The sequence below is a fragment of the Brevibacillus sp. AF8 genome (assembly GCF_021270385.1).
Lineage (GTDB): Bacteria > Bacillota > Bacilli > Brevibacillales > Brevibacillaceae > Brevibacillus.
The window spans coordinates 1-57,671 of record NZ_JAGQDN010000015.1 but is presented as its reverse complement, the minus strand read 5'-3'; the positions used below and the strand labels follow the sequence as shown (position 1 = coordinate 57,671).

Annotated in this window: 50 protein-coding genes and 2 riboswitches (1 of these 52 running past the window's edge); of the genes, 15 read left to right on the top strand and 35 right to left on the bottom strand. The window is 49.2% G+C overall.

All coding sequences use genetic code 11. The features are described from left to right. Both KB186_RS18805 and ytaF read right to left on the bottom strand, forming a co-directional pair. Positions 1 to 1,897, bottom strand: partial view of a calcium-translocating P-type ATPase, SERCA-type gene (locus KB186_RS18805; protein ID WP_221866670.1) — the 5' portion only. 908 nt of this gene lie to the left of the window's left edge; the window shows 1,897 of its 2,805 coding nt (coding positions 1-1,897); it begins with the start codon at positions 1,895 to 1,897; the stop codon falls past the left edge of the window. 107 nt (positions 1,898 to 2,004) lie between these two features. After that, a complete protein-coding gene (gene ytaF, locus KB186_RS18800; RefSeq protein WP_173611840.1) occupies positions 2,005 to 2,682 on the bottom strand; it encodes a sporulation membrane protein YtaF in 678 nt (225 codons plus the stop codon). Between the two features lie 199 nt (positions 2,683 to 2,881). Between ytaF and KB186_RS18795 the strand changes: the two genes are divergently transcribed. Both KB186_RS18795 and KB186_RS18790 read left to right on the top strand, forming a co-directional pair. After that, positions 2,882 to 3,472, top strand: coding sequence for a TetR/AcrR family transcriptional regulator (locus tag KB186_RS18795; protein WP_232774154.1), 591 nt, complete (start codon positions 2,882 to 2,884; stop codon positions 3,470 to 3,472). 12 nt (positions 3,473 to 3,484) lie between these two features. Further along, positions 3,485 to 4,114: an HXXEE domain-containing protein gene (locus tag KB186_RS18790; RefSeq protein WP_173611838.1), complete on the top strand. Its 630-nt coding sequence runs from the start codon at positions 3,485 to 3,487 to the stop codon at positions 4,112 to 4,114. A gap of 59 nt (positions 4,115 to 4,173) precedes the next feature. Here KB186_RS18790 and KB186_RS18785 read toward each other — a convergent pair whose 3' ends face one another. From KB186_RS18785 to kdpA, 10 genes are all read right to left on the bottom strand, one after another. Next, positions 4,174 to 5,838 (bottom strand): DUF4179 domain-containing protein, encoded by a 1,665-nt coding sequence (locus tag KB186_RS18785; protein ID WP_221866673.1) that lies wholly within the window; start codon positions 5,836 to 5,838, stop codon positions 4,174 to 4,176. After that, on the bottom strand, positions 5,819 to 6,385 hold the full coding sequence (locus KB186_RS18780) for an RNA polymerase sigma factor (RefSeq protein ID WP_173611836.1): 567 nt from the start codon (positions 6,383 to 6,385) through the stop codon (positions 5,819 to 5,821). The genes KB186_RS18785 and KB186_RS18780 overlap by 20 nt, the downstream gene beginning before the upstream one ends. Before the next feature lie 189 nt (positions 6,386 to 6,574). Next, positions 6,575 to 8,239, bottom strand: coding sequence for a DUF4179 domain-containing protein (locus KB186_RS18775; RefSeq protein WP_232774153.1), 1,665 nt, complete (start codon positions 8,237 to 8,239; stop codon positions 6,575 to 6,577). Next, entirely contained in the window at positions 8,220 to 8,786 is a 567-nt protein-coding gene (locus tag KB186_RS18770) for an RNA polymerase sigma factor (protein ID WP_232774152.1), read from the bottom strand. The genes KB186_RS18775 and KB186_RS18770 overlap by 20 nt, the downstream gene beginning before the upstream one ends. A 524-nt stretch (positions 8,787 to 9,310) precedes the next feature. Further along, the gene (locus KB186_RS18765) at positions 9,311 to 10,165 is read right to left on the bottom strand and encodes an arginase family protein (protein ID WP_173611955.1); all 855 of its coding nucleotides are present in this window, start codon (positions 10,163 to 10,165) and stop codon (positions 9,311 to 9,313) included. 50 nt (positions 10,166 to 10,215) lie between these two features. Beyond that, entirely contained in the window at positions 10,216 to 10,941 is a 726-nt protein-coding gene (locus KB186_RS18760; protein WP_173611954.1) for a hypothetical protein, read from the bottom strand. Positions 10,942 to 10,953: 12 nt separating this feature from the next. Further along, complete coding sequence (locus KB186_RS18755) at positions 10,954 to 13,284, bottom strand: histidine kinase (protein WP_221866676.1); 2,331 nt, start codon at positions 13,282 to 13,284, stop codon at positions 10,954 to 10,956. 21 nt (positions 13,285 to 13,305) lie between these two features. Further along, on the bottom strand, positions 13,306 to 13,869 hold the full coding sequence (kdpC, locus tag KB186_RS18750) for a potassium-transporting ATPase subunit KdpC (protein WP_232774151.1): 564 nt from the start codon (positions 13,867 to 13,869) through the stop codon (positions 13,306 to 13,308). Between the two features lie 35 nt (positions 13,870 to 13,904). After that, positions 13,905 to 15,944 carry a potassium-transporting ATPase subunit KdpB gene (gene kdpB, locus KB186_RS18745; RefSeq protein ID WP_232774150.1) on the bottom strand — a complete coding sequence of 680 codons (2,040 nt, stop codon included), beginning with the start codon at positions 15,942 to 15,944 and terminating at the stop codon, positions 13,905 to 13,907. Between the two features lie 75 nt (positions 15,945 to 16,019). Beyond that, positions 16,020 to 17,693, bottom strand: coding sequence for a potassium-transporting ATPase subunit KdpA (gene kdpA, locus KB186_RS18740; RefSeq protein ID WP_232774149.1), 1,674 nt, complete (start codon positions 17,691 to 17,693; stop codon positions 16,020 to 16,022). A gap of 697 nt (positions 17,694 to 18,390) precedes the next feature. Beyond that, a riboswitch (cyclic di-AMP (ydaO/yuaA leader) is annotated at positions 18,391 to 18,537 on the bottom strand. A gap of 241 nt (positions 18,538 to 18,778) precedes the next feature. Here kdpA and KB186_RS18735 point away from each other — a divergent pair. After that, positions 18,779 to 19,147, top strand: a complete 369-nt coding sequence (locus KB186_RS18735) for a Na-translocating system protein MpsC family protein (protein ID WP_064202541.1) — start codon at positions 18,779 to 18,781, stop codon at positions 19,145 to 19,147. A 58-nt stretch (positions 19,148 to 19,205) separates the two neighbouring features. Here the strand turns inward: KB186_RS18735 and KB186_RS18730 are convergent, their stop codons facing one another. The 12 genes from KB186_RS18730 to KB186_RS18675 all read right to left on the bottom strand — a co-directional run bounded on the left by KB186_RS18730 (position 19,206) and on the right by KB186_RS18675 (position 32,532). Next, positions 19,206 to 19,616: a hypothetical protein gene (locus KB186_RS18730; protein ID WP_173611829.1), complete on the bottom strand. Its 411-nt coding sequence runs from the start codon at positions 19,614 to 19,616 to the stop codon at positions 19,206 to 19,208. 19 nt (positions 19,617 to 19,635) lie between these two features. After that, on the bottom strand, positions 19,636 to 20,571 hold the full coding sequence (locus KB186_RS18725; RefSeq protein ID WP_232774148.1) for a glycine betaine ABC transporter substrate-binding protein: 936 nt from the start codon (positions 20,569 to 20,571) through the stop codon (positions 19,636 to 19,638). Continuing rightward, positions 20,568 to 21,407, bottom strand: coding sequence for an ABC transporter permease (locus KB186_RS18720; protein ID WP_221866684.1), 840 nt, complete (start codon positions 21,405 to 21,407; stop codon positions 20,568 to 20,570). The genes KB186_RS18725 and KB186_RS18720 overlap by 4 nt, the downstream gene beginning before the upstream one ends. After that, the gene (locus KB186_RS18715) at positions 21,391 to 22,617 is read right to left on the bottom strand and encodes a quaternary amine ABC transporter ATP-binding protein (RefSeq protein WP_221866685.1); all 1,227 of its coding nucleotides are present in this window, start codon (positions 22,615 to 22,617) and stop codon (positions 21,391 to 21,393) included. The genes KB186_RS18720 and KB186_RS18715 overlap by 17 nt, the downstream gene beginning before the upstream one ends. Positions 22,618 to 23,009: 392 nt before the next feature. After that, a riboswitch (cyclic di-AMP (ydaO/yuaA leader) is annotated at positions 23,010 to 23,156 on the bottom strand. 170 nt (positions 23,157 to 23,326) lie between these two features. Further along, the gene (locus KB186_RS18710; protein WP_221866686.1) at positions 23,327 to 24,382 is read right to left on the bottom strand and encodes an ABC transporter ATP-binding protein; all 1,056 of its coding nucleotides are present in this window, start codon (positions 24,380 to 24,382) and stop codon (positions 23,327 to 23,329) included. Next, a complete protein-coding gene (locus tag KB186_RS18705) occupies positions 24,379 to 26,121 on the bottom strand; it encodes an ABC transporter permease (protein WP_229087899.1) in 1,743 nt (580 codons plus the stop codon). The genes KB186_RS18710 and KB186_RS18705 overlap by 4 nt, the downstream gene beginning before the upstream one ends. After that, on the bottom strand, positions 26,111 to 27,187 hold the full coding sequence (locus tag KB186_RS18700; RefSeq protein ID WP_229087898.1) for an ABC transporter substrate-binding protein: 1,077 nt from the start codon (positions 27,185 to 27,187) through the stop codon (positions 26,111 to 26,113). Before KB186_RS18700 ends, KB186_RS18705 begins: the two co-directional genes overlap by 11 nt. Positions 27,188 to 27,224: 37 nt before the next feature. Next, on the bottom strand, positions 27,225 to 28,004 hold the full coding sequence (gene surE / locus KB186_RS18695; protein ID WP_137031257.1) for a 5'/3'-nucleotidase SurE: 780 nt from the start codon (positions 28,002 to 28,004) through the stop codon (positions 27,225 to 27,227). Positions 28,005 to 28,019: 15 nt separating this feature from the next. Then, the gene (locus tag KB186_RS18690; RefSeq protein WP_221866687.1) at positions 28,020 to 28,802 is read right to left on the bottom strand and encodes a sugar phosphate isomerase/epimerase family protein; all 783 of its coding nucleotides are present in this window, start codon (positions 28,800 to 28,802) and stop codon (positions 28,020 to 28,022) included. Then, entirely contained in the window at positions 28,778 to 29,599 is an 822-nt protein-coding gene (locus KB186_RS18685; protein WP_232774147.1) for a PHP domain-containing protein, read from the bottom strand. Before KB186_RS18685 ends, KB186_RS18690 begins: the two co-directional genes overlap by 25 nt. A gap of 247 nt (positions 29,600 to 29,846) precedes the next feature. Beyond that, complete coding sequence (locus tag KB186_RS18680) at positions 29,847 to 30,047, bottom strand: cation transporter (RefSeq protein WP_173611821.1); 201 nt, start codon at positions 30,045 to 30,047, stop codon at positions 29,847 to 29,849. A 64-nt stretch (positions 30,048 to 30,111) separates the two neighbouring features. Further along, positions 30,112 to 32,532 (bottom strand): heavy metal translocating P-type ATPase, encoded by a 2,421-nt coding sequence (locus tag KB186_RS18675; protein WP_232774146.1) that lies wholly within the window; start codon positions 32,530 to 32,532, stop codon positions 30,112 to 30,114. 247 nt (positions 32,533 to 32,779) lie between these two features. Here KB186_RS18675 and KB186_RS18670 point away from each other — a divergent pair, with 247 nt between their 5' ends. Next, a complete protein-coding gene (locus tag KB186_RS18670; RefSeq protein ID WP_232774145.1) occupies positions 32,780 to 33,691 on the top strand; it encodes a VanZ family protein in 912 nt (303 codons plus the stop codon). Positions 33,692 to 33,768: 77 nt separating this feature from the next. Here the strand turns inward: KB186_RS18670 and KB186_RS18665 are convergent, their stop codons facing one another. Together KB186_RS18665 and KB186_RS18660 are read right to left on the bottom strand one after the other, a co-directional pair. Continuing rightward, complete coding sequence (locus KB186_RS18665; RefSeq protein ID WP_232774144.1) at positions 33,769 to 34,695, bottom strand: pseudouridine-5'-phosphate glycosidase; 927 nt, start codon at positions 34,693 to 34,695, stop codon at positions 33,769 to 33,771. Between the two features lie 3 nt (positions 34,696 to 34,698). Further along, a complete protein-coding gene (locus KB186_RS18660) occupies positions 34,699 to 35,799 on the bottom strand; it encodes a carbohydrate kinase (RefSeq protein ID WP_173611818.1) in 1,101 nt (366 codons plus the stop codon). A gap of 188 nt (positions 35,800 to 35,987) precedes the next feature. Between KB186_RS18660 and KB186_RS18655 the strand changes: the two genes are divergently transcribed. The 6 genes from KB186_RS18655 (at position 35,988) to KB186_RS18630 (ending at position 41,011) form a co-directional block, all read left to right on the top strand. Then, a complete protein-coding gene (locus tag KB186_RS18655; RefSeq protein ID WP_012684120.1) occupies positions 35,988 to 36,434 on the top strand; it encodes a MarR family winged helix-turn-helix transcriptional regulator in 447 nt (148 codons plus the stop codon). Positions 36,435 to 36,568: 134 nt separating this feature from the next. Then, on the top strand, positions 36,569 to 37,195 hold the full coding sequence (locus KB186_RS18650; protein ID WP_173606188.1) for an FMN-dependent NADH-azoreductase: 627 nt from the start codon (positions 36,569 to 36,571) through the stop codon (positions 37,193 to 37,195). Positions 37,196 to 37,270: 75 nt separating this feature from the next. After that, positions 37,271 to 37,657 (top strand): DoxX family protein, encoded by a 387-nt coding sequence (locus tag KB186_RS18645; protein ID WP_232774143.1) that lies wholly within the window; start codon positions 37,271 to 37,273, stop codon positions 37,655 to 37,657. Positions 37,658 to 37,711: 54 nt separating this feature from the next. Then, entirely contained in the window at positions 37,712 to 38,485 is a 774-nt protein-coding gene (locus tag KB186_RS18640) for a pirin family protein (RefSeq protein WP_232774142.1), read from the top strand. Between the two features lie 163 nt (positions 38,486 to 38,648). After that, a complete protein-coding gene (locus KB186_RS18635; protein WP_255688881.1) occupies positions 38,649 to 39,983 on the top strand; it encodes a cytochrome ubiquinol oxidase subunit I in 1,335 nt (444 codons plus the stop codon). After that, entirely contained in the window at positions 39,980 to 41,011 is a 1,032-nt protein-coding gene (locus KB186_RS18630; RefSeq protein WP_173611814.1) for a cytochrome d ubiquinol oxidase subunit II, read from the top strand. Before KB186_RS18635 ends, KB186_RS18630 begins: the two co-directional genes overlap by 4 nt. Before the next feature lie 81 nt (positions 41,012 to 41,092). On the opposite strand, the gene KB186_RS18625 is transcribed toward KB186_RS18630, so the two are convergent. Continuing rightward, positions 41,093 to 41,533, bottom strand: coding sequence for an Lrp/AsnC family transcriptional regulator (locus tag KB186_RS18625; RefSeq protein WP_232774141.1), 441 nt, complete (start codon positions 41,531 to 41,533; stop codon positions 41,093 to 41,095). A 157-nt stretch (positions 41,534 to 41,690) separates the two neighbouring features. On the opposite strand from KB186_RS18625, the gene KB186_RS18620 reads away from it, so the two are divergent. Next, positions 41,691 to 42,857 carry an MFS transporter gene (locus tag KB186_RS18620; protein WP_232774140.1) on the top strand — a complete coding sequence of 389 codons (1,167 nt, stop codon included), beginning with the start codon at positions 41,691 to 41,693 and terminating at the stop codon, positions 42,855 to 42,857. An 85-nt stretch (positions 42,858 to 42,942) separates the two neighbouring features. Here the strand turns inward: KB186_RS18620 and KB186_RS18615 are convergent, their stop codons facing one another. After that, the gene (locus KB186_RS18615) at positions 42,943 to 44,454 is read right to left on the bottom strand and encodes a succinyl-CoA:acetate CoA-transferase ScpC (RefSeq protein ID WP_232774187.1); all 1,512 of its coding nucleotides are present in this window, start codon (positions 44,452 to 44,454) and stop codon (positions 42,943 to 42,945) included. A 141-nt stretch (positions 44,455 to 44,595) separates the two neighbouring features. Further along, positions 44,596 to 45,267, bottom strand: coding sequence for a LytTR family DNA-binding domain-containing protein (locus tag KB186_RS18610; protein ID WP_173611812.1), 672 nt, complete (start codon positions 45,265 to 45,267; stop codon positions 44,596 to 44,598). Positions 45,268 to 45,460: 193 nt separating this feature from the next. Between KB186_RS18610 and KB186_RS18605 the strand changes: the two genes are divergently transcribed. The 4 genes from KB186_RS18605 (at position 45,461) to menC (ending at position 51,478) form a co-directional block, all read left to right on the top strand. Beyond that, positions 45,461 to 47,485: a sigma 54-interacting transcriptional regulator gene (locus tag KB186_RS18605; protein WP_173611811.1), complete on the top strand. Its 2,025-nt coding sequence runs from the start codon at positions 45,461 to 45,463 to the stop codon at positions 47,483 to 47,485. Between the two features lie 179 nt (positions 47,486 to 47,664). After that, complete coding sequence (locus tag KB186_RS18600) at positions 47,665 to 49,074, top strand: YfcC family protein (RefSeq protein ID WP_173611810.1); 1,410 nt, start codon at positions 47,665 to 47,667, stop codon at positions 49,072 to 49,074. A 95-nt stretch (positions 49,075 to 49,169) separates the two neighbouring features. After that, positions 49,170 to 50,309, top strand: coding sequence for a M20 peptidase aminoacylase family protein (locus tag KB186_RS18595; protein WP_232774139.1), 1,140 nt, complete (start codon positions 49,170 to 49,172; stop codon positions 50,307 to 50,309). A 20-nt stretch (positions 50,310 to 50,329) separates the two neighbouring features. Then, positions 50,330 to 51,478, top strand: a complete 1,149-nt coding sequence (gene menC, locus KB186_RS18590) for an o-succinylbenzoate synthase (protein WP_221866698.1) — start codon at positions 50,330 to 50,332, stop codon at positions 51,476 to 51,478. Between the two features lie 75 nt (positions 51,479 to 51,553). Here the strand turns inward: menC and KB186_RS18585 are convergent, their stop codons facing one another. The 6 genes from KB186_RS18585 to KB186_RS18560 all read right to left on the bottom strand — a co-directional run bounded on the left by KB186_RS18585 (position 51,554) and on the right by KB186_RS18560 (position 57,359). Further along, complete coding sequence (locus KB186_RS18585) at positions 51,554 to 52,465, bottom strand: hypothetical protein (RefSeq protein WP_232774138.1); 912 nt, start codon at positions 52,463 to 52,465, stop codon at positions 51,554 to 51,556. 263 nt (positions 52,466 to 52,728) lie between these two features. Beyond that, entirely contained in the window at positions 52,729 to 53,463 is a 735-nt protein-coding gene (locus tag KB186_RS18580; RefSeq protein WP_232774137.1) for an N-acetylmuramoyl-L-alanine amidase family protein, read from the bottom strand. Between the two features lie 40 nt (positions 53,464 to 53,503). Next, positions 53,504 to 54,469 (bottom strand): peptidyl-prolyl cis-trans isomerase, encoded by a 966-nt coding sequence (locus KB186_RS18575; RefSeq protein WP_232774136.1) that lies wholly within the window; start codon positions 54,467 to 54,469, stop codon positions 53,504 to 53,506. Positions 54,470 to 54,963: 494 nt separating this feature from the next. Beyond that, positions 54,964 to 55,251, bottom strand: coding sequence for a HesB/YadR/YfhF family protein (locus KB186_RS18570; protein ID WP_087345803.1), 288 nt, complete (start codon positions 55,249 to 55,251; stop codon positions 54,964 to 54,966). Positions 55,252 to 55,392: 141 nt separating this feature from the next. After that, complete coding sequence (locus KB186_RS18565; RefSeq protein ID WP_232774135.1) at positions 55,393 to 56,688, bottom strand: sensor histidine kinase; 1,296 nt, start codon at positions 56,686 to 56,688, stop codon at positions 55,393 to 55,395. Then, complete coding sequence (locus KB186_RS18560; protein WP_173611803.1) at positions 56,685 to 57,359, bottom strand: response regulator transcription factor; 675 nt, start codon at positions 57,357 to 57,359, stop codon at positions 56,685 to 56,687. Before KB186_RS18560 ends, KB186_RS18565 begins: the two co-directional genes overlap by 4 nt. Positions 57,360 to 57,671: the final 312 nt, after the last annotated feature.

Here is a 57,671-nt window from a genome sequence, read left to right as displayed (position 1 = left end):
CATAGACAGTGACTCGCTCCGCATACTCTGCGAGCTGCTCATCTGACATGCCATCCAGCTCCCGCCCCTCCAATACTTCTCCGTAGCCACGCATCAAACCAATCTGCCGGGCGATTGCTTCTGCTGTCACCTTGTGGTCGCCTGTAATCATGACCGTCTTGATTCCTGCTTGATGGCAAAGATTGATAGCTGGACGGACCTCTTCACGCGGCGGATCGATCATCCCGGCCAATCCGACAAAGACGAGATTGTTTTCCAGGGAGCCGATCGGCTGTCCCGGACGATAGCCTTGCAGTGTCTTATAGGCGAAGCCCAATACGCGCAATGCTTTGCCTGCCATCCGTTCCGTTTGCTCCAGTACTTGGTGGCGAAGCGTCGCGGAGAGTGGCATGAGCTCTCCCTTCCACAAAATGTGTGTCGATCTCGCCAGCAATGCCTCCGCCGCGCCTTTGGTCAGCAGGGAATACACACCGTCCGTCCCCTTTTCAACGACCGACATCATTTTACGGTCAGAATCAAAGGGTAGCTCCTCCACACGCTGTCCCTGATTCTTTTGGTTGCTACGCTCTGTATCGCCGCCCAATGCTTTCGCGGCAAGCACCTTGAGAGCACCTTCGGTCGGGTCGCCTACAACTTGCCAAAAGCGTGACGCCTTGCCCATCCCAAGCAGATTGCGCGTGCTTTGCTCCTCGCATGTCAAACGGGCATTGTTGCATCTGTCTGCGATTCGGATGATTTGCGAGAGCGCTCCGTCACGGGCGGGAGATACCATTTTCCCCAGGTAGTGAAAGGCTCCCTCAGGTGCGTAGCCGCTGCCGCTCACCTCATACGTGGAATCGCTGTGCCACACTTGGGTAACGGTCATTTTATTTTGAGTCAGGGTCCCAGTTTTATCAGAGCAAATAACAGAGGCGCAGCCCAACGTCTCGACTGATGGGAGTTTGCGTACGATGGCATTGCGGCGGATCATCCGCTGGACGCCAAGCGCTAGCGCGACAGTCACAATCGCCGGCAATCCTTCCGGGATCGCCGCCACTGCGAGGCTCACCCCGGCGAGGAACATCGTAAACAGCTCATGACCATGCCAGACACCAGCAGCAATGACCACAATCGTCAACAGCAGTGCGACGACCACGAGAATTTTGCCCATTTGCTCCAATCGCAACTGCAAAGGGGTTTCTGCTTCTTCCGCTGTATTCATCAAGTGCGCGATTTTCCCGATTTCCGTGCTCATCCCTGTCGCGACAACGATACCGCTCCCTGTTCCTCCGGTTACCATCGTGCCCATGAACGCGAGATTTTTTTGGTCGCCAAGCGGTACAGTGGAGGCCTGGGCTGTCTCCAGTCTTTTCACGTTTTTTCCGACGGGGACAGACTCCCCTGTCAACGCAGACTCCTCTACCTCTAGCCGATTGGCCGAAAGCAAGCGCAAATCTGCGGGAACACGATCCCCGGCCTCCAATTGCACCAGGTCACCAGGTACCAGCCGCGAAGCCGGTATCATGGAAATGTTCCCACCCCGGATGACCCGCGCCATCGGGGATGCCAGCTCCTTTAGCGCTTGCAAGGATCGCTCAGCCTTGGCCTCCTGAATAAAACCGAGGATGCCGTTAATGAGGATGATCGCGATGATCGCAATCGCATCCAAGTACTCTCCGAGGAAGTACGAGATCAGTGTTGCGATGAACAGGATGAGTACCATAAAATCCTTGAACTGATCAACAAAGACCGAGTAGAGAGGCTTTCGCTTTTGTTCAGCCAACTGGTTGGCACCTTGTTTAGCCAGTCGCCGCTCCGCCTCCTGCTGAGTCAACCCTTGCGCAGCATCACTATGAAGGGCTTCGGTCACGTCGGCCGCCGCCAGCGTGTACCATTTTCGAATTGGCTGTGTATCCACCTACATCTCCTCCATCCACATCTCACTCATTTTCATGTGTATGCAGACGAGCTCGAAAATAAAACAACCCGTCCATTTATCTGGACGGGTCCGCGTTAGTTTGTCGATTATTTCAAACTTTTGGCTACACCAATGCAAATCAACAAAATCGGCGGCAGCCAGGTGAGTCGCGTCAGCCATCTGGCTTTTCCGGCGCGCCTGCCGAGGGCAATTCCTATCACAAGAAGCAAGGCACTCATCACCGCAATACAGAGAGCGACGAGCAGTGGTGAGTATCCCAAAAACGTAAGGCTAATGCCTGCGCCGAAAGCATCCAATGACAGGGCCAGCCCCAACATGACGGCCTCCCAGCCCATAATATGCCCAGAACGGTCAGCATCGGCTTTGGATGGATCTTTTAAAATCTGAATCATGACACCAAAAATGCGGAACTGCGACAATAATACGATGGGCTCCTGCTCTTCCTGTTTTTCTGCGGCTACAACAGCAGTAGACTCCTGATCCTCTGTCCCCGACCGTGTCGCAATGAGCCGCCACAGAGTAAACAAACCCATGAGGATCAAGACCGCGGCTCCAATATACTGGCCAATCTCGGGTGTTAACCATTCGGTGAGGGATGAGCCTACGAGCATGACACCATATACAACAGCAAACGAACAACCGGAAACGACAACGAGCGACAAAAAGGGCATTCTCATGTTCCGTAAACCATACGTCAATCCTACACTGACACTGTCCATGCTGATGGCCAGGGAAACGAGCAGGAGTGCGAGCCATCCGCTCATATGTGGTCACCTCTTTCCCATTGCCTATTAGGTATACGCGAAAAGCTCCGCTGATGTGCCAAGAAACGAATAAGGTTTGACTACGAATGTTGAAAACGAATATTGCCATACCACTTGGGAACTGTTACCATTAAATTAAACAATGTTTAAAACGTTGTTTGACAAAACACTCTTACTTTCAATAAAAAGGAGGTTGGTCATGTCACAGGCAGATAAAAACAGCGAAACGAAAGCAAAAATTTTGCAATCGACACTTGATTTAATCAAGATGGAAGGCTTCGAGAGTGTGACAGTGCGGAAAATCGCAGCGGATTCCGGTACAAACGTAGCTTTGGTTAACTACTATTTCGGTTCCAAGGATAGGCTCATCAATGAAGCCCTCAGTGCCTTTCTAGGAAGCTTTACACCTACATTTGATATCTTGGATAACACCTCACTGCTTCCCCATGAACGACTCAAGCAGTTTTTAATGAGCTACGTGCAGATCATCCAGCAATATCCCGAGCTGGTTTCCCGAATCTTCTCACTTGGTGGCGCTGTATTTACCGCTCAATATGAATACGGTCAATTTCTCAAAAGCATCGGGTTTGTGAAGATTGCGGGAGTTTTGAAGGAAATTACCCACGAAGAAAACCATGAGGTTCTCATGATGATGATCATGCAGTTGTTTGGAGCGATATTTCTTCCTGCCTTGCTCAAATCGATATTGTCTACAGGGGCTGGCATCGAGGTCGCTTCGGTAGACCAACAGATTGATTTGTTATTCGCACGCTATTTTCATGAAAAATAGGGGGAGAGACAAATGGGCTTTTTGCGAAAATATTGGCCTGACCTCGGGTTGTTGGTGGCAGTAGGTGTTGGTCTGCATGTCATGCTGCAATGGAGTACCATTCCTGTTATCGAGCGGCTGTTGTGGCTAAGCTTCATCGCCATCCTTGTTCATCAGTATGAAGAGTATCGTTGGCCCGGATATTTTGCCGGCCTGTTTAATGGTTTGATTTTCAAAAGCAGCCATCCAGAACGATACCCGCTGAATCCACAGTCTGCGATGATCATCAACCTGGTCATTGCCTATGTCTTTTATCTGGTTCCCCTGTTGTTCCCAACTGTCGTCTGGCTCGGCTTGGCACCGATTCTAATGGGCTTCTTCCAGTTTATCTGGCATGGAATTTTTGCGAATCTAAAAGCGAAAACGCTCTACAATCCGGGCTTGTTCGCCGTTATCGTCTTCCACATCCCGATCGGGGTATGGTATATCCGGCACATTATCTCCACTGGCATGGTAACGACGTCAGACTGGATCATTGGGACGGGCTACTTCATCGTTGCAGTGTATATTCTCATTGTGAAGGGGAATATGTGGCTAAAGGACGAAAATTCCCGTTATACCTTTACTCGTCAACAGTTGGGGCCTTACGTACACAAATCATAAAAACCAGCTCCTGAAAAGAAAAAGAAGAGGCCACTGTCGGCCTCTTCCTTTTCTTTGAACTATTTGATTTCAATCGGCACTTCCCACTTCACGTCGTGTTCCACCATATAGGTAGCGTAGGATACCGTGAGCTTTTTCGGTTGTTGCTTCAAGCGCGGAATCGTGATCTCACCTTTGATCTGTACCCGTCCGTCCTTGTCTCTGGTGCTCTCAGTACTCACTGACGCAGCGAAATTCTTCCCATTTTCATCCTTTACAAACCAATCGTGGTTATCAACTATGCCTTTTCCTAATGTACCCTCTATGGTCATTACGACCTCACCTAGATCTTCACCGTTACCTGGCTTCCATGCAAAAGAAGAGAATGTAAAGGTACTGCCTGTTGTCTCATCCTTGAAAGTCGCAGCTTTCTTCTCCAGTTCTGTTGGAACCAGATCAAATTTAGGCGAAGCCAGCTTTTTCTCATAAATTTTCTTTAGCTCAAGCTTTAATTTTTGCTCTCCCTGTATCGGGCCAAATGTATGCCACCAATTCAAGACATCGCCTTCTGGTCTTTCTTCCGCTTCTTCTTCTGTTCTTGGTGTGAAAAGAACATTCTCCTTGTTATCAAGCCCATCATCCAATGATTTCATATCCCAAGCTGCTACCACTTCCCCTTTTTCATTGGTGATTTCGTACATCATATTCTCTCCCGAAAAAGCAGAATCACGCTCTTTTTCTGTGACAATGGCGCCTTGCGGATTTTTCCGATCGTACAGGATCGACGTACGTTCAACCTCCAAATAAGCTGATTTTGGGGAAATAGTATCTAGCATGACCCGTGTCGCACTTGGGGAAAATTCGATATTTTTCAGCTCAATCCCTAGACCTTGTGGCGATTGAAAGGCCGTATCCTGGAAGACAACCGTTTTCGTCGCTTCCTTGGCTTTCTTCATATCGATCGGAATTTCCAATGACCATTTCCCTGTCTTACCTGCGATTTCTGTCTGTTCTAAATGTAAGGTTAGTTGGTCAGGAGTCGTATCAGGTGATTTGAAGATTTCATTCAAATATCGCTCTGTGATGAAAAACTCTCCATGACTTCCCCAATTATCTCCTCCATCATCCTCAAACCAATCCTTACCGTTCTGATCAATCAGCTTCGCATTCAAATTATGATCTTCAATCTTCTTGCCGCTCTCGTCGTACACATCATAGATGACTGCGATTCTCATCGAGTCAGCCAACAGCTCTTTTAACTCGACAGTAATTCCTTGATCGGTTGCCTTCTGCTCCAGCTTTTGAACAAGGCCTTTATTGACGGCATTTTTCATACCGCTATCCGCATCTTTTTCCATTTGGAACAAGCTATTCACATAATTCGCAAACGTAGGTGATACAACCGTTCCGGTCACCACCAACGCCGTAAGTCCTGCTACTACCAATCCTGTCTTCTTCACAATATCCCAACCCCTTTGTCTTCTGGTTCGGGAGGAGTGCTTTCGCGTAGAACGTGGAGGAACTGCATCAGACAGCTTATCCATGACCTCATCTGTAAACGTATCGGGTACAGGAGCCTCTGGAATGTCGGAAAAATCCACTTCTTGCATGCCTTCTCCCCACTCTTGCAGGTGCTTCTGGCATTGTGGGCAATTTTCCACATGTTGCTCCAATCCTTTGCTCTCAGCAGGGGCCAGCTCATCGTTTACGTATAGCTTCAATTGATTAAACATGAAGCATTTCATAAATAGCTCCCCCTCCCATCGTTTTCTCTAGGCTGTCCTTCATCTTTTTGCGGGCGCGGAATAATCGCATCTGAACGGAGCTCTCCGATAGAGAAAGTCGCTCGCTGATCTCCCGATACGACAGTCGCTGTAGGTAAAACAGGACGAATACCTCGCGATACTCCTCATCCAGCAGCATAATGCTGCGTTCCAGCGCTGCGTCCCGTTCCTTTTTCAACAAAGTTGTTTCAGGCGTGTCCGGGTCAATCAGCTGCTCCTCATCGATTTCTACCTGCTCTGTCCGTTTGCGTTTTCGCATTTCATCGAAACAATGATTGCTCGCAATTCGATACAGCCACGACGAAAACCTGTACTCAGGCCGATAGTCGTGTAAACGATAAAAGGTTTTGATAAACACGTCTTGAGCCAAATCCTGTGCGTCTGGCATGTTTCCGATCATCCTGTACAAATAACCGACCATCTTGCCCTTGTATCTGTCGACAATTTGTCTGTACTGCTCATGATCGCCAGCCAGGATTTGCTCGATTAGTTCCTGATCGTCCGGCATTTTGCTACTCCTCCATCTATCACAGATCAAGCCAGCGGGGAATGCTGCGCAGCTTCCGTTTTGGTTGATTCATAAGCTATTACGGATTTGCTGGAAAAACCTTTCTCTACTTTTAAAAAATTCTATAATCAGTTATCCAAATAAAAAAGAAGAGGCCTCTGTCAACCTCTTCCCCTGTCTGTCTTTCATCTATTTGATTTCAAATGGCACTTCCCAATTCACGTGGTGCTCCACCGTATATTCAGCAAAAGATATTGAGAGACTTTTCGGTTGTTGCTCCATGCGCGAAATCTCCAACGTGCCTTTGAAGTGTACGCGTCCGTCTTTGTCTCTATTGTATTCTGCATCCAAGTCCGCTTGGTGGGTATCTCCATTTTCATCCTTTGCAGACCAAAAGTTGGTTTGGACTACGTCTTTTCCTAATATCCCCTCTACTGTCATCACAGCTTTACCTAGCTCCTCGTCTTTACCGGGTTCCCATGCAAAAGAAGAAAACGTAAAGGTACTGCCTGCTTCATCTTGTAAAGTCGCTGCTTTCTTGTTTAGTTCTGCTGGAACCAGATCGACTTTGACTTTGGAAGAAGAGCGTTTCATTTCATATATTTTTCGGAGCTGAAGCGTTAACTTTTGTTCACCCTGCATCGGGCCAAAAGAATGCCACCACTTCTGGCTATGTTCACTTTGTCGTTTTCCTATAATTCCAGATATATTGAGCACGTTTTTCTCCTTCGCTATCCCCTCATCCAATGACGCCTTATCCCGAGCAGCTACAACATCCCCTTTTTCGTTTGTGATTTCGTACGCAATATCGTTTCCTGATAAAATGGGAACCTGCCTTTTTTCCATTGTTTTGACTTGCGCCCCTTCGCGGGTTACTTCTACTCGCTCCTCTTCAACTTCTACATAAGCTGATTTAACAAGAGTAGTTTCTAGCATCAGGCGGGTCGCACTCGGAGAAAATTCGATTTTTTCCAGTTCGATCTCCATCCCCAGTGGTGAATGAAAAGCTGTGTCCTTGAAAGTAACCGTTTTGGTCGCTTCCTTGGCTTTCTTCATATCGATCGGGATTTCCATTGACCATTTTCCCTTTTTCCCTGCGATTTCGGTCTGTTCTAATTTTAAGGTCAACATATTCGGAGTAGCTTCGGCGGATTCAAAAATAGTGTTTAAGGGCTGCTCTACGATAAAATACTTTCCGTGACCACCCAAGGTTGGTCCATCGTCTTCCAACCAATCTTTCCCTGTTGAATCAATCAGATAAGCATTCAGTAGGTGTCCATCTTCACCAATTTTAATTTGCTTGCCGTTCTGGTCGTACACATCATAGATCACGGCGATTCTCATCGAGTCTGCCATCACCTCTTTTGCTTCGAAAGTAATCCCTTGATCGGTTACTTTTTGCTCAAGCTTTTGGACAAAACCTTTATCAACAGCATTTTTCATGCCATTATCCGCATCCTTCTCAATCTGGAACAAGCTATTCACATAGTTGGCAAACGTCGGTGAAACGACCGTACCTGTCACGACCAAAGCCGTTAGTCCTGCTACTACCAGTCCTGTCTTCTTCACAATATCCCAGCCCCTTTGTCTTCTGGTTCGGAAGGAGCGCTTCCGTGCCGTACGTACGGGAACCTCTTCGAACAGTTTACTCATGACCTCGTCCGTAAAGGTATCGGGTACAGGAACTTCCGGATAAGTGGAAAATTCCTCTTCCAGCATGTAATCTACCCACTCTTGCAGCTTGATTTGACATTGTGGGCATTCTCCTGCATGCTGCTCCAGTCCTTTGCTTTCGGCAGGGGGGAGCTCGCCATTTTCATAGAGCTTCCATTGATTAAACATGAAGCATTTCATAAATATCTCCCCCTCCCATTGTTTTCATCAGGCTTTTCTTCATCTCTTTACGAGCACGGAACAAGCGCATTTGAACAGCGCTCTCCGTAAGAGACAGTCTCTCGCTGATTTCCCGATACGACAGACGCTTCAAGTAATGCAGAACGAACACCTCGCGATACTCCTCATCCAGCAGCATGATACTGCGCTCCAGCTGGGCGTCTCGCTCCTTTTTTAACAGAGTGGTTTCTGGTGTCTCTGGATCAACGATCTGTTCCTCCACAATTGCGGTCTGCTCCGTCCTTTTGCGTCTTCGTATTTCATCGAGACAATGATTGCTCGCGATTCGATACAGCCATGAAGAAAACTTGTGCTCAGGCCGATAGTCTTTCAATAGGTAAAAGGTTTTGGTAAACACGTCTTGAGCCAAATCCTGTGCGTCTGGCATGTTGCCGATCATTTTGTACAAGTAGGTCACGATCTTGCCCTTGTACCTGTCGATAATCTGACTGTACAGCTGGTGATTGCCAGCCAGGATTTGCTCGATCAATTCCCGATCGTCCGGCATTTCTACTACTCCTCCATCTATCACCGATCAGCCTTTGGGGAATGCTGCGCAGCTTCCGTTTTGGTTGATTCAACACTAATACGAATGAGCGGGAAAATCCTTTCTCCTTATTTTTAAAAAATTTATTTTCCCGTCATAAGAGGGCTTCAAAGCTATTTGTTTGAGTCAACATAGTGGAGGAGAAGAAAAAGCACAGGTCTCTTCAACTCTGACACGCCAGCGTGGGGGATTGACTGTCCGTCTCCACTTTAAAAAGAGGACCGTCGAGCCAAAGCCACCCTACGGGCGGACGTTTCTCTGAGAAGAAGTGTTCGACAAGCGTGGACCTCTTTTTAAAGTTCCGACTGGGTAGGCGTTGTCAAGGTCTGCGAGCCCTGTGCTTTTTCTTTTCACCAGCTTTCTTGGCTAATCGGTACCTTTAAAAACTTAGGAAGATCGCCCAAAAAAGAGCTCGACAGCCTGAACAAATCAGGACTGCCGAGCTCACTTGCTAACAAATCTATTCTTTTTCGAATGGGAGTACTTTAAACACGTGCAGCTAGTGCCCGGGCGAGCAACTCTACCAGCCTCTGCGCATACTCGCCAGTGGTATCCCTTACCCCTGAGAATTCCGTCACTTCCATACTTGTCACGCGCGAATCTCGCAAGACAGTTGCCAGTAATGCCTCCGCTTCGGACAGCGACAATCCTGTCTCGCTTGGGGAATAGGCCGCTGGCATCGCGTCTTTGTGCATGATATCTACGTCGAAATGAACGAGGATTTTGGCATCAGGCGGGATCGATTGGAGCATATGAGAAACTCGTTCCACGATGCTTCCCTCTGTGAGCTGAGCCAAGGTCATGACGTCAACGCCGAAAGTCTCTCCAGGCATCTGCTGGCAGCCGATGAGGCGGATTCGCTCTGCGTCCCAGCCGCTTGGCTCGATCCATTGTCCGCGATCCTGAAGCAAAAACCACAAACCCATCCCTGCCGCCCCAATACAGCGAGAAGCGGATGGCACTACTGCATCGAGATGACCGTCAAGCACGAGCAGATACGCTTTTTCCTGATACTGAGCCTGATGAGCCTGTGCTGTTGCAACGACCAAGCTGCAATCGCCGCCGAGCATCAAGACAAAGTCGTCTGTATCGAGCCACTCTTGCGCGTCCTTTTGCAGCAAATCCCAGAACATGCGCGGTGCCGGCCAGTTACGAACTGGTGGAATATTGTGGCGAGGCAAATCATCCGGAAGCTTCAGATTCCCTACGTCCTGCACGCTCAGACCACGCTGCTGCAAATGCTCGATCAATCCTGCGCTCCGCAATGCATCTGGAGCAAGCTGTGTGCCCGAAATGTAAGCCCCTGTGAAATGCGGGATACCAGCTACTTTTACTTTGATAAAAAGTCCCTCCCAAGGAAATTCATCGTATGACCATCCCTAAAAGTATATCACAGCTTCGCGTGCAGTAATTGGATGAGATCACCGACGGACGGTCGCAACCAACGATCTGGCATGGATGCTTTTTCCCCGCGCAGCAATTGGCAAGCAAGCGCATTCGGATGGACATCTGCACTTAAAAAATACACTTGGTGCACAGGCTGCGGGAGAGCGTCCATGACCTCCACACATTTGCTGACATACGTTTGCAGCGCATCCCGATAAGCGGGAGTCGTTAATGCCGCACCACACCACACATCAATTCCGGTCAACGCCTTGGCATGAGCTGCATCCAAGCTTTTGGCGAGCGAGCAGACAACGAACAGCAGCTTCTCTGGCGCCAGCTGGAACCGCTTCTGATACTGCTTGGCAAAACGGGCAAGTGTTGCATTCCAGGACGGAGTATCGTAGCTGCCGAGATCTGGGATGCATTTGAGTGCCCCGACTAGCTGCTCTTGCCTCTTTATAAACAAGAGACCGTCAATCACTTGAAACGAAAGCCCGGTCAACTGCCCAGACAAAAACTCACCCACCCGTTCATGCATGACGCGAGAGATTCGCTGCGAGGATTTGCGCTTTAGCTTTTGCCGTATGCGCACTTCTTCTTCCTCCAGGTAGACCCGTATCAGCCTGGAAAACAAATCTGCCTCCGTAGTTGGCTCTAGTATCAGGCACTCCAAACGGCTATAGGCGTCTGCCACGCTTTGGTCCCATTGCCCTTCTTTTTCTGTGCCCATCATTACCCTCCCTCACATCATTTCGGATGCGTGATCGGCCACGACCAGCACATCCATGTGTCGGACCTCCCTCAATAATCGCTGAATGACCGAACCCTCGAGAATTTCCTTCCAGCGGGTCCGCGCCGACTGCCCGATGACGACCTGCGTCGTTCCTTTTTCGTTCATATGCCAAACCAGCTTGGTGAAAACCTTGCGCCGAGAAGGGGCTTCGTATTGTTCGAAGCGACCTCCGAGCCGCTCTGTTAGTGCCTTCAGCTTCGCCAGCTGCGTCTCTTCCTCTTCTGTCAGCGACGAATGATCCTGCACGTAAGCTACATGCCAGGACGCCTTCAGCCGATAGGCAATTCGGAATCCTCGGCGAATCAATCGTTCACTGTCTGCGCGCAAATTCACACAGACAAAAATGACTTCCTGCTGCCGCCAAGGCCCGCGAAGCGTTCGTCGCTCCCACGCCTCCAAGCGTTCGTCGACGTCGTCCGCCACTTCACGCAAGGCCAACTCCCGTAGCGCGATCAAATTCCCTGTTTTGAAAAAGTTGGTCAGCGACTGCTCTACCTTTTCCATCGCGTAAATATTGCCCTCCCGCATCCGCTGACGCAGTGCTTTGGGTGAAATATCGATCAGCTCGACCTCATCTGCCTGATGCAAAATATGATCTGGTACCGTCTCTCGCACGCGGATTCCCGTGATTTGTTCGACGCTGTCGTTTAAGCTCTCCAGGTGCTGAATGTTCATCGTGGATATGACGGAAATACCCGCAGCCAAAATCTTCTCGACATCGTGGTATCGCTTCTCATAGGCACTCCCCGGCACATTCGTATGTGCCAGCTCATCCACCAGTACGACCTCCGGATTTCGCCGGATGATTTCGTCCGTATCCATTTCTTCCAACGTCACGTTTTTGTACGGAATACGCTTGCGCGGGATAAGAGGAAGTCCCCCTACCTGCTCAATGGTTTCTTTTCGTCCATGCGTTTCTAAAAGCCCAATCACCACGTCGATGCCATTTTCGGCGAGCTCGTTGCCTTCTCGGAGCATCGTGTACGTCTTGCCGACACCAGGTGCGGCTCCCACATATACTTTTAGCGTACCGCGCTTGATTTTCCCGATTTTCTGCTGCATCTCCTCATCAGAGAGTCGGCGGTACGGATTGGGCGTTACCGCTTGTTCACGCTTGGTCGGCATAACGCGCTCACCGTCCCGCTCAGAACGGTCCGCTACGATTAGGATATCAATATTTTTCGTTTGCCGAAGAATCTTATGGACGATGGAGCCATACCATATCTCTTCCCAGCGCGTACGCTTGGACTGCCCCATGACGATTCGGGTCACATTATTCTCCATCGCATAAGCGACGAGCTCGTTTGCTACGCCCTTTTCATGTGCAAGCATCTGCTCTTCAAAGGTACCTCCGACTTTGTCCACGAGCTTTCCGATGGATCTCTTAAAAGTCGCTTCTTCCTTCGTCAGTTTCTTGGATAAAGGGAGAAAACAGACGACCAAGAGCTCTCCGCCGAGCCGCTTGGCAACCTGTTGTCCTCGCCGAACCAATATCGACCCGTTCCAATGATACTGGGCAGAAACCAACACCTTCTCTGTGGCTCCGGAAGCCCCTACCATACCGTGCTTCTCTCGATAATCCTCCAAATCCTCGTTTACGCCTGTAGCTACGAACCGAAGAGCGAGTTCTCGCAGCATATGCAGATTGTCTCTGCGAAACAACGGATGCTTGGTTCGAGTCGGGTTGCGATCATCTTCTTGCAGCCTTTTCAGAATGGCTTCTGGCGTGACGTCGAGCAATTTCACCTCGTCAGCCATGGCAAGCGTATCCTCAGGTACACACTGGTCGATACGCACTTCTGCCTTCGTCAGTCGCTCCGCCATTTCTTTCATCCCCGCCAATTCGTAAATGTTGACCGTCGCAATCACACTAATATTGTGATTCAACAAATACTGAACATCGTCGAGCCGGGTTACACGCTGGGCATCTGGACGATTGCGATGAGCCAAACCGTCTACGAGAACCACTTCCGGATCACGCTCGATAATGGCTGCAACGTCCAGATCATGTCTCGCTTCCCCGAGGGAATACCAGATGATTGGCTGGATTTGCTCCAAGCCCTCCCGCTTTTGCGCCAGCTTGGGATGAGTGGCCTCGCCTGAGCCAGCTACGACCACATCAATCCCTTTTTTCTTAAGCGACTGCCCTTCCATTAGCAGGTGATAGGTTTTACCTGAACCACTGACTGCCCCCAGAATGATTTTCAGCCTGCCCCGGTGCATTCTGGAGATGGACTGCAAGATTTCCTCCGGGGACTTTCGCCGAAACTGCTCTACCATCTCGCAGCCCTCCTTCATTCTTTACTTATCCAATTCATCCAAAGCTATATTCAGCTTGACTACATTGACACGCGGCTCTCCGAATACCCCCAAGCTTCTTCCCTCTGTATTCGCTTCAATCAGAGCCTGTAGTTGTACCGTTTCGAGATTGCGCGCCTTGGCTACACGCTCCACTTGTATCTGAGCAGCTTTTGGCGAGATATGCGGATCCAGACCGGAAGCGGAGTTCGTCAACAAATCAGCCGGGATGTCTTCCTGCTTCACGCCAGGATTCGCTGCCAGAAATGCGGCGATATCTTTTTGTGTACGTTCGATCAGGGCCGGGTTGGATGGCGCGTAGTTGTTCGAGCCAGAGCCTGACGCATTGTTATCAATAGAAGAAATGCGTCCCCAGAAGTACTTCGGATCGGTGAAGGTCTGCCCAATCAGCTCGGAGCCGACTACCTTGCCGCTCGCATCGGTGATGAGACTGCCACTTGCTTGTGCAGGCATGACAACCTGTGCAACCCCTGTCATCGCCAGCGGGTAGGCAACGCCGCAAATCAGCAGCAAAACGAGGCTGAGACGCAAATTTTTCCATATCATATCGGTTCACCTGAGCTTTCTTTTTTCAATATGAGTTACACCAGATTCAATCCTACCAAAATCAAGTCTATCAGCTTGATGCCCACGAACGGGACGATAATTCCCCCCAAGCCATAGATCACCAGATTGCGGCTGAGTAGCTTCGTCGCGCTCATTGGTGTGTATTTCACACCTTTCATCGCCAGCGGAATCAGGATCGGAATAATAATCGCATTGAAGATCAACGCGGACAAAATCGCACTTTCCGGTGTAGCCAGACCCATGATGTTGAGCGCACTCATTTGTGGGATCGCCAGCATGAACATCGCAGGAATGATCGCGAAGTATTTCGCTACGTCATTGGCGATACTGAACGTCGTCAATGCACCGCGCGTCATCAAAAGCTGCTTGCCAATCGCAACGACCTCGATAATTTTGGTCGGGTCAGAATCCAAATCGACCATGTTCGCTGCTTCTTTCGCCGCTACCGTACCCGTATTCATCGCCAAACCGACATCGGCTTGTGCGAGAGCTGGCGCGTCATTCGTACCGTCACCTGTCATGGCGACCAGCTTGCCTGCCGCTTGTTCTTTGCGGATCAGCGCAATCTTGTCTTCCGGCTTGGCTTCCGCTACGAAATCGTCCACACCTGCTTCGCGGGCAATCGTCGCGGCTGTCAGCGGGTTATCTCCCGTGCACATGACCGTACGAATACCCATGCGGCGCAGCTCTTCAAAGCGTTCGCGCATCCCTGGCTTTACGGTATCTTTCAGGTAAATCAACCCGAGAATCGCATTGCCTTCTGCTACAGCCAATGGCGTGCCGCCCGCCGTTGCAATCCGGTTTGCTTTTTCATCAAAATCAGCAGGGATGTTGCCCCCTTGCTCTACCACGTATTTTTTGATGGCGTCGACGGCCCCTTTGCGGATGAGGACGCCGCTTGCCAAATTCGTCCCGCTCATTCTTGTTTCAGCGCGGAACTCCACGCCTTCGGAACCAGGCAATTCCAGTTCAGCGGGTGCCAGACCTTGTTTTTTCGCCAGCTCTACAACAGAGCGTCCTTCCGGTGTTTCGTCATGGACCGAGCTTTGTGCAGCTACTCGGTTCAATTCCGTGCTTTTGCTGTTGCCTACGGTGACAAACTCGGCAGCCATCCGGTTACCATGCGTGATCGTTCCCGTTTTATCCAAAATAATGGTGTTGATGTCACCGGATGCCTCTACGGCTTTACCAGACATAGCGATGACGTTAAACTGCGTGACCCGGTCCATACCCGCAATCCCAATCGCTGACAAGAGTCCGCCAATCGTAGTCGGAATCAAGCAAACGAGCAAAGCAATCAGTGTCGCAACTGGAATGGCTGCATTTACATAGTTGGCAATAGGCAGCAAGGTCGTGCAGACGATCAGGAAAATTAACGTCAAGCTGACCAATAGCGTATTCAACGCGATTTCATTCGGAGTCTTCTGTCTCTTCGCGCCCTCTACCAACGAAATCATGCGGTCCAAAAACGATTCGCCGGGATCAGTCGTCACACGGACACGGATGCGGTCACTGACTACACGTGTGCCTCCCGTGACAGAGCTGAAATCGCCACCTGCTTCTTTAATGACCGGAGCAGATTCACCCGTAATTGCTGATTCGTCCACAGAGGCGACACCCTCGACGATTTCCCCGTCGGATGGAATCAGCTCGCCTGCTTCCACGATCACCAGATCGCCTTTTCGCAGTTCTGTGGAACTGACGACTTGAATGCGACCATCTTTCCCCACTTTTTTTGCTTGCGTGTCCTGCTTCGTTTTTTTCAAGCTCTCTGCCTGTGCTTTGCCGCGACCTTCTGCCAAGGCTTCTGCGAAGTTGGCGAACAGAATCGTCACGAACAGGATCAAGCTGACGACACCGTTGTAAAACGGGTCCGAAGCTCCCCCAAACAAATTGGGCACAAACGTCAAGAGAAGCGTAATGAAGAACCCGATCTCTACCACGAACATGACTGGATTTTTCATCATCACACGCGGGTCCAGTTTTTTGAAAGACTCGACAAAGGCCCGCTGGTACAAATCTTTAGGAAGCGCAACCGTGCGCGTTCTACTCATGGAAAATTACTCCTTTGCCTCTAGTATTCATGTTCAAATCAATGTTCAAAAAGTCAGCTTTTGAACTTCCCCTTATCATCGGATTGTGAGCCACTCGGCGATTGGGCCAAGAGCAAGCACAGGCAGGAATGTCAGTGCGCCTACGATCACCACAGTCGCAATCAAAATCACCGTGAATACACTATTGTCTGTGCGCAGCGTACCCATCGTTTCCGGTACCGGCGTTTTTGCGAGCAAGGAGCCTGCTACCGCCAGCATCGTAATGATCGAGACGTATCGACCGAACAGCATGACGAGTCCGGTAGAAATGTTCCAGAATGGCGTGTTGTCGCCCAATCCTTCAAAACCGGAACCGTTGTTGGCTGCCGAAGAAGTGTACTCGTACAACACTTGTGAAATACCATGGAAGCCTGGGTTCGACACTGCGGACGATCCCATTTCAGTTGCCAATGCAATAGCGGTTGGCGCCAAAATAATCAGGGGATGAACGAGAATCGCGATGGCGATCAGCTTCATCTCTTTCCCTTCGATCTTGCGTCCAAGGAATTCAGGCGTACGCCCTACCATCAAGCCCGCCAAGAATACAGCCAAAATCGCATACATCAAAATGTTAATCGTTCCGACGCCATCTCCGCCGAATACGCAGTTGAGCATCATTTCACCGAGCGGAACCAAGCCGCCAAGTGGTGTCAATGTATCATGCATGTTGTTCACAGTTCCTGTCGTTGCCGCTGTTGTCACGGCGGTGAACAAGGCGCTTTGTGCGATACCAAAACGGACTTCTTTTCCTTCCATGCTGCCCATTTCTTGTGACAGGCCAGCCCGTTCCAGCGCCGGGTTGCCGTTTCCTTCATTGGCATACGCCGTAATCAGAAACGCCAGGAACATCACGAACATCGCTCCAAAAATAACCCAGCCTTGCTTGCGGCTCTTCGCCATGAAGCCGAACGCGAATGGCAGTGCCGCCGGGATCAAGAACATCGACAAAATTTCGATCACGTTTGTTAGCGGTGTCGGGTTTTCAAACGGATGCGAAGAGTTTACTCCGAAGAATCCTCCCCCGTTTGTTCCCAAATGCTTAATCGATACCAGTGAAGCAACGGGACCGCGAGCGATTTGTTGCTCCGTTCCGCTAATCGTTGTTGCTGTCGCTGTCGGCTCCATCGTCTGCGGCACGCCTTGGGACACCAAGAGCAGTGTCACAACAATTGCCAGTGGAATCAACACCCGTGTATGAGCACGCACCAGGTCAACGTAGTAGTTACCGATGCTACGCTGCCCTGTCAGCCCGCGCATGAAAGCCATTACGACCGCGATCCCTGTCGCTGGTGTCGTAAACATCAGGTAAATAATGACCAGCATCTGCGATAGATACGACAATCCGCTCTCCCCGCTGTAATGCTGAAGATTCGTATTCGTCAAAAAGCTGACGGCTGTGTTAAAGGAAAGCAACGGCTCCATCGCCGCAATTCCACTCGGGTTTCCAGGTAACATCCCTTGCAAACGAAGCAAGAGATACGCAATCGCCACCATTGAAATGTTGCTGACCAGAACAGCCATTGCGTACTGCTTCCAGGTCATATCTGCTACGCGAATGCCAGACAGCTTGTATATCGCTTTTTCCAACCCGCCAAAAACACGGTCCAATCGGGTCGTCTCCAGCGAAAAGGAGCGTGCCAAATATTTTCCCATCGGTATGGCGAGCACGAAAAGCACCACCAAAACCAGCGCTATTTGTATAAAGTCCACGACAGTTCCTCCTACTTCCTCTAAAAAATGGTTCCAAATAAACGAATGATCCGGGTAACCCCTAGTATTTTTCCGGGTAAATCAATGCGTGGCACAGGTACATCGCAAGCCCTGCCATAATCAAAAGCAACCAGATCATTTCTCTTTCCCTCCCTGTTCTCTTACTACGGCGTCACAAAATTTGATGAGTGCAAAAAATACACCGAATGAAAGCGCCAAGAGCAGTATGGAAACCACGTCCATGCCATGTCCCTCCTTTTTTGTTGTACTAACTATTCCGTGAAGTCTGGCCGACTCGTCTCTCTCGCTTCCCCTGTACAGGCTTCCTTTTTTGAAAAAAACCTGCCATTTGGGAAAAAAATAGACCAATGCTTACGATTTCCCCGAAAGACCGCCGCATTTGACCGAGCTGAAGATGAACAGACGAACGAAGTCGCCCGCATCCCGCGGCAAATAAAACGATCCTTTGTATCGGAGAAAAAGTACTCATTGGTCTACCTAACGCCCAGCCGACTTGAAGTTGCCTTCTTTGCGTTTTGTCTCCCGTTTCCTTTTTCCGAAAACAGCTATTTACTTGTGAGTAAAACGGTCATTGGCCGTTTTTGAGCAAAACGAAAAGACCTGCGTAACGTTTCGAGTCAACCCTTGTTGTCCCTCAATGGATAACAAAAAGGCCTCCTCAAACAGGCGGTCTTTAGACCTCCCTCGCTTTAGCCGACGAAGTTAGCTGACGGGTAGGATGGCGAAAGAGTTTCTCATCCCTCCCACGATTCATGCGTGGGATTAACCCCTACTGATTGGGTCCTCCGTTCCCGAGTGCCTCGGGATTTGGCCATATTTTGCAATTGTTGGTTACGAATCTCATTATACGTCCGGCATAATCGGATGTTAATGTCCTATTTCAGTCTTTTTCACACGATTTTTGCATTCTTTATCCGTGTAAGCGATTTAAACCTATCAGGCCTCATCCGATCATGATATTTCATCGTTTCTCTTCCGTTTTCACATTATCAGCCTATTTGTTTGACAGCCTCTGGACAGCTGAGTAATATTAGGCACAATGATAATTATGGGAGGTATGGCGTTTGGCCATCTCTAACAAAAAAAAGCTGGAAGCTGAAATCAGCGAAGCATTCATAAAATTTCAACGCGAACTAATTGGACGAGGTCCGCAGGAAGCCAAGACCTACATCGTCGGTGATATGGTCATCGCCAGGTTCAAGGGTGTTCTTACCGTCGAAGAAAAGCATCTGTCCAGTCACGATAAAGGTCGCCGCATCGTCAAAGAAATGCGCGAGGTTCTCCGTGAAATGTACAGTGAAGAATCGGAAGAAATCGTAGAAAAGCTGACAACCTGCAAGGTACTATCGAGTCATAGCGACATCAGCACGAAAATGGGTGAACGGATCGAGGTTTATGTATTGGACAAGGACCTCGAAAAAATGTTGGGCTAAATTTTCACGAAAACAAGGCTCCGCCTCATTTGCAGGCGGAGCCTTTTCTATTTCTCTCTTAGCCACTCATCTGTTCGGCCAACCAGCCGTAGCCTTTATACCCGGGCTGACTCACGATGACGTGATTCGCCCCGAGCGCCTTGTATAACATCGCGTTCCGATGCTCCTGCGTCATCACAAAAATCCGGCAGGTGCCCAGCTGCTTGAACAGTGTAACGAAGTCGCGTCCCTCCGCCCACTCATCGGGAAAGATGTAGACGGATTGGTATATCAGCAAGGATTCCTGATCGCGGTAGCACTCGTCAAATGAGATGGGCAAAAAACGCTGAATCGTCTTATCTCCAGACCCCGCTTTCAATGAAAAGGCACCTGGATTCCTTCCCCAAAACGCAGGCAAACTGTCACAGCATAGTGTCTGGACAAAAGAAGTGAAAGCTTCCCCCTTGCCTAATACGAGATAATGCTTCATAGCAGCACCTCCCCTTCCCTTATTGGAGATCCTCAATGGACGAGATGTTCATGTACGAAGGAACCACGAGTCCGATTTTGGTTCCGTCGAGATTCGGACCCAAATCCTCGATTTGCCCACCGAATTTTTTCAAATAGCTCGTATCTGTAGACGGCAGCCACGCCGCAACCATCCCATCTACATCCCCAATGGCCACACCTGCCCACATCGGTCCAGTCTGCACCTGACTCAACTCGACTTCATACCCCAGCTTCTGCTCAAGCACATGCTCTACGACGTGCGAGCTGGCAATCTCGGAATCCCATGCTACATAAGCGAGAGTCAGCTTCTCTTTTTGGACAGGCTGTATGCCCTCCACCCATTTCGCTACTTTGACTTCATTGTTTTTTATCCATTCCGCAGCGGCCACTTCCGGATCTTTTCCGTCAATCATTTGAACCATGACCGACTCCATATCGGCTGGCTCCCACCAGAACTTATCCAGAAATTGATAGGCAGCAGGCTGATCCTCTTTCAGCCCTTTGCGCACGATGGTATGGATTTGTTCCGCTCCGCCAAAGCCGTTCTTTGGGTCCGCCAAGTATTTCAAATCCATCTTTTTAAACATCCAGTGCGGCGTCCAGCCCGTTATGATAATTGGTTCCTTCGCTTCGTACGCCTTGATCAAAGCTGCTGTCATAGCGGCATCTGAGCCTTCGACAAGCTGCCATTTATCCAAGCCATACAGGTTCATGACTTCCTCTGTCTTTACCATCGAGCCTGCTCCTGCGTCGATTCCGATGATTTTGTAGTCGAGCTTTTCTCCTAGCGCGTTGTCCGACGTCTCAGAAGGAATCGGACCGACCACCGTTGCTGTCGGTATTTGTGTGTTTGTGTTTTGACTAGAGCATCCTGCGAGCCAAGCTGTCGCTCCCATCATGACTGCCAATATAGCTGGAATCATTTTGTTCATCATGTATTTCTCTCCTTTTTTCCTGCATGTTGGGTAAGTCGATCCAAGACGATAGCGATGATCACGATGGATAGCCCCGCCTCGAATCCTCTTCCTATATCCACTTGCGATACGGCGCGATATACGTCTGCACCCAAGCCTTTCGCCCCGATCATAGCCGCTATGACCACCATCGACAGGGCGAGCATGATGCACTGATTGACTCCCGCCAAGATCGTCGATTTCGCGTATGGCAGTTGTACTTTCACGAGCTTTTGCCACCCAGTTGCGCCAAAGGCGTCCGCCGCTTCCTCCATTTCCGCTGGGACCTGACGTATGCCTAAGTTCGTGAGACGCACGATTGGCGGCAAAGCAAAAATAACGGAGGCAATAACTCCCGGCACCTCGCCCAAACCGAAGAAAAAGATCGCGGGAATCAAATAAACGAACGCGGGCATCGTCTGCATCAAATCCAGTACTGGCGTAACCAGATTGCGAAACGTATCGTGTCTCGCGCAAAGAATGCCCACCGGAATCCCGATGACGATCGAAATCATGGTAGCAGTGAGGACGAGTCCCAATGTCTCCATCGTTTCATCCCAGTACCCCAAGTTGTGGATGAGAGAAAGTCCAACAACCGTAAAGACCATGGACGCTCTCCCTGCAAAAACCCACGCAGCGGCCCCCAGCAACAAGATGAGAATCAGCGAAGGTATCTCTGCCAAAACCGTAGAACAGTAAGTCACCATCGTGGAAATGACGATAGCCACCGGATCAAACAATACCCCTTTGTACTGGCCCAGCACCTCCACGAACCCTTCCATCCAACTGCCAATCGGTAGCTTAGGCACGACGTCCATCACTCATCACCTCTGCTCTCTGATGCTCTTGTACATTGACTTTGCCTACCAGCCCGCCTAGCACCGCTCCTTTTACGATGACACCCAATAATCGCTGCTGGTCGCCCACTACCGCAATCGGGACGTGCAGGTCTGCCATCATCGGGAACAAGCTGTGCAGACGTGCGTCAGGCGAAACGGTAGGGAGGTCGGTTTTCATGATTGCCTCCAGCGAATCTCCCGTACCAATCGCAAGTGATACGTCATACGCCGTAATCAAGCCAAGCAGTGTGCGCTTTTTGTCCACGACGTACAAGCTGGACACGCCATTATCCATCATGAGTTGCAGCGCCACTCGGGCCCCTTTGTCAGGCGTGATTGCTTCTGCCCGTTTCATCACATTTTCAGCAACGAGCACCCTGGACAGGTCGGCATCCTCCACGAACTTCCGCACGAATTCATCCGCTGGGTCTGCCATAATTTCTTCCGGGCGGCCGATCTGAATGATCTGCCCGTCTTTCATAAAGGCAATCCGATCGCCCAGTCGCAACGCCTCATGCAAGTCATGTGTAATGAACAGGATCGTCTTTTTCATCGTCATCTGGAGCTCCAGCAGCTCATCCTGCATATCTTTTCGAATGAGTGGGTCCAGTGCACTGAACGCTTCGTCCATCAAGAGAATATCTGGATTATTAGCCAACGCCCGCGCCAGACCGACCCGCTGGCGCATCCCTCCGCTCAATTGATCCGGGTGCGCATTTTCCCACTCGGTTAATCCAACGAGCGCAAGTGCTTCCCGTGCTCTTTCTTGCCGGAGTCCTGGCGGTACTTGCTGAATCTCCAAACCAAACTCCACGTTTTCTCGTACCGACCGCTGCGGAAACAGGGCGAAATTTTGAAAAACCATCCCGAGCTTCTTCCTCCGCACCTCACGCAAAGCTGCTGCCTTCATGTCCACGATCTCTTCCCCATCGATCTCGATGCTTCCGCTCGTTGGGTCAATCAGTCGATTACACAGTCGGATTAAGGTGGACTTGCCGCTGCCTGACAGGCCCATAATGACAAAGATTTCACCTTCCTCGACTTCAAAGCTGACCTGATTGACACCGATGGACTGGCCAGTTTGCTTGTAAATTTGTTCTTTTGTCCGTCCTTCCGCCAGCAGCTTCAAGGCCAGTTCGGGCTGCTTGCCGAACACTTTTGTGAGTTGGTGGACTTTCATTTTGGACATGATATCCCTCATCCTTCGTTTTTTCGTAAATGTAAAAAGCCCGCGAAGTTTCGACACTCCAGCAAAACCAAGCAGGCACGCTTGAGTTTACTCGTGTTGAAAATCCGCAGGCTTACGTAATACCTGGCGTCCATTTTCAGGACTCCCTGTACTCTGTCTTCCTGATTTCGATTGTCAGCGGTTTATGTCGTACCGACTGCCTCTCAGCGATCCACACCATTCCCTTCACGTTGTATCGGCGTAAGCTGCTCGTCGGTATTTCCATAAAAAATAGGCCGATCCATTCTTTTTCTCCAGAACAAAGGTCCCAAAGAAAAAGCCTGTATCGACCTATCACACGCCCGCAAGGAATCCCCTTGTTGCGCATTATATGCCTAGACTTTATCCATTCATGACCTTCCCTGCTTTGGCCGACGAGGTTAGCTGACGGGTAGGATGGCAGAGAAGACATTTCCTCATCCCTCCTGATCACTCAGGATTAACCCCAAAAGATTGGTTCCCCCGCTTCCGAGAATATCGGAACTAGGCCGTATTGTGTTTTGTTGCTTATTTGATCGTGATTGTGACTTTGATTATACGCTCGCTTCCAGTTATTGTGAACGTTCATTTTCGTTGAATCAAACAGAATAGCGCCTTTCTTAATGAGTCGCATTGATTTAGATGGTTCATGCTCATCCAATTGAAGAATCACTTGGCTATCTTTCCCTTTTTATACACAAACCTCTACGCATACACGCTCCTCATAGGAAAAGCGCTGACTGATGTCCGTGACAACCTCCCAGTCATCCTCCCCGACCCGGATGGAATAAAGCAGTTCTCGCCCCTGAAATTGCACATGAGATACCTTTCCGATAACGCCTTCCATTCCTTGCTGCCACGCTGCGAGCTTCAACTGATCGGGACGAACCGGCAATATTTGCTGAGCGTGAAAGGAAGAAAAGTCGCGGGAAACAGCAATCGGTACCGCTGGCTCTCCTTGCCTCTCCAACAGAAAGGTATTGGGGCAAGCCCAGTTTCCTTTTAAGAAGTTAGCCCGTCCCACAAACTTGGCGACAAAAGGCGATTGGGGCGAATAGTATATATCCTGCGGGCTACCTGCTTGTTCCACCCTGCCTCCTTTCATTACGACGATCTGATCCGCCATAGCCAGTGCCTCTGACTGATCGTGTGTGACGTAGACGATGGAAGTCCCCAGCTCGCGGTGAATAAATTGGATTTCCTTGCGCATTTGCATACGCAGCTCTGCATCGAGACTGCTCAATGGCTCGTCCATCAGAAGCAGCGTAGGGTTAAACACGATGGCCCGCGCCAGAGCAACGCGCTGCTTTTGTCCACCAGAGAGCTGATTGGGAAATCTCTCTTCCATTCCTCCAAGACCGACCATCTCCAGCATTTGTGCCACCCGTACCTTTGGATTATCTTTGTAAGCGGCAGGCACGTGCTTTTGATGTTGCAACGGAAACACGACATTCTCATAGACAGTCAAATGCGGCCAAAGTGCGAATGACTGAAACACCATACCAATCCGCCGCTCCTCTGGCGGCTTTCTTCTTGCCTGGTCCGCTACGCACTCTTGATTGATCCAGATTTCTCCGCTGGTAGGCGATTCAAAACCCGCCAATAGCCTAAGCAGTGTCGTTTTTCCGCAGCCGCTCGGCCCGAGCAAAGCAACGAATTCCCCTTGTCCAATTTGTAGATCCAGATGGTGGAGCACCGTCACATCTCCGAATTTTTTGGAAACGCCCTTCACTCTTGCACTGTTCATCCCTGTATCCTCCGTTGCCAATATCGTTTCCATAAACCGCCCATTGTCAAAGCCAGCAGGATGGCCACTACGATCAACGAAGAAAGGGCCGTGCTATGAGTCGTTGATCCCGCCTGCTCAAAGCTAAAAATAACGACACCGATCGTTTCCGAACCGGATGACCACAGAAGCGATGATATTGTCAATTCAGTAAATGCTGTCAGGAACACTAGAAACAAGCCTGTTGCCATTCCCGGTGCATAGAGCGGGAGCAATATCCGGGACCACCTCGTCCAAAATCGACCACCGTTGATCCGTGCTGCTTCTTCTACTTCCTTGCCCACCTGCATAATGGAGACCGTACTGCTTTTTACTTGCAAGATCAAAAAGCGAGTCACATACGCAATCAAAATGAGCCAAACCGTTCCATATATTCCTGGCTGCCAGCTGGGAATCGGCTCGATCCACGTTAAAATCATCGCCAGACCAAGCACCATACCGGGCAAAGCATACGGCAAAGCGACAGCCCCTTCCATTACTTTTCCCATAAAGGAAGGCCGATGGATGCGCCAGTAAGCGAACCATGTTCCAGCCACCACGCACAAGACGCCAGTCAAGCAGGCCAGCATCAGGCTATTGCCGATGGCCGCTCTCGTTCCAACATGGTCAAACAATACAAACGCAAAATGCTTCCATGTCAGATTTTGCGGAACAAAAGGCAACCCATACGCCTTGATGAAAGCGTTCGCTGCCATGGACAAGAGAGGAAGCACACTCGTCACCAACAAAAAGAGTCCAACAAGAACCTCCACACCCCGTCGATATCTTTCCAAGTGACGGCGAATCGATTTGTCCTCGGCACTGGTCTGGTCCACCCGGCTTTTACGCAAAAAGAGCCACTGTACTCCTGTTCCCGCCAATGCTATCACGCCAAGCAAAATAGACAAGACAGATGCCCTCGCAAAAGCGCTCGGTCCAAATCCGATGACCTCCTCATAAATCAACGTACTCAATAAAGGGATATTTTCCGGGATCCCGAGAAACGCAGGGACACCAAAATTATCGAGTCCGGAAATAAAAGCAAGCAGTCCGCCTCCTGCAATTCCCGGTAAGGCGAGTGGGAGTGTCACCTTGCGAAATACGGTCGTAGCCGTAGCCCCTGAAGAATGAGCCGCCCATTCCAGTTCTTTGGGAATCCGATACAGAACGGACAGCGTGAGCATGTAGACCAACGGATAATGCGTTAGACCCATTACAACAATGATCCCGTCCAAGCCATAGACGTCCCACAGCTCCAAAGGCCCACCATAAAGCCAGCTCGCTGCCCGGTTCAATACCCCTTGCGGACCTGCCAGTTGTGTCCAGGCCAAGGTCATCACGTACGAGGGAATCAGCAATGGCAACAGGGCAAGTACATGAATGGCAGACTTCCAGCGTATGTCTGTATAGGCGCATAACCAAGCCAACGACACGCCAATGACTAACGCGATGAGCGTAGAAGCTCCTGCCGCCGTAACGCTGTGACCGATAGCGTTCCACGTGCGTTCATGTGTGATCACATCCGCAAAGTATCGAAGACCGATCCCTGCTTCTGTTTGCACACTAAGAGCGATCAACTTCCACAACGGATACATAAAAAAGAAGGCGACCGGCACCAGCACGATCCATGTGGCCGCCTTTTCCAACGACAGGGGCACGGCTATTTTTCGCCGTTCCCCCATCTTGCGCTCGGACACTGCTGCTTGCCAGTTACTTTGCACCCATCATCTCTCCAAATTTCTTTTTGTCCGCCTCTCTGTTCGCTTCAAGTTCATCTGTATTCGCAGAAAGCACCTTGATCTGGTCTTGAGCGCGTAGCCCTTCCGGAGCAGCGATGCCTTTTCTGATCGGAGTGTACCCGAGACTGCTTGCAAGCTGCTGTCCTTCTTCCGAGAGCACATAATCGACAAACGCTTTTGCTGCCTCTGCATTTTTCGTTGCTTTCATGATCCCGATTGGTTCGGTTATGACAGGAACACCCTCGTTTGGATAGATGAGCTCGACTGGAGAGCCGTCTTTTTTCGCCCGAGCTACGAGGTAATCCACAACCATCCCATATTCCTTCTCGCCGCCTGCGACGCTTTTCAATACGGCACCATTGCCTTTAGTGACTGTCATCTGGTTTGCTTTGAGTCCAGCTATGTAGTCCCAACCAAAATCAGCCTGCCGAGTAAGTACGCCTATGTTATAGGCTGCTGCTCCAGAGTAGAGTGGACTTGGCATAATCGTTTTGTTCGAGGCTTCCGGACTGGTCAGAACCTTCCAACTGTCCGGAAGAGCGGCAACCTTGCTGCTGTTGACTGCAAGAACGGTTGCCATCACTTTGGTTCCCGTATAGGCGCCCTCTGCATCCTTCCACTCCGCCGGAATGTCCTTAGCCTCGGGCGAAGCATACGGCATGAGCAAATCCTGTTTTTTCAGGCTAGCAAAGGTCGGTGCATCCGCAACCAAAAGCACATCTGCTTTTACCTGCCCAGCTTGTGCCTCCGCCTGCAAGCGACTCATCACTTCCTCTGTACCGGATCGGAACAGCTCTACTTTTACCTCCGGATAATTTTTCGAAAAACCCTCGATCAATGCTTGCGCGTCTGCATCTGGCTGGGAGGTATAAAAGCTCAGCGACCCTGCGATTTTGGCTGGGGCAGGGGCAGACTCAGATGTCGCTTCAGTGTTCGCCGCCGGGGTTGGTGATGTGGAAGAAGGCTGGGAACCGCAGGCTGCCAGTCCGAAGACAGCAACGGCTGCGAATAAAGAAAGGGTCCATTTTGGGCTAAGAACACGTTTCAATTGTTCATTCCTCCTAAAAATCATGAGTGGTTAACAGCTAAGTGCTTTGCTTCGCGCCTTGAAACCATTTGCCGATTTTTGCCTTCATGGCAGTATTCGTCATGTTTAATTGCAAAGGAGTAATAGTGATATAACCGTCGCGAAGCTTGTAATAATCGGACTCCTCGTCCTCAAAGTGAAGCTCACTCAAGTGGTCGGAGAGCCAGTAGCACATATACCCTTGTGGATCGTTCAAGCCCACATATTGATAGCGCAGAACATCCATTGCCAGCGGCGTGACTGCTACTCCTTTTACCATTTCCCTGGACAAATACGGGAGATTGATGTTCAGAACCGTTTCGGGACTGAGCTTGTGTCTGAGCAGGGTTTCAAATATTTCGTAGGCAAGCGGCTCGACGATTGAAAAATTCGGGTTTGGCTTCAGCGTAGCGAGAGATATAGCGATGGAAGGAATCTGGTACATCGCCCCCTCAATCGCTGCTGAGATCGTACCTGAATAAAAGACATCCCGTCCCAGATTCGGTCCACGGTTGATTCCAGATACAATTACATCTGGCTTTTCCTTGAGAATGACCTCAATCGCCATCTTGACGCAGTCAGCCGGTGTGCCATTGACGGCCCATGCTTCCAGCGAGGTTTCAAAAAAGTTTACTTTGTTTGCTTTGACTGGCGATTTCAACGTAATGGCATGGCTGATCGCACTACGTTCTTGATCCGGGCAGACAATGGATACATTGCCAAAGGGCTGAAGTGCCTGTGCCAGACAAAGCACTCCACTTGAAAAAATTCCATCGTCATTGGTTACGAGAATATTCAAAATAATACGGACCTCCTATCCAAATGAAACACAATCCTCTTGCCGTAAATAAACCATGTTTTGCTTAAGCTGAGACAAGCTCCTCGCATCATCGAAGCCTTCTACAACAACGGGTCTCTTTTCTTCAAACAACAACGGCCAAATGCCTGGCAAATCAATCTCTCCTGTTCCTAATGGCACATGCAGCTTGGTTGCCGTAGCGTCGCTCACATGAATTTTATCGATCCCCTCTAGCTCGCTGTAAAATTGCGACAAGGAACAGGAAAGAGGAACATGAGCAATATCAAACGTGGTTGTCGTCGGGTATTCCAATGCCATTCTCAGTTGATTCATATCTTGCGGTGTCACGATCATTTCCTTCGGCAGAGGCTCAATGTGCTCGATAGACAACATACAGTCTTTTTTCCTTGCTTCGTACGCCAGCTCATTCACGCTCTCAATCAGAATCGGCTCATGCCAGCTTCGGTTTCTGGGAGACAGCGTCACTCGTCCCGGATGGATGGTTACACTTTTGGCTCCGATTTCACTTGCTAGCGTCAAGGAACGCTTCACTTCTTCAATGGATTGCTTGCGAATGCCATGATTCAGCGAACACAAATTTAAATCCCAGCTAGCTGCATGCAAGGTCAGCTTCATTCCCGCTCGTTTTGCCGCCTGTTGGATTTCTTTCGGGTCACTTTGGTAACACCAGACGTGCTCCGCCCATACCTCCATACCCGCAAATCCGTATTGACGTGCAATCAAGACAGCCGCCTCTACCGGGTAAGCCCACATCAGTGTTGATGAAACATACAGCATTTCCACCACTCCTTTACCTCTGCCGGGATTGGCACGCTACCGACCGGATATGGGTTGCGTGAGCGATGACCGTGAAAGTCGCTTCCTCCCGAACGGATGAGATGATGGGCTTTGGCTTGTCTCTCCCAAAAAGCCATCTTTGCTGCAGAATGTCTCGGATAATATACCTCAATGCCGTCGATTCCGTATTCAAGCAACGCATCAAGCTGAACCTCAAAAGGGTAGATGCCAGGATGAGCCAGTACAGCAATTCCGCCCGCTTCATGGGTAATTTCAATTGCTTCCCGTGCAGAAAAGATAGGACGGGGCACGTAAGCGGCACACCCTTTGCGCAAATACGTCTCAAAGGCAGACTGGGGAGTTGAGCAGTAGCCCCGGTCGGCAATGACCTCGGCAACATGCGTGCGAACCATCACTCCGCCGTTCGCCCGTGCCATGCACTCTTCCATAGAAATGGACAGCCCCTGTCGATTGCAGCCCACAACTATCTCATTGATCCACTCGATACGCTCCCGTTGCCGTCTTTCCATGACATGAAGCAAACGAGCATCGGATATATCTAAGCCGTACCCCAAAATATGTAGTTCGTCCTCCGATCCGTCTGTATTCCACTCAATTCCCGGTATAAGCTGTATGCCGAGCTGTTCGGCATCCTCACGGGCAAGCAGATAACCATCCACGGTATCATGGTCGGTAATAGCTAAATAATTCACACCACGCTCTTTGGCCTCTATGAGTAATTCCCGAGGTGACAGCTTTCCGTCAGAAGCAGTCGTGTGCATATGCAAATCCAGCATGACCATTCCTCCTGTTTCACTATCAGACATTGCTGTGTTCTCTGTTTGATTTCATTCTAAATCCCCTTTTTTAAGGCCATATAAAGCACCTAACAAGGTTTGATAAAAGTAAAATCAGGTGTTCATGCGATTTTGTTTCGTTCATCCGTTGAAATATGTACGTTTGATTAACGATTTACGAATTCTTTACAAAAAAGAAAAAAGCTCTCGCCTCAATCAGGCAGGAGCTTTTGGATAGGCACGATGATTAAACGACGTCGTAGCCTTGGTCTTCGATTGCTTCTTTTACTGTATCCAGAGTCAAGTTACTCTCGTTATAGGAAACCTCAACCTTTTTTTCAGCCAGGTTTACTTTGCCTTCTGCACCCAGATCTTTCAATGTGTTCTCAATGCGCGCTACGCATTTGTTGCAAGACATACCTTCTACGTTCAATGTGATATTTGTCATGATCAATCTCTCCTTGCATTTTATGTTGTATAGGTAAGGCGGACGAAGCCGCTTGTTACTGTTGTTACAGCTTCACTCGTTGTAGTCTCAGAGCGTTGAGTACGACGGATACGGAGCTGAAGGCCATTGCGGCACCGGCAAGCCATGGAGCAAGTAAGCCGATTGCGGCAATTGGAATGCCCAAGGTGTTGTAGGCCAATGCCCAGAACAGGTTTTGCTTGATGTTGCGGATGGTGAGCTTACTCATCTCGATGGCGTCTGCGACACTAGTCAGTTCGCCGCGCATCAGGGTAATATCGGCTGCTTCCATAGCCACATCTGTACCTGTGCCGATTGCCATACCGACGTCAGCGGTAGCGAGTGCAGGAGCATCGTTGATACCATCGCCGACCATCGCGACTTTTTTGCCTTGTTCTTGCAGTTTTTTCACTTCTGCGGCTTTGCCTTCAGGCAGGACTTCTGCGATGACGTGATCGATTCCTGCTTCGCGGGCAATGGCCTCGGCAGTTTGACGGTTGTCACCAGTCATCATAATCACAGTCAATCCCATTGCTTTCATGCGTTGAACAGCTTGCTTGGAGGTTGGTTTGATCGTATCCGCTACGGCAATCAGGCCAGCGAGCTTGCCTTCGACGACTGCGAGCATCGCCGTTTTACCGGAGCGCTCCAGTGCCAGCATGGTATCAGACACTGCATGGTACGAGATTTGATGTTTTTCCAGCAAGCGGCGGGTACCGACGAGTACTTCTTTGCCAGCGACGGTTGCCCGGATACCAAAACCAGGAATAGCTTCAAATGAACCTGTATCCGACAGAGTGATTCCTTTATCCGCAATACCACGAACGATAGCTTGAGCCAATGGGTGCTCAGAGTTTTTCTCAGCGGCACCAACCAAAGAGAGCAGCTCTTGCTCTTCGATATCAATGGCGATGACGTCTGTCAGTTCTGGCTCGCCTTTGGTTACGGTTCCTGTTTTATCGAGGACGATCGTATCCAGGTGGTGAGCCGTCTCCAGATGCTCCCCGCCTTTGAACAGGATGCCCAGCTCAGCTGCGCGTCCAGAGCCCGCCATGATCGAGGTCGGTGTTGCCAAACCGAGGGCGCATGGGCAAGCGATTACGAGTACGGCAATTGCTTTTTCCAAAGCCTCACCGAAGTTGCCAGGTATAACGAAGAAGTACCAGATCAAGAAAGTAAGAATAGCAATCCCTACTACGATTGGGACAAAAATCCCGGAGATGCTGTCAGCTACACGCTGAATCGGTGCTTTTGTTCCTTGTGCTTCTTCCACTACTTTAATGATTTGCGCCAGTGCCGTTTCTTTTCCTACTTTGGTTGCCTGGACCTTCAAGAAACCGTTTTTGTTCAAGGTAGCGCCGATGACGGTATCGCCTGCGGCTTTATCCACCGGAATACTTTCACCAGTCAGCATGGACTCATCAACTGCGGACTGTCCTTCCATGACGATGCCATCTACAGGTACTTTGTCGCCCGGCTTCACGTGAACGACGTCGCCCAGTCTTACTTCTTCTACAGGAATGGTCATTTCGGCGCCATCCCGTACGACTACGGCTGTTTTTGCTTGCAAGCCCATCAGCTTGCGGATCGCTTCCGAAGAGCGCCCCTTTGCTTTCATCTCAAACAGTTTACCCAAAACGATCAACGTGATCAGTACCGCACTGGTCTCAAAGTACAGCTCCAGCATGTGGCCACCATGAGCACCGATGGAGTTGATCGCGACCCATAAACTGTAGAAATAAGCAGCCGAGGTACCGAGAGCCACCAGCACATCCATGTTGGCACTCTTGTTGCGAAGGGCTTTGAAAGCTCCCACGTAAAACTGTGCTCCGATGATGAATTGTACGGGTGTTGCCAATGCGAGCTGTACCCACGGATTCATCAAGATTTCAGGCAGCCAGATAAATGAGGTGAAGGAAAAGTGGCTCACCATCGACCAGAGCAGCGGGAGCGAAAGAATCGCGGAAATCCAGAACTTGCGGGTCTGCCGTTTGATTTCTTCCTGGCGACGATCTACTTTCTCTTCTTCTTTTCCTTCTTCCTTGCGAGTGGCCTGATACCCTAGCTTTTCTACCTTTTGAATAATGTCCGTCACACTTACCTGTGAGGAATCGTACTCAACAGTGGCGGTTTCCATCGCCAGGTTCACGTTTGCCTTCAGAACCCCGGCTGTTTTGTTCAAGCCTTTTTCGATCCGTGTGGAGCAAGCCGCACATGTCATTCCCGAGATGTTTAGCTCCACCTTGTCAGTGACGACGCCATAGCCGAGCGATTCGATTTTGGAGCGGATGTCCTCGATGTTCGTTTTCGTTGGATCGAACACGACTGTGGATTTTTCCAAAGCCAGATTGACGTTGGCGGTCTCCACTCCCTCCATTTTTCCCAAGCCCTTTTCGATGCGCAGTGCACAAGCTGCGCAAGTCATCCCTGAAATTGCGACTGTTGCCTCTGCTGTTTTGGCACTCATTATAATCCCTCCGAATACCCTAGCGGGGTATATTTTATCGTATCGTTTCCCTAACGTTGTTTCCTGATCACACCTTTACTATACAATACCCCCTCAGGGTATATCAAGTGCTTTTTTCATTTTTTTTCTAAATGGGCGTTACGTGCTGAAAATACCGGGAGAAATGAAGGATGTGACTAACAACTAATCACTTACGTATTTATTGAGAGTTAAATCATTCAGAAACAATTGCTTTAAGGAGATTGAAATGATGGAAACGAAATCACGGAAAGTCATCTTAGTTGGCACCATCTGCTATACGATTTTAATTTTATTTTTTATGTTCTTTGCGTTTAACAGGCTCGACGGTGCAACTAGTGTAGAAGGATATACCTTTATCCTTGTCCCAGAAGGAGTACCACTTAAATTTCCGGAACTAACTTATTCCTGGATTGTTGATTTCGGAAACGTTGCTGCTTTTATCCCTTTTGGAATATTATTTCCCCTGTTGTATCGTGTCAGATTTGGGAAGTTCATATCCTTGTTTGTCATAGCGATTCTCGTTTTAGAAACGATTCAGGCTTTAACGTATCTTGGCAGCTTTGATATCAATGATGTGATATCCAATACATTAGGTGCAGCCATTGGCTATGTTGCCTATCGAGTAGGATTTTCTTCAAATATTTCTTATAAAAAGCTCATTGCTTCGGCTCTAACGATTGTTGTACTTATATTTGGAGTCATGGTAGTCTCTGAAATCCTCAAAAAAAGAGAAGGCCCTGTCCAATCATTAACGGTTATGAAAGAAATGACAGGAACTACACCTATGACGGAGAACCTCCCAAGCTTCACCGTAGCAGGTGAGCGAATAGAACCGAAAATGAACGTGTATAGCAGTGAAGGTGAACCAACCAAAACATACACCTATATTCTGGGGAACAAAGAAAATGTCTGGCTTTCTTTCTATTTCGGCATTCCCGACAACGGAGACTCAACGGGTGAAGCCAAAATCATCGTAGATGGACAAGAAATATCTCAGTTAAACGAACAATCCTATCAAGAGGCAGAGGCTTTAAGGGAGTTGCCTTTTAACGAGGTAAACGAAATTACCATTATCGTTTCCGGAAACGCTAAGATGTGGGATGTTGGAGTCCGTGGAATGCAGCATTGGTGGGAGTGAGTAAAATAAACGAAACGAGCCCTAGAAGCGATTCTAGCGGCTCGTTTTTCTTTGACTATTTTGTTGTTCAATCTCTCTTATTTACCGTGATTCGCTTCTTTCTGATAAGCTACCGCGATTTTTGCAGCTACTTCAGCATTGTGTTTCACCAGCGCGATGTTTGTTGCCAAGCTCTTGCCTTCTGTCAGCTTTTTCACTTTATCGAGCATGAATGGCGTTACCTGTTTACCTGCAATGTTGTTTTCTTTTGCTTCTGCAAGTGCTTTTTGGATCACAGCCTCGATTTCCTGGTGGTTGAGTGCATCGGATTCTGGTACTGGGTTTGCGATAATCATACCGCCTTTGAGTCCCAGATCCCATTTGGTATTCATCATCTTACCGACTTCTTCTGGTGTATCGATACGCATGTCTACACCAAATCCGCTTTCGCGAGCGAAGAAGGATGGGAATTCATCCGTACGGTAGCCCACAACTGGTACACCTTGTGTTTCCAAATATTCGAGTGTGCGGCCGATATCGAGGATCGATTTCGCACCCGCGCATACTACAGCTACATCTGTTTGAGCCAACTCAGTCAGGTCAGCAGATACGTCCCAAGTGATTTCGCCTTCACGGTGTACCCCGCCGATACCACCAGTTGCAAACATGTGGATGCCAGCCATCTCAGCTGCGATCATGGTAGCGGCTACTGTAGTCGCACCGATTTTACCGCTAGCCAAAATGTAAGCGAAGTCCCGGCGACTTACTTTTGCTACGTTTTTATTCGTTGCAAACTCCTCCAGCTCGCTGTCAGACAAACCGATTTTGATTTTGCCGTCCATGATCCCGATCGTAGCTGGTACAGCACCGTTGTCGCGAATGATTTGCTCTACTTCTTTTGCCATTTCGATGTTTTGCGGATATGGCATACCGTGCGAAATAATCGTCGTCTCCAGTGCAACTACCGGCAGGTTGTTCTCCAATGCGTGGCGTACTTCCTCAGTAAAGGTCAAATATTGTTTCATCTCTTATCGCTCCTTTTCGAATTGTTCTACGGCCATTTCCAATTGTTCTGCTTTTAATAGAGGAGATACGGACTGCTCTGTTTGCAATGTCAGAGCGGATGCTGCCAATCCAAGACGGCACGCTCTCTGGAAAGACTCTCCGTTTACAATGCCATACAGTAGTCCCGACGCGAACGCATCTCCCGCACCCGTTACATCTACTACTTCTGTTGGATATGGAAGCATATGCTCCTCAACGTCCTCGGATTGATAGTAAATGCCTTCTTCGCCCAAGGTCACAATGACGTGCTTGACGCCTCGTTCCCTGATCTTGCGGCAAGCCTCGGCGCATTCTTCGATCGTCGTGATCTTCATGCCAGCCATCAGCTCGGCTTCTTCGCGATTCGGCAAAATCGCTTCTACTCCGTCCAATTGCTGTGGGAGCTTCTTTGCTTTAATGGATGAGACCGGGTCAACGAAGAGCAGGATGTTTTCCTCCCGGCAGCGTTCGATGATGTAGGCCAAGCAGTCCGCCGGAATGTTTGTATCGATGAAAACCACGTGGGCTGCTGCAATATGCGACCATTTCTCCGCAAACATCTCCGGTGTGAGAGCATCGTAAATATCCATGTTCGCCAGGGAAACAACCATCTCGCCATCAATATCGAGAAGCGCCGTATACGTTCCCGTCCGCTGTGTAGGAAGTCTCCACACCTGGCTGATGTGCACCCCGTGCTTTTTCGTCTCCTGCAAGAGCCATTCGCCTTCTTTGTCCTCACCAACGCTCGTAATGAGGGACGTATTGCAGCCAAGACGACCGAGGTTCTCCGCGATATTCCGTGCCACCCCTCCACACGATTCCATAATCGTTACGGGATTGGATGAATGTAGACGCACCTGTTGCTTGCCGCGTGCTTTGCGGTCCAGGTTGGCCCCACCGATACAAGCAATCATTCCTTCATCACGAAGTACATAAGCCCGTCCCTTGATTTCCCCGCGTTTGGTCAACTGTGCGATGTAGCCAGCTACCGCTGAACGTGAGATTCCAATCAGATCAGCCAGCTCCTGCTGCGTGATAAAAGGATTTTGCCGGATATGATGAAGGATCTGCATGTCTTTTTCCACGGTCATCCTCCTTTCTTTTGTTACGCTTTCACAGCTCGTTTACAAACAAAAGTTTATCACTAAGACAACTGTTTGTACAGGCGTGTTTTTCATTTTATTTTTATCTTAATTTGACAAACAGGAACACGATCATGTAGGATTATCTTAAATTAAAGATATCGAAATTTCGATGTAAAGGAGGGTCCATTATGTCTGACAAACCACTTCGAAATGATCCCCTCGATCTTTTTGTCGTTTTATCAAGGTCATACAACTGGGTTACCGCTCACTCCAATCGTCACATTCGCGAGCATGGACTTAATCCAACTGAATTCGGCGTACTAGAGGTATTATTTCATAAAGGTCCTCAACCATTGCAGCAAATTGGCGAAAAAATATTGATCTCCAGCGGAAACATCACATACGTTGTGGACAAACTCGAAAAGAAGCAACTGCTCATTCGCAAGCCCTGTTCAGCAGACCGCCGCGTCATTTTTGCGGAACTCACTGAAAAAGGGCATCAATTTTTGTCTGAAATCTTCCCTCCTCATCAACTCGCTATTGAGAAAGCGATGGAAGGTCTCACACCAGAAGAACAACGTCAAGCAATCGAACTGCTAAAAAAATTGGGCCGCACTGCTCAAGCTACTTATTAGATGAGCAGCCCCTCTCTTCACCACAATCGTTTTAAAAAAGTGTTGACAAAAGATCTGATACGTAATAATCTTAAAATCAAGATTTACACATTAAAAGTTAGCGACTTACTAAACGGAAGGGGAATGAAATTTTCATGAGTAAAGTACTTTTTATTAAAGCAAACGATCGCCCAGTTGAGCAGGCTACAAGTGTAAAGCTGTACGAAGCTTTCACGAAAGCATACAAAGAAACACACCCAAACGACGAAATCGTTGAGTTGGATCTGTTTGCTGAAAACCTCCCTTATTACGGTAACGACATGCTGACTGCTATGTGGAAAGCAGGAAACGGCATCGAGCTGTCTGCTGATGAGCAAAAACGTGCTGACTTGGTTAACAAATACCTGAACCAGTTTACAGCAGCAGACAAAATCGTATTTGCTTTCCCAATGTGGAACTTCACTGTTCCTGCTGTTCTGCACTCGTACATGGATTACCTCTCCCAAGCAGGTAAAACATTCAAGTACACAGCTGAAGGTCCAGTTGGTCTGATGGGCGACAAAAAAGTAGCTCTGTTGAGCGCACGCGGTGGCGTTTATTCCGAAGGGCCTATGGCTCAGATGGAAATGGCAAACAAATACGTTCGCACGATCCTCGGCTTCTGGGGCGTTAGCAATGTAACCGAAGTGATCGTAGAAGGTCACAACCAATTCCAAGACAAAGCAGCTGAGCTCGTTGCAGCTGGTGTAGAAAAAGCAGTAAAACTGGCGGAATCCTTCTAAGGCCCGCCAGCCTTTTTGGACAAATATCTTAAAATAAAGATATACTAATTAAAAGTAATTAAGGAGAGATGAAAAGTGTTGGATACTGGATTGTTGTTGATTCGTTTGGTCATTGGTTTGACGTTTGCAGGTCATGGTGCACAGAAGCTGTTTGGCTGGTTTGGCGGTTATGGTTTGAAAGGAACAGGCGGCTGGCTGGAGTCTATCGGAGTGAAACCTGGCGTAGCAATGGCTTTTGTCGCTGGATTGTCTGAACTCGTTGGCGGTCTCATGTTTGCCACAGGCGTAGGTATCTGGCCAAGTGCTATTCTGCTTGCTTTCACAATGCTGGTTGCCATTCTGAAGGTACACGGTCAAAATGGATATTGGGTCACACAAAACGGATTCGAATACAACCTGACATTAATCGCAGTCGTTATTGGGGTAGCGTTGATCGGTCCAGGCGCATACATTTTGTTTTAATGGCAACTCCTCACACCCCGTAAGCCAGCAATCGTACTAAGGGAGGAACATCAGATGGAAATCCGCGTCTACACACAGAACGAGCAAGCAAAAGGACATTTTGGCGACGGTGAAATCGTAGAGAATAAACCAATTGGCTTCCCTCATGAAGGCTCCGTTGTCAAACGGGTAGGACCGCTTTTTTACTGGGCATGGGCAAAATCGCTGAAGACATTTGAAATTCCGCTGCATCCTCACTCCGGCTTTGAAATTTTGTCGTATGTCCTCACAGGGACAGTCGGACATCGGGACACGCTCGGAAATCTTCAAGAGGTGTCGACAGGCGGCGCGCAGATCATGCAAACCGGTTCAGGCGCGTACCATGCAGAAGAGCTCGGCAAGGATACAGAAATGTTTCAAATCTGGTTTGAACCGCATCTTGCGCAGACAACGAAGCAACCGCCTACTTACAATCAGTATGATCATGAGGAGTTTCCGTCTGAGGATGTCGATGGTGTCCAAGTAAAACACATCATCGGATCGTCTGCTCCCATTCAGTTGGTCACGGATTCCTTGATGAGCGATATCACGATTCCCGCTGGAAAGTCGTATGAAAAAGAACTCCCGGCTGGTTATGCTCACGCAGTCGTCATAGTGGAAGGGAACGGAAGCGTTGCAGAGAAAGCAACTGTCAGCGAGAACCACACCCCGGCAACCAAAGGTGACTTTGTCGTTCTCTCCTCCGCGGAAAGCAGCACAGCCATCTACACAGCCTCAACGGATGCTCCACTCCGCCTGGTGTTGATTCAAATACCAACTGAGGTTGATTATCCACTCTATCGTAAATAATCTACTCTTCTAAACGTCCTTATCCTATCATCAAGCCCGACCGTCACATTTTTGTGACGGTCTTTTTCGTATAAACTCCGCCTCCTCATGGGACATTAACGAGGAAATCGTTAACAATTTTTGGTGCCGATCAGAAAGGAAGTTGAACGTGGAAGATATCGTGATGACCAGAGCCATATTCGGGACGACTATGGCCTTTCACATTATTTTTGCGACCATGGGTGTTGGTCTCCCGCTCATGATCTTGCTGGTGGAGCTCCTCTTTTGGCGGACGCGTGACCGAGATTACGAGATGATGGCCAAACGCTGGACAAAAGCCCAGGCGATCTTATTAGGCGTCGCGATCCCCTCTGGTACGATTGCTGGAGTCCAGCTTTCCCTATTATGGCCTGGATTCATGGAGATTGTCGGCAAGGTGATCTCGCTACCTTTTCAGATCGAAATATTCGCTTTCTTCGTGGAAGCCTTATTTATGTCCATCTACGTTTACGCGGCTCACCGCTTATCCCGCAACATGCGTTTGTTGAGCTTGTTCATGGTTTTGCTTGGTGCGACGGCGTCCGCGATCCTGATTACGAATGTCCACGCCTTTGAAGGCACGCCAACTGGCTTTCGGATGGTCGATGGGCAAATCGTCGACGTGGACCCTTGGAAAGCTTTTTTTAATCCCAGCTTTTTCGTGACGGCAGGTCATGTAACTGTCTCTGCTTATATGACGGGGGCATTCATCGTCGCTGGTGTAGCAGCGTGGAAAATGCTGCGCGCTGAAAAAGGCAGTCGGGTTTATTTGTATCATCAAAAAGCACTCTTGGCCGGTTTAATCGTGGGAGGCACCTTTTCCCTATTAACTGCCTTGAACGGGCATGAATCCGCGCAGCTTTTGCATAAATACCAGCCGGAAAAGCTGGCCGCTGCGGAAGGACTGTTTGAAACACAAGCATATGCCCCACTCGCGATTGGCGGCTTTACCGATCCCGAGACAAAAGAAGTCAAATACGCCATCGAGATTCCATGGGCGCTCAGCTTCCTTGCAGCCAATCGCTTTGACGAGGTCGTAGTCGGTCTGGACGACTTTCCAAAGGAGCTGTGGCCTCCACTCTACATCCATACGTTATTTAACGGGATGGTCATCATCGGTAGCTTGTTGATCTTTGTAGGTTTCATCGGCTTCGCTTGGAAGAAGCTCCTAAAACGATCTCAGTTTCCCCGTTGGGTTCTCTGGATCTTTGTCGCGAGTGGACCGCTCGCCTTGCTAGGCATCGAATTCGGCTGGATTTTTGCCTGCACAGGACGCCAGCCATGGGTGGTGTATCGCGTGATGAAAACAGTTGACGCTGCTACCCAAGCAGCAGGCATTTCTACTCTATTTTGGATTTTTCTCTCGGTGTACGTATTTTTCGCGATCGTCACCCTGCTCGTATTCCGCAGCTATTTTGGCCGCCATCCCTTACAGCTCGATCCGCCAGAACAGCCGAAAGTGGACGGAGGAACGGCATGACCGACACGATTATTGCCATTACGCTGCTCTGGATTTTCGTCGTCATCTATTCCGTCGCAGCCTCCTTCGACTTCGGTGCTGGTTTTTGGTCGATGATCTATTTGAATCGGGAAAAAACCAAAGCCACCCAAATCGCCAATCGCTACCTCTCGCCCTCCTGGGAGGTCGTGAATGTCTTTATCGTGTTAATTGTAGTCGCGCTCGTTACCTTTTTCCCTGGCGCGACCTACACATTGGCAAGCCTGCTGCTTGTTCCCGGATGTCTCGTGGTGTTATTGATGTTGATTCGCAGTACGTTCATGGTGTTTTCTCATCTGATTTACAGGTATGACAAGATGCTCAGCATCGTCTCAGGCGTTACCGGGATATTGGTGCCAGCTCTGTTAATTAGCGTACTTCCTGTGACACAGGGCGGGCTGGCTCGAACGGTCAATGGTGTGGAGTCTCTCGATTGGGGACTCTTTTTGACCAGCCCGCACGTCTATTCTTTTATTGGTCTTGCCGTCAGCAGCACACTCTACCTCTCGTCGCTGCTTCTCGCGGACTATTCCTTCGTCGCAGGTGAAAAGCAAGCCTTCGCCGTCTACCGCCGGGATGCGGTGCTTCTGGGGCCGATTACGCTGCTAGCGGCATTGGTTACCGTGCTGACGATGCAGATAGAGGCAAAATGGCTATATGATCGCATTCTCGATTATTTGCCGTGGCTTATTGCATCGGCGGTCTGTTTTTTCATTAGTTATATCGCTCTTTTGCTGCCTCAAGACCGTCGATACTTCGGCATCCATCTTCCGCGGATTGCGGTCATTGTCGCCACAACGCAATATCTGCTCGCCAGCTATGCCTACGGTGCAGCACGCCTCCCCTACATCGTCTATCCCCATGTGACGATTGAGTCCAGCTTTACACACCCGGATACGTTCCACGCTCTGTTCATTTGTTACTTGGTCGGCTTTGCGATTCTCGTACCCGGTTTTATTTATTTCTGGCGTCTGTTTATGAGGGACGAGCAGTATGTACGGCAAAAATAGCATTTTCGCGATACGCAAAAGGAAAGAGGCTTCGCCCTGATATGGCGGAGCCCCTTTTTTTTTGTTCAGTCAGAAGCACGATCAGAAGATTTTCTCTTCCTCCAGCATCATTTTTTGCTCAAACGGCGCCGTTAGCACGATCAATGTATAGGAGAAGCCGAAATCCCCAGTGCGTTCCGAGAAGGCAACCAATTCCTCCGTCGACCTTGTTACCACTTTCAGCATGTAGTTATACTCCCCACTGATCCGGTACATGTCTGTCACTTCCGGCGATTGCTTGCAGAAATCGATGAACGCCGCACATTGCTTGGTGCGGAACATGACAAAAGCAGTCGTGTGCTTACCGAGTTTTTCCTGAGAGATCGACGCGCGGTAGCCCGTAATGATTCCCTGCTCCTCGAGACGACGGACCCGCTCCTTCACGGCAGGCTGCGTCATCCCGATGATTCTCCCCAGCTCCGCGAATGGTATCCGCGAATTTTCGTGCAACAAGCTCATGATTTTGTAATCGATTTGGTCCACGCAGATCATCCTTTCAAATCCATAAGCGTTTCCTGCCAATTAACTTGTATATAGAAAGCCATTCATCACAAACACCTTGGTTCATGTATGTAAATTATAGAAATCGTTTCGTAAAATGTCACTACGTCAATTTTGTTAGCTTGAGGAGTGAACCACCTTGTCTAAAAAATTTTTAATCCTATTGCTGGCCTTGGGAGAATTCATGATTGGCACAGCTGAATCAATCGTAACTGGAATCATCGGCATGATCGCAGATGACACCCATGTCTCCCTCTCTCTCGCTGGTCAGTTAGTGACCGCCTTTTCCCTTGCCTTTGCCTTTGGAGCTCCGGTCTTGATCGCGCTCACCGCCGGAGTAGAACGCAAAAAGCTCATCCTTTGGACGCTGTTTTCATTCATAGCCGCAAACCTGCTCGCATCCATAAGCCCGAGCTTCTCGCTGTTGATGGTATCCCGCATTCTGCTGGGGCTTTGTGGAGGCATCTACACCGTGGTAGCTCTCTCGCAAGCAGCCAATATGGCCTCCCCAGAGAAAAAAGGCAGCTCCATCGCGATCATCCTCATGGGCTTCAGCCTCTCGCTCGTGCTTGGGGTTCCACTTGGCACCATGCTGGGAGACATCTGGGGATGGCGCCCTGTTTTCGCGCTCATTGCCGTCCTGACACTCGTTCCCTTCTTCGCTATCTTGGCCTATTTGCCGAAGCAGCAGGGGGAAGAGGCTGTCCCGCTACGCAAACAGTTGGCCGCACTCCGCAACAAACGGGTGATTCATGCGCTATTTATCTCTTTGTTCTTTGTCACAGGGTATTCCACCGTCTATACCTACATTACTCCGCTTCTACAGAGCACTTCCGCCATGACGACTGCTTGGGTAAGCACCACGCTTTTCTTGGCAGGCCTCGCTAGTGTGGCTGGCTCGCGGATCGGAGGCGTCTCCACCGACAAATGGGGGATTCGCCTTACGCTGTATGTCAGCTTGCTTCTTCACGCAGTCATCCTGCTGATGCTGCCGCTGTCTTCGCAACTGTTCATGGGGGCAATCATCACCGTTATGTTCTGGGTCGCTGCCGTGCAAACCACCGTTCCAGCCCAGCAGTATTATTTGATCACGCTGTCCCCTCACTCTTCGCAGGTGGCCCTCAGCATGAACACCTCGGTTTTTCAGCTTGGACTGGCGCTAGGTGCAGGTCTCGGTGGGGGGATCGTAGACCATGTAGGTATTGCTCACATCAGCTGGGTCGGCGGTCTGCTCGTCCTCGTCGGCTTTGGCTTTGCATGGGCTTCATTTGCTCAGGAAAAAAGGCAGGAAAGCTTGCAAGCGTAAAAACGTAAACATTGCATTGGAGACGAGAAAAACCCGCCAAGGCTTTAACGCCCGAGCGGGTTTACTTTTTTCATCATTCCATCGACTAAACCAACGCTGGCTTTTTCGCAAGCATCGTGCCTTCCTGCGCGTAACGTACATGCCAGGAGAATGCCTTTTCCAGTACATGCGGGGTGTGCCCGCCACGTGTGAGTGCTTCCTCATAGTATGCCATCAATTGATCGCGGTACATCGGATGCGCACAATTCTCGATAATTTTGATGGCTCTTTGACGCGGAGCCAAGCCTCTCAAGTCAGCCAAGCCTTGCTCAGTGACGATAATATCGACATCGTGCTCGGTATGATCCACATGGGAGGCAAACGGAACGATGCTCGAAATGTTTCCACCTTTGGCAATCGACTTGGTTACGAAGATGCCCAGACGTGCGTTGCGAGCAAAATCACCAGAGCCGCCGATGCCGTTCATCATTCGTGTACCCGACACGTTGGTCGAGTTGACGTTGCCGTAGATGTCCGCTTCAATCGCTGTATTGATCGCAATCAGACCGAGGCGGCGAATCAGCTCCGGATGGTTCGTGATTTCTTGCGGACGCAACAGCAGCTTGTCACGGTATTGGGCAAAATTTTCGGTGACATGCTTCATCTTATCAGCCGTCAGCGTGATCGAACAGCCTGAGGCAAACGAAATTTTACCTGCATCAAGCAAATCAAACACCGCATCCTGCAACACTTCTGAGAAAACTGTCAGATCCGTGAATTCCGAATCCAAAAATCCGTTGAAAACCGCATTCGCTACCGATCCGATTCCTGATTGCAATGGCGCGAGATTGTTCGGCAAGCGTCCCTCTTTTACCTCCTGACGCAAAAACTCGATCAGATGTGCCGCAATCTGCGCCGTTTCTTCGTCCGGCTCCACAATTGTCGACGGAGAATCCAACTGATTCGTCAGGACAATCCCTTTTACTTTATTCGGATCGACCGGGATCCCTGCTGTGCCTATGCGCTGATCCACAGACGTGAGCGGAATCGGTTCACGCTCTCCTTGTTTTGCGGGTGTATAAATATCATGAATGCCTTCCAATTCCACCGATTGAGCCATATTCAACTCAATGATGACATGCTTGGCATTTTCCACGAAAATATTAGAATTCCCCACGGACGTAGCCGGAATGATCATACCCTCTTCTGTAATTGCAACCGCTTCCACAATCGCGTAATCAATTGCGTCAATCGCTCCCTGACGAATTGCTTCCGCTGTATGCGACAAATGCTGGTCAACGAACATCATGCTACCATCGTTGATTTTTTTGCGCATAACCGGATCTGCTTGAAAAGGCAATCGCTTGTTGATGATCCCCGCTTCCGCCATAACGGCATCTACATCGGAGCCGAGTGATGCTCCTGTATATACGTTTACGCCAAAAGGCTTGTTCTCTTTTTTCGCCAACTCAGCCAATGCGAGCGGCACGACTTTGGCATCACCAGCACGCGTGAAACCACTTAACCCGATCGTCATGCCATTCTCAATCCATCCTGCTGCTACCTCAGCCGTCACGATTTTATCTGCCAGTCGTTTATCGCGTAAGCGCTCCCACATCATTGTGACCTCCCATGCCATCTTTATTGCCTTTACACTAGCACAAGGATTCTGAGCGGGCACTCGATTTTCAACAAAACAGAATTTTTACGCGGCTATCAAGAAAAAACGGCAGCGAATCATTCTCATTTGTCAGATATTTCAGAAGCCGAGCAATTGCCGAAACGAGCTGGCGTACGACTGACTCACAGGAACTCTTGTCTTTTGCTTGTCCTTCATCTCCAATAAAAACGTCGAATGAAAATGCGGATGAATAAAGCCGATCGATTCCATATTGACGAAATACGACCGATGACAGCGCACAAATCGCTCTTTCGGGAGCATGTACTCGAGTTCAGCCATGTTGTATTTGTTCGCATATGATCCGCTAGCCGTATGCAGAAGCGTTTTTCCTTCATGAGAGCTGATATAGACGATCTCCGTTAATGGTATGGGCAGCCAGCCGTCCTCCCCTTTTCCGATCAAAAACGATAGACGCGGCTCCGGATTTGTGAGCGGAACGTTTTGAGGTGGATAGATGGCGGTAATACAGCCCATGACCTGACCATTTCGCACTAATGGAAGCGAGAGTCCGTAGTACGGCACGCCAAAAATACGACTCTCCACCTGATGCCCCACTTTTCCCATTTCCATGAGCGCTTGATGTGTAGCCGAGCCAATGGGAACGAGATCCCCTGGCGTAATTTTCAAGTCAATATTGGAACTCGGTTGATAGTACAAGTATTGTGAGCCGTCCGAGATCGCAATCGATACCCCGTCCGGCAAGACTTCCCCAATCATTTGCAGCACCTCTGGAACCAATCTGTCCTCCATGCTGATTCCTCCTGCTCCTGTTATTGCTTTCCTATGTTCTTACTTCTAATTTCTATTAAAACACATTTCCCCACCCGCAAATCAATCCTTGTCTTTCCTCTCTATACAAGCGAATCCATCCGATTACAGCCAGGCATTGTGCTATCATGAGATTACAAAACATTCACGATTGTTTGAGCAAAGGCGGTGCAGCATGGACCACACCATTGTCTTGATAGCAAAAGGAACGGACACTCTCGAATTTTTGTTAAAAGAACTAAGGGCTTATTTCGAGCCGTATTGCAAAGTCATCGGCTATGCCAGCCATGAGCACATTCCCGATTTGAGCGGAGTCGATCATGTCTTTATCACAACCAAATCCCCAGAGCTATACACCGTTGCCCGTCAAGCTGTTGCTGACTCCGTACCCATCACGGTTTTAAATCGTTTTTTCGAGCTGCGCAAAATGAAAGCGCTGATGCAGATTCCTCCGGGGACGACCGTCCCTGTCATGAACAATTCGCCAGTTTCCGCACAGGAGGTCATCCAAAACTTATTGGAGGCGAACGTCGATCATTTGAATTACGTCCCCTTTCACCCTGGCTGCACATTTGATGATCTCGAATTTCAATACGCCATCATTATGAGCGTTCCTGACGTACCTCTTCCTCCTCACGTAGAGGTAATTGATCTCGGTTTTCGCAAAATCAGCATTCATGACCTGATTGATACCGGTCGCAAGGTAGGCGTGCCCAGTGAATGGGAGCGCGAGTACTTGTCTGCCTTCATCGTAGAAATGTCTGAGCTCGCGAAAATGCTCGGCACCTCCTACGCAGAGGTACAGAAGCTCAATAGCCAGCTGCAATCTACCTTTCAGGCAGTCAAAGACCCCGTGATCGCTTGCAACGAACAAGGTCTGATTACGTTTATTAACGACGTCGCCGTTGAGTTGTTTTGTCCACAGGCATCCTCAATTGTTGGACAACCGTACACGGTGTTGAAGGAGCACAGCTTGCTGCAGCCCTTTTTTGAGCAGGAAGATCTGGAGGACGCTCTCGTAACCATTGATCACAAGCAATTTATCGTCAGCAGTCAAAGTATACGCCGCAGGCATGAGCATTTAGGCTTCGTTTGTACACTAAAAGACGTGACCGAAATCCAACGGTTGCGAACCACGCTCACCTTGCGCGGCCATACAGCCACCTATTCCTTTTCCGATATCAAAGGACAAAGCCAACCACTGCTCCAAGCCATCGAGCTCGGCAAAAAAATGGCAAAAAACAATCAAACGATCCTGCTGACAGGTGAAAACGGAACGGGAAAAGAGCTGTTCGCCCATGCCATTCATCAGCACTCGCTACGCAAAAACGGCCCCTTTGTCGCAATCAACTGTGCCTCCTTGCCGGAAAACCTGCTGGAGAGCGAGCTGTTCGGCTACGAAGACGGTGCCTTTACAGGAGCACGAAAAGGCGGAAAGCCCGGCCTGTTTGAACAAGCAGACGGCGGGACGATTTTTCTCGATGAGGTCGGGGACATCTCTGGAGCCATTCAGGTCAAGCTACTTCGCGTGCTGCAAGAAAAGCAGGTCATCCGCGTGGGCGGTACAGGCATTCTCTCTGTGGATTGCCGCATCATCGCAGCTACCAATCGCAATTTGGAAGACGCTGTTTCCCAAGGAAGCTTTCGTGAGGACCTGTTCTATCGTCTAGCTGTCCTGCCGATCCAAATTCCCGCTTTGCGTGAGCGAATCAGCGATATTCCCCTTCTCATCGATGAGCATCTGGAGCAGCAAGGCATTCGCAAAACATGGTCGCCAGAAGTGATGGAGCTATTCAATCGCCATGATTGGCGGGGGAACATTCGCGAACTGAAAAATGTCGTCGACTATGCCATTACAGTCAGCGAGCATCCTGTCATCGGCATTCAGGACCTCCCCAAACGATTGACGGATAGCCTGTTTCAAAAGCAGCAAACAGCTTCTATCCCTAAATTGGACGACAACCGCGACCTGGATATTTTGTATTGCTTGCATCATTATTACGTATCCAACAAACCAGTCGGTCGTTATCAATTGGCGCACTCCCCTGAGCTACAATCCGTAGGCTGGACGGAGAGCGCACTACGACACAAGCTAAAACTGCTAGAGCAGCAAGGTTTGGTGCGTTCAGGCACAACCCGACAAGGAACCTCCATCACCCCCGCGGGTATTGAATTGTTGCGAAAACACGGGCGGATTTAACTTCCGCCCAATGAATAATAGGATGTATTAGGCTGCATAAAACCTAATAAACATTCCTAAAGCTCGTTTTCTGCCCTTACCTTGCCTATGAAAATCCACTAAAAACGCTTATATTCGGGAAATTTCGACACTTGGCACGACCCTTGCTTGTCATAAGCAAAAAAAAGCGAGGTGACCTCATGTCTACACATCCATTGAAACCTGCAAAGAAACGTTTTTCTGTGCCGCATACCTATGCCATCCTCTTTATCATCATCATTTTGGCAGCCCTGGCTTCCTACGTGCTCCCGGCTGGTGAGTTCGATCGCGTCAAGGACGCTGCCTCAGGCAAAACCATCGTCGTCAACGGCAGCTACCATCCTGTAGAAAGTGATCCGGTCTCGTTCTTTGACATGTTCAAAGCGATTCCAGAAGGGATGCAAAAAGGAGCGCAAATCATTTTCTACATCTTTATTGTAAGCGGTGTATTCGGAATCATCCGCCAGACCGGAGCGATTGAGGCCGGGATCAATAAAGGTGTCCGACACTTGGAGGGTCGGGAAAAGCTGCTCATTCCTGCTTCCATGTTCCTCTTCTCCATCGGTGGCTTCACGATGGGAATGGCAGAAGAAAGCATCATCTTCGTTCCAATCGGTATCGCGCTGGCTCGTGCGATGGGCTTTGATGCCGTAACAGGGACAGCCATGATCACCATGGGAGCTGCAGCCGGCTTCATGGGCGGGATGATCAATCCATTTACGGTTGGGGTGGCGCAGTCGCTCGCGCAATTGCCGCTCTTCTCTGGTCTTACCTTCCGCGCTGTTGTGTATGTCTTCGTGCTCGCTTTTGCCATCTGGTACGTCATGCGTTATGCGTATCGTGTCAAAGCTGACCCGACCAAGAGCGTGCTATATGGCGTAGAGAATCACGCTAGTCAAGAACAGGCAGCAGTAGACATCCCCGATTTGAATGCGCGTCACAAGCTCGTGTTCCTGGTAATGGTCTGTGGCCTCGCCTTCAACGTATACGGTGTATTCAAGTACGAATGGTTCCTGACAGAGCTTACCGCTTCCTTCCTGATCATGGGCCTGGTTGCTGGTCTCGTCGGAGGTTTGTCGGTCAATACGCTGTTTGATTCCTTCGTTGCTGGTGCGAGAGCCGTTACGTTTGGCGCGCTGATCGTAGGTTTTGCCCGCGCGATCACGGTCGTCCTGGAAGACGGAAAAATTATCGATACGATGATTAACAGTCTGACTTCAGCGATTGGTCATTTGCCAGATGCCGTTAACGTCCTGGCCATGTTTGTGATTCAAGCCTTTCTCAATCTCTTTATCTCTTCCGGTAGTGGACAGGCAGCGACAACCATGCCGATCATGGTGCCGATTGCGGATCTGCTCGGCATCCAACGTCAGATAGCGGTTCTTGCCTTCCAATACGGCGATGCGGTAACCAACTCCATTATCCCGACTTCTTCTGCGTTGATGGGTTATCTGGCTGTTGCAGGCATTCCGTATGAGAAATGGGTCAAATTCATTTGGAAGCTGCTAGCTGGTTGGGCCATTATCGCTTCGATCGCGCTCATTGTAGCAGTGACAATCGGCGTTTCGTAACAAATAAGCTTTTCACAAAAATGGCTGCGTCAATTGGATTGGCGTAGCCTTCGCTTCACTTACCGACTACTCACGAACAAACCGATGGAGGAACCATGCGCACAACGATCAAACAATTGCAGCCCGCCATTTTTTCTCTATACGAGCATTTACACCAGCATCCAGAGATCAGCTGGGAGGAAATCCAAACCACCTCGTTTATCGCTGACTTCTTGAAAAAACACAATTGCCGCGTCACTACCTTTGACGACGTGACGGGTGTTGTTGGCGAATGGGGCGATCTGACGCCAGGAAAATTCACTGTAGGCGTACGGGCAGACATGGACGCACTCTGGCAAGAAGTAAACGGCGTCTTTACTGCGAACCATTCCTGCGGACACGATGCGCATATGACCATGGCATTAGGCGTCCTGATGGTGCTGCAAGCAATGGACGTCCAGCTCCCTGGGCGCCTGAAGCTCATTTTCCAACCAGCAGAAGAAAGCGGAAATGGCGCACTCGCGATGGTGAACAAGAAAGTAGTGGACGATATTGATTTTCTGTACGGCGTCCACCTTCGTCCCATCCAGGAAATCCCGTGCGGCACAGCTGCTTCTGCTATCCTGCACGGGGCGGCGGGTACAGTATTCGGGCAAATCAAGGGTGCCGATGCTCATGGTGCACGACCTCACCTCGGAGTCAACGCTATCGAGGTAGCCGCTGCGATTGTCGAGCAGTTAAAAGGCATTCATCTCGACCCGCTCGTCCCTTATTCTGTCAAAATGACGCAGCTTTCTGCCGGTAGCAAAAGCAGCAATATCATTCCGGGCTCGGCACAGTTCCACTTGGACCTGCGTGCACAGACGAATGAAGTCATTCACGCCCTCTTTGCCCGTGTCGAGCACATTTTGCAGCACGTTTCCCGTCTCTATGAAGTTGAGCTGTCTTACGAGATCACCGAACGCGTCTATGCGGCGGAAGTGAACGAAGAAGCGAGACTGATCATGGCCGATGCCATTACCCAAACCTTGGGGACAGAGAAGCTCGAACCGCCGATCCAGACACCAGGCGCGGAAGACTTCCACTATTACACAAAAGAACGTCCACAGCTTCGCGCGACCATGCTTGGTTTAGGCTGTGGCCTGACACCAGGACTTCATCATCCGCAGATGACTTTTGAAAAAGAAGCACTGCTAGACGGCATCGAGATTTTGGCAAGAACGGTACTGAAAACGTTTGAGCGACAATCCATATGAACGATTGAGGAGAGATGAACATGAAAATCGAACGCGTGGACCTGCAACGAATCAAAATTCCGTTGAATTCCCCTTTTGAAACGAGCATGGGAGTTGAAACCCACAAGGAATGCATTCTCGTGCGTGCATACAGCGGTGCCCATGTCGGCTTCGGCGAAAGCGTCGCGATGGACGTCCCCGTCTACAACGAGGAAGATGTCGATACGGTCTGGTACATGCTAGAAAAGTATTTGATCCCGCAGCTGTTTTCACGGGAGATCGAGCATCCTGATGACGTATCCCGCCTCTTCTCCTGGATGCGCCGCAACCACATGGCCAAAGCCGCTTTGGAAGGTGCCGTCTGGGACTTGTACGCCAAAATGAACGGCCTCTCCCTCTCCCAAGCATTGGGCGGAACTCGCACGACGATTGACGTCGGTGTGAGTATCGGAATTGAACCGACCATCGAAAAACTGCTGCAACGGGTAGAGGGCTTCATCCGTGACGGTTACAAAAAGATCAAAGTGAAAATCAAGCCGGGCTTTGATGTCGAGCCAATGCGTGCGATCCGCAACACATTTGGACCAGACGTTCCACTGATGGCGGACGCAAACTCTGCGTATACGCTGGCAGACATGGAGATGCTGAAGGCTTTGGATGGCTTTGGTTTGATCATGATTGAACAGCCGTTGGCTCATGATGACATCATCGACCATGCCACCTTGCAAAGAGAGCTGAAAACACCGATCTGCCTCGACGAAAGTATCCATACGGTGGAAGATGCCCGCAAAGCACTCGAGCTCGGCAGTTGCCGGATTATCAACATCAAGATCGGTCGCGTAGGTGGTCTGACCGACGCCAAGAAGATTCATGACCTGTGTGCGACACGCGGCGTACCTGTATGGTGCGGAGGAATGCTGGAGGCAGGAATTGGACGCGCGCACAACATCGCGATGGCCTCGCTTAGCAACTTCACGATTGCCGGCGACACATCCCCTTCGCATCGTTACTTTGCAGAAGATATCGTGACACCTGTCATCGATTTTGCAGCACCTGGTATGCTGGCTGTACCGACAACCCCAGGGATCGGTTTTGACATCAATGAGTCTGCCATTCGCAATGCCCTGATCGAGCATAAGAGCTACTATGCAAATCGAGAATCTACTACGACTGTCATTCCTACCTGGTAGACGACACTCATTCGAAGTGAAAAAGAACAGAGAGTGCCCATTGGCCTCCCTGTTCTTTTTATTTGTGCGATTTTATTAATCCGTAATCGTCAAAAGCTTGCACAAATTCCGCTCTGCATGAGCTCTCTTCTCTGGTGGAAACCGCTTTAGCAGATCCAGTGCAGCATATGGAAGCTTCAATGCATGCGGATCGCTGTATGTTCTTTCCCAGTACAACGGTGAGAAAATTTCCTCGAACGCTGGCTCCTTCACCTCATCTTCCAAAGTAAACTCAGGGACATGGCGATTCAAATAGATTTGAAGACGATGGTTTACGATACCCGGCTTCACAATATCCTCATAACCGAATCGCTCCAGATCTGTTAACGCATGAGCCTGTGTGATGTTATGGACGACCTCGCTCGCCAAATGATAGCGTACCCCGTTAATATCACGTGGCGGTATAACCAAACGTAGCTCGTCAAACGCCCGCTCTGCCATCTCTGCCGTTGTATGGTAAGGCGCAACTTCGTCGTCTTTGACATCATCAATCGTCATGCCATGGTAATTCTCGATGCCCCAATAACGGTCTTTCCTGTCTTCTGTCGTCGCTTGGAGAATTCTGACCAGGCCATCCACCACAGTCGGAGTGATCATATCAGGGCGTTCGCGCAGTGCTTTTAATGCCAACACACCTAGTGCTAGTCCATGGCCTGAGGTCCGAAGCTGCTTCACATTTTGCTGGAGGCCATCGATGACGTGCTGTAACAAGGAGGGGTCAGCTTGCTCGTCTTGATCTAGTGGAACAAACCATTCAGGCTTTTGCTTGCGGAAGGATTCGCATGTCCGTTCAATGCCCTCTTTTACATGTTCAGGGAGATCGTGCTCACGATCCATGAAGTACCCTGCCAATAAAGCTGCCCCATAATGACCGTCGAACCATCCTGCTACAGCTGCACGTGCCATTCCCGTAATGCCAAGCTCCAAGTAAGAATCAAGTAAACGCATGTAACTTCCTCCTTTTTCGATTTGGTATGTATTCATAATATAACATACATTTTTATTTGTTAAGTATAAAATGAAAAATATCCCAGAACTTCTTTTTATCGAATGCGGCCGATCCAAATTGCTGTTCCAGATGAGAGAAATGCTAAAGGGGCGTCTCTAAGCCGAAAAATCGACTTATGAGACAGCCCCTCTTCGTAATCGAATGGTTTGTGCCTTAAACGGCTGGATCCCGTTTCAAGGCATGGTTGGCTGTAATCATTTGTTTAGAATCCCCACCAGTAACGGTGCATCCCGGTAGCGTATTGGGTGGCAAGCGTTTGACGGAAGGAACTTTGTGCAAGCTGGGATGCGTCACTCGCATTCGTAATAAATCCGGTCTCTCCTAAAGATGCCGGCATGTTTGTGTATTTTAATACGTAAAACTCTGCTGCTTTGACTCCCCTGTCATTTGCAAACGAATTTCTTAATTGGTTGTACGTTTCCGTTGCCAATCGCAAGCTGGTTGTTGATCCGGGGTAATTGTAAGTTTCTACTCCATTGGCCGAGGAAAGGGATGCGGCATTGATATGCATGGAGACAAAAAAATTGGCGTTTTTGGAGTTGGCATAAGAGGCTCGGGTAGACAGAGCAACGGTTGTATCAGAGCTTCGCGTCATGTAAACCGTAGCCGGATAGTTGGCAACGATGTAATTTTTGGATCGAAGGCCTATGTCCAAAGTCAGGTCTTTTTCTTTCAAACCGTTGCCCAATGCTCCTGGATCATCTCCACCGTGTCCAGGGTCGATCACGATGATTGGATTCGCGGCAAGAGTGAAAGATTTTTGGTTAATAACCATTCCTTCGGCTTCTTTCTTCTTTTCCGGGCTGTAATTTTTTGGTGCGGGCGCGCTGTCCCACATAGGCTCGTCGGCAATTTCATTCTCCGCAAATGCGGGAGCGGCCATCCCCGTTAAGCTACAGCAAATGAGTGCAGTCAACAACATTTTTCCTACTTTCATGGTAATTTCTCCTTTATCATTTTTATTTATTCGAAACGACTTACGAATTGAAAAGAAGGCGTAAGTCACTCCAAAACGCCAAAAATTTATTCCTTTGCAAATTCTCAGGCAAAAACAGGTAATTGTTAGATTTCTTCTGTGACTCGAGCCACTTGCGGTACACCACGGATTCTTTCTCTTGATAAATGATTTGCTGTATCTTTTGGCTTACTTCCGGGAGGGTCTGTGTTCTTGGGGGCATGACTTCAGCAGGGAAAAACCAATAGGTCCACTGCTGGCTCTCAAAAGGGCCAACAATCCGCATTACGGGAGAGTGAAACACGGCCTTCGCAATCATCTCGTTATAATTCTCGGACATTTGGGACTGAGCGACCAGTTCATGCAATCCGGCACGCCCCTCGGGATCTTCGCCATATTGCTTCAGCAGGGACTGAAAACGTTCCGCTGATGCGGCTTTCAGCTTGTCCAACAAAAGCTTGTCGCCATTTTTAGCCCGTACATAATAAATGGTGCGCAGTTCGGGAATGCGAAAAGACTCGATTTGTTCCCGGTAAAATCTTTCTACTTCTTCTTGTGTCACCACAACATCCCGAGTCACGATCTTTTTCACTTCAAAACCAATCATCGCCCGTCTTATGTTTTGAATGCTATCCTCTTCCGTCATGTTCATCTGGCGCAACGTTTCTTCACGCTCCGCTTTTGTGCTGCCCAATTGTTTTAATTGTTCTTCAATCAGACGCTCATCCGTCTTCACCCCCATCTTTTTTCCAATATCAAGGATCAATTCTTCCAAGCTCAGTTGTTCCAGCAGCCTTACCTCCTCGTCCGCTGAGTACGCTACCCCTTGGAAATACTTGGGCTTAATTCTTTCCCAATCGTCTCTGCGGAAAAATTGATCGCCAAAAACAAAAAGAAGGGGCTGGTACATCAAAGCCGCATACAAAGAAATGACTCCAAGGAAACCAATCGGTACAAAGAAATAAAGCCATGTTCTTCGTTTTTTCATGTGATCAAGCCATCCTCTCATAAACCAGATGAGGCAAAGTAGATATCCAGCCAGAATTCACTAGATACTTTGGAAGATAATATTACTATATTGAATATATTTCCAAAAAATAAAAATATCTACATGTTTTAGTGCTATTTTCCCTGATTTTTCCTTAGGTCTTAGGAAGTGATTTTCGCCGATTGTTGTCAACAACGATGGTCCTTTCACACCACAAGGCGCAGTCATCCAAGAGGACAACGATACCTTTGGCGGAGTGAACAATGGTTGGCCAGCCAAATAAGAGGGGGCTGTCCCAAAAGGGCAAATCCGCTGAAATTTAAACATCAGGAACATGGATATATCAACGTTTGTGAAATGCAAAAGGGGCGTCTCTAAGCCGAAAAATCGACTTATGAGACAGCCCCTTTTTGTGAGCCATTCTAAATTCTCGAAGCAGCACCCTTATTATGGCCCCATCTGGCCTACGGGATATGTTCTACCATTTTCTTTGCTCAATCCAGCTTAAAATCTACTTCGTCAGTCTCCGGCCGATAATCAACAATCAATCCTCTTCCATTCATATACCACAGCTCATCTTTTTCCATATAAAAAGTGATGCCATCCTCTACTGTCGAAATGCCGATTTCATTCGGCAACTCTTTGGCAATCCCCATCGAGAATGAATCCTGAACCGTACTAACGCCTCCGTATCGGACAAAAAAACGAATGCTGTCTCCTTCTTTGCATCCCCATTCTTCGCGAAACCATGCTACCGCTGCTTTAGTGATCGTCATGTTCATTCGTACAACCACTCCTCTCTGCTTATAGTTTACCTTAATTTAGAGATATTTGAAACATAAAAGTATGTTAAATGGAATTGCTCCACTATTTGAAAAAAGAACCGATTCCCTACGCTTAGGAAAACGGTCCTTTCCATCTTGTTACGGCTTTATTGGAAGTGTAACCAAAAAACTCGTTCCGATACCTACCTCACTGCTGACCTGAATTTTTCCGTGGTGCGCATCCACGATCCATTTGGCAATGGAAAGTCCCAAGCCGGTTCCTTCTGTCGCTCGAGAGCGCATTTTATCCACTCGAAAGAAGCGATCGAACAAATACGGAATATCCTCTTTGGAAATCCCGACCCCACTGTCTTTTACGAGAATCGAAACGCGGCCGCCTTCCTTTTTGCAAGAAACATAAATCTGGCCATCTTCGTTGGTGTACTTCAAGGCATTATCCAGCAAGATGACCATGAGCTGATGCAGACGTTCTTGGTCCCCCACCATCTCAATGGGTTGCTGGATGTCTGTTTCGAGACGAATTTCCCGTGCGATGGCAAGTTGCGCAAAAACCTGGGTGCATTTGATCGCTACTTCGTCTAAGCGCAACGTCTGATTCATGATCTGCAACTCGTTCGAATCACTGCGAGCCAGTGTGAGCAAATCCGACACGAGCCTGCTCAAGCGCTTGGCCTCCTGCATCCCAATCATGATTTTTTCGCTTTCCTGCTCAATTGTATGATCCGGGTGTCTGAAAAGCCTCTCCAGATTGACCATGATGGCCGTGAGCGGCGTCCTCAGCTCATGGGAAGCATCAGCAATAAACTGCTGCTGTTTTTCCCACGAGACTTGGATCGGGATTAGTGCCCTTCTCGCCAAAAACCACCCAGCCACGATCGCAATGACAATACTGATAATGTCGCCGATCACAACAACGTACAGCAAGCTGTCCAGCATGTTTTGCTCAGGTGCCAGATTGTAAATCAGTTGAAACTGGTAAGCGGTCTGTATACGATTGCCTACAACAACCTTTTTCGGAACAGTAACTGTCTGCACGCGGTAGACTTGTCCATTCACTGTTTCCGTTTCAATACCGTCTGCTTTTTCGTTATGCTGGAATTTTGCATACTCCTCTGGCTCCAGCCTGTCACCAAATGCAGTCCCGATGACACGACCAAAGCTATCCCAAACGAGCAAAACATATCGGCGATCCAGATCGTTAAACTTTTTCCTCTCCTGACGGTTGTATGGAAAAGGATCGTCTTCAATTCGGTGGAGTCGAGGCAAAGCATCAACTGCCAGCCTTTGACTGACTTTGGTCATTTCTCTGTCCACCTGCGAATAGAGACGGTACTTCATCGTGTAGTAGACTGCACTCCCCAGCCCGTTCAACAAGAGAAGCACCACTACTACGTTCAACGTGACGAGCCGAATCCTCGTTTTTCGAAACATCATTTGTCTTCCTTTTTCAAAATGTAGCCCACATTACGGATCGTTCGGATGAAGCCTTCGTAAGCACCCAGCTTCTTGCGCAGGTAATGGACATACAAATCGACTACTCCGTAATTTGCTTCTGAATCAATTCCCCATACGCGGTCAAAAATTTGTTGGCGCGTCAAAATTTGCTCCCGATTTTGCAGGAAGTACTTAAGCAGCTCGTACTCCTTCGTGGTGAGCTTCATCGGCTCATCATCAACAAAGCCGTCATATTCATTTATCTTCAGCGACAGAGGACCGTACGCCAGCTCGCCTTCTGTGTTCTGTTTCCCTTGTCGGCGCAAGAGAGCTCTCACTCTCGCCGTCAGTTCTTCGGCCGCAAAAGGCTTGACCAAATAATCATCTGCTCCGGCATCCAATCCCTCGACTCTTGACTCTACGCTATCTTTTGCTGTTAAAAATAAAACCGGCGTCATTATACCTTTTGCACGCAGCGTTCTCACCAATGAAAGACCATCCATTCCTGGCATCATAATGTCCAGGACCAACAAATCGTAGATGCCGCGTTCCGCCAATAATAAGCCATCATCTCCACGGTCTGCCGTATCCACCTGATATCCTTCATCACTCAGGACTCCTGCAATTGTCTGAAGCAGCGCTTTTTCATCCTCCACTGCAAGAATAAGCATATTGATCCCTCTTTCATTTGAAAAAGCTGTATGTCATTCAGCATAGCATAATCGACTGGAATCACAATAATGACCACGCTCGCCGATCTTGGCTGTGCACACGCTCCTTTTATTAGAGCACGTATTTTTTTGAATCAGATTTGTAGGTGCTCGCGGAAATACAAAAAAAGCTGCATTCTCCATTACTTTTACAAGTAATCGGGAATACAGCTTTTCATCTCATTCCTTCAAAACTGAATACGCATGATTGCTAAGAATGTGTGGATAAGTCCTCGACCGATTAGTATTCGTCAGCTCCACGCGTTACCGCGC

Coding starts and splice junctions, on each gene's coding strand:
- ytaF (WP_173611840.1), bottom strand. CDS start 2,682: ATGAGCGGATGGCTCGCACTCCTGCTCGTTTCCCTGGCCATCAGCATG.
- KB186_RS18795 (WP_232774154.1), top strand. CDS start 2,882: ATGTCACAGGCAGATAAAAACAGCGAAACGAAAGCAAAAATTTTGCAA.
- KB186_RS18790 (WP_173611838.1), top strand. CDS start 3,485: ATGGGCTTTTTGCGAAAATATTGGCCTGACCTCGGGTTGTTGGTGGCA.
- KB186_RS18785 (WP_221866673.1), bottom strand. CDS start 5,838: ATGAAATGCTTCATGTTTAATCAATTGAAGCTATACGTAAACGATGAG.
- KB186_RS18780 (WP_173611836.1), bottom strand. CDS start 6,385: ATGCCGGACGATCAGGAACTAATCGAGCAAATCCTGGCTGGCGATCAT.
- KB186_RS18775 (WP_232774153.1), bottom strand. CDS start 8,239: ATGAAATGCTTCATGTTTAATCAATGGAAGCTCTATGAAAATGGCGAG.
- KB186_RS18770 (WP_232774152.1), bottom strand. CDS start 8,786: ATGCCGGACGATCGGGAATTGATCGAGCAAATCCTGGCTGGCAATCAC.
- KB186_RS18760 (WP_173611954.1), bottom strand. CDS start 10,941: ATGGGCACAGAAAAAGAAGGGCAATGGGACCAAAGCGTGGCAGACGCC.
- KB186_RS18755 (WP_221866676.1), bottom strand. CDS start 13,284: ATGGTAGAGCAGTTTCGGCGAAAGTCCCCGGAGGAAATCTTGCAGTCC.
- kdpC (WP_232774151.1), bottom strand. CDS start 13,869: ATGATATGGAAAAATTTGCGTCTCAGCCTCGTTTTGCTGCTGATTTGC.
- kdpB (WP_232774150.1), bottom strand. CDS start 15,944: ATGAGTAGAACGCGCACGGTTGCGCTTCCTAAAGATTTGTACCAGCGG.
- KB186_RS18730 (WP_173611829.1), bottom strand. CDS start 19,616: ATGAAGCATTATCTCGTATTAGGCAAGGGGGAAGCTTTCACTTCTTTT.
- KB186_RS18725 (WP_232774148.1), bottom strand. CDS start 20,571: ATGATGAACAAAATGATTCCAGCTATATTGGCAGTCATGATGGGAGCG.
- KB186_RS18720 (WP_221866684.1), bottom strand. CDS start 21,407: ATGGACGTCGTGCCTAAGCTACCGATTGGCAGTTGGATGGAAGGGTTC.
- KB186_RS18715 (WP_221866685.1), bottom strand. CDS start 22,617: ATGTCCAAAATGAAAGTCCACCAACTCACAAAAGTGTTCGGCAAGCAG.
- KB186_RS18710 (WP_221866686.1), bottom strand. CDS start 24,382: ATGAACAGTGCAAGAGTGAAGGGCGTTTCCAAAAAATTCGGAGATGTG.
- KB186_RS18690 (WP_221866687.1), bottom strand. CDS start 28,802: ATGCTGTATGTTTCATCAACACTGATGTGGGCTTACCCGGTAGAGGCG.
- KB186_RS18685 (WP_232774147.1), bottom strand. CDS start 29,599: ATGCTGGATTTGCATATGCACACGACTGCTTCTGACGGAAAGCTGTCA.
- KB186_RS18680 (WP_173611821.1), bottom strand. CDS start 30,047: ATGACAAATATCACATTGAACGTAGAAGGTATGTCTTGCAACAAATGC.
- KB186_RS18675 (WP_232774146.1), bottom strand. CDS start 32,532: ATGAGTGCCAAAACAGCAGAGGCAACAGTCGCAATTTCAGGGATGACT.
- KB186_RS18670 (WP_232774145.1), top strand. CDS start 32,780: ATGATGGAAACGAAATCACGGAAAGTCATCTTAGTTGGCACCATCTGC.
- KB186_RS18665 (WP_232774144.1), bottom strand. CDS start 34,695: ATGAAACAATATTTGACCTTTACTGAGGAAGTACGCCACGCATTGGAG.
- KB186_RS18655 (WP_012684120.1), top strand. CDS start 35,988: ATGTCTGACAAACCACTTCGAAATGATCCCCTCGATCTTTTTGTCGTT.
- KB186_RS18650 (WP_173606188.1), top strand. CDS start 36,569: ATGAGTAAAGTACTTTTTATTAAAGCAAACGATCGCCCAGTTGAGCAG.
- KB186_RS18640 (WP_232774142.1), top strand. CDS start 37,712: ATGGAAATCCGCGTCTACACACAGAACGAGCAAGCAAAAGGACATTTT.
- KB186_RS18635 (WP_255688881.1), top strand. CDS start 38,649: ATGACCAGAGCCATATTCGGGACGACTATGGCCTTTCACATTATTTTT.
- KB186_RS18630 (WP_173611814.1), top strand. CDS start 39,980: ATGACCGACACGATTATTGCCATTACGCTGCTCTGGATTTTCGTCGTC.
- KB186_RS18615 (WP_232774187.1), bottom strand. CDS start 44,454: ATGTGGGAGCGCTTACGCGATAAACGACTGGCAGATAAAATCGTGACG.
- KB186_RS18610 (WP_173611812.1), bottom strand. CDS start 45,267: ATGGAGGACAGATTGGTTCCAGAGGTGCTGCAAATGATTGGGGAAGTC.
- KB186_RS18605 (WP_173611811.1), top strand. CDS start 45,461: ATGGACCACACCATTGTCTTGATAGCAAAAGGAACGGACACTCTCGAA.
- KB186_RS18600 (WP_173611810.1), top strand. CDS start 47,665: ATGTCTACACATCCATTGAAACCTGCAAAGAAACGTTTTTCTGTGCCG.
- KB186_RS18595 (WP_232774139.1), top strand. CDS start 49,170: ATGCGCACAACGATCAAACAATTGCAGCCCGCCATTTTTTCTCTATAC.
- menC (WP_221866698.1), top strand. CDS start 50,330: ATGAAAATCGAACGCGTGGACCTGCAACGAATCAAAATTCCGTTGAAT.
- KB186_RS18585 (WP_232774138.1), bottom strand. CDS start 52,465: ATGCGTTTACTTGATTCTTACTTGGAGCTTGGCATTACGGGAATGGCA.
- KB186_RS18580 (WP_232774137.1), bottom strand. CDS start 53,463: ATGAAAGTAGGAAAAATGTTGTTGACTGCACTCATTTGCTGTAGCTTA.
- KB186_RS18575 (WP_232774136.1), bottom strand. CDS start 54,469: ATGAAAAAACGAAGAACATGGCTTTATTTCTTTGTACCGATTGGTTTC.
- KB186_RS18570 (WP_087345803.1), bottom strand. CDS start 55,251: ATGAACATGACGATCACTAAAGCAGCGGTAGCATGGTTTCGCGAAGAA.
- KB186_RS18565 (WP_232774135.1), bottom strand. CDS start 56,688: ATGATGTTTCGAAAAACGAGGATTCGGCTCGTCACGTTGAACGTAGTA.
- KB186_RS18560 (WP_173611803.1), bottom strand. CDS start 57,359: ATGCTTATTCTTGCAGTGGAGGATGAAAAAGCGCTGCTTCAGACAATT.